General features: G+C 66.0%; 32 protein-coding genes (1 of these 32 only partly in view). 9 read left to right on the top strand and 23 right to left on the bottom strand.

Annotation, left to right across the window (positions count from 1 at the left end; translation table 11 throughout):
* Positions 1-166 precede the first annotated feature (166 nt).
* The 6 genes from msuE to E8E91_RS21775 form a co-directional block, all read right to left on the bottom strand.
* Positions 167-730, bottom strand: a complete 564-nt coding sequence (gene msuE, locus E8E91_RS21800) for an FMN reductase (RefSeq protein WP_280378731.1) — start codon at positions 728-730, stop codon at positions 167-169.
* Between the two features lie 284 nt (positions 731-1,014).
* Positions 1,015-3,480 (bottom strand): TonB-dependent receptor, encoded by a 2,466-nt coding sequence (locus E8E91_RS21795; protein WP_280378729.1) that lies wholly within the window; start codon positions 3,478-3,480, stop codon positions 1,015-1,017.
* A gap of 373 nt (positions 3,481-3,853) precedes the next feature.
* Entirely contained in the window at positions 3,854-6,112 is a 2,259-nt protein-coding gene (locus E8E91_RS21790; RefSeq protein ID WP_280378727.1) for a TonB-dependent receptor, read from the bottom strand.
* 341 nt (positions 6,113-6,453) lie between these two features.
* Entirely contained in the window at positions 6,454-7,512 is a 1,059-nt protein-coding gene (locus E8E91_RS21785; protein WP_280378725.1) for an ABC transporter substrate-binding protein, read from the bottom strand.
* A gap of 30 nt (positions 7,513-7,542) precedes the next feature.
* Positions 7,543-8,595: an ABC transporter substrate-binding protein gene (locus tag E8E91_RS21780; RefSeq protein ID WP_280378723.1), complete on the bottom strand. Its 1,053-nt coding sequence runs from the start codon at positions 8,593-8,595 to the stop codon at positions 7,543-7,545.
* A gap of 16 nt (positions 8,596-8,611) precedes the next feature.
* Positions 8,612-9,772, bottom strand: coding sequence for an LLM class flavin-dependent oxidoreductase (locus E8E91_RS21775; RefSeq protein ID WP_179061962.1), 1,161 nt, complete (start codon positions 9,770-9,772; stop codon positions 8,612-8,614).
* 328 nt (positions 9,773-10,100) lie between these two features.
* On the opposite strand from E8E91_RS21775, the gene E8E91_RS21770 reads away from it, so the two are divergent.
* On the top strand, positions 10,101-10,844 hold the full coding sequence (locus E8E91_RS21770; protein ID WP_280378721.1) for a class II aldolase/adducin family protein: 744 nt from the start codon (positions 10,101-10,103) through the stop codon (positions 10,842-10,844).
* A gap of 263 nt (positions 10,845-11,107) precedes the next feature.
* On the opposite strand, the gene E8E91_RS21765 is transcribed toward E8E91_RS21770, so the two are convergent.
* Together E8E91_RS21765 and E8E91_RS21760 are read right to left on the bottom strand one after the other, a co-directional pair.
* Entirely contained in the window at positions 11,108-12,421 is a 1,314-nt protein-coding gene (locus E8E91_RS21765) for an amidohydrolase family protein (protein ID WP_280378720.1), read from the bottom strand.
* A gap of 124 nt (positions 12,422-12,545) precedes the next feature.
* The gene (locus tag E8E91_RS21760) at positions 12,546-13,805 is read right to left on the bottom strand and encodes an acyl-CoA dehydrogenase family protein (RefSeq protein ID WP_280378718.1); all 1,260 of its coding nucleotides are present in this window, start codon (positions 13,803-13,805) and stop codon (positions 12,546-12,548) included.
* A 360-nt stretch (positions 13,806-14,165) separates the two neighbouring features.
* Between E8E91_RS21760 and E8E91_RS21755 the strand changes: the two genes are divergently transcribed.
* A complete protein-coding gene (locus E8E91_RS21755; protein WP_280378716.1) occupies positions 14,166-15,224 on the top strand; it encodes an ABC transporter substrate-binding protein in 1,059 nt (352 codons plus the stop codon).
* A 134-nt stretch (positions 15,225-15,358) separates the two neighbouring features.
* On the opposite strand, the gene E8E91_RS21750 is transcribed toward E8E91_RS21755, so the two are convergent.
* The 8 genes from E8E91_RS21750 to E8E91_RS21715 form a co-directional block, all read right to left on the bottom strand.
* Complete coding sequence (locus E8E91_RS21750; protein WP_280378714.1) at positions 15,359-16,459, bottom strand: LLM class flavin-dependent oxidoreductase; 1,101 nt, start codon at positions 16,457-16,459, stop codon at positions 15,359-15,361.
* 60 nt (positions 16,460-16,519) lie between these two features.
* Complete coding sequence (locus E8E91_RS21745) at positions 16,520-19,162, bottom strand: TonB-dependent receptor plug domain-containing protein (protein WP_280378712.1); 2,643 nt, start codon at positions 19,160-19,162, stop codon at positions 16,520-16,522.
* A 563-nt stretch (positions 19,163-19,725) separates the two neighbouring features.
* Positions 19,726-20,481 carry an ABC transporter ATP-binding protein gene (locus tag E8E91_RS21740; protein ID WP_280378710.1) on the bottom strand — a complete coding sequence of 252 codons (756 nt, stop codon included), beginning with the start codon at positions 20,479-20,481 and terminating at the stop codon, positions 19,726-19,728.
* A 23-nt stretch (positions 20,482-20,504) separates the two neighbouring features.
* On the bottom strand, positions 20,505-21,242 hold the full coding sequence (locus E8E91_RS21735; RefSeq protein ID WP_280378708.1) for an ABC transporter permease subunit: 738 nt from the start codon (positions 21,240-21,242) through the stop codon (positions 20,505-20,507).
* Entirely contained in the window at positions 21,239-22,000 is a 762-nt protein-coding gene (locus tag E8E91_RS21730) for an ABC transporter permease (protein ID WP_280378707.1), read from the bottom strand. Before E8E91_RS21730 ends, E8E91_RS21735 begins: the two co-directional genes overlap by 4 nt.
* Complete coding sequence (locus E8E91_RS21725; RefSeq protein WP_280378705.1) at positions 21,997-23,088, bottom strand: ABC transporter substrate-binding protein; 1,092 nt, start codon at positions 23,086-23,088, stop codon at positions 21,997-21,999. The genes E8E91_RS21730 and E8E91_RS21725 overlap by 4 nt, the downstream gene beginning before the upstream one ends.
* A 4-nt stretch (positions 23,089-23,092) precedes the next feature.
* Positions 23,093-24,301, bottom strand: a complete 1,209-nt coding sequence (locus E8E91_RS21720; protein WP_280378703.1) for an LLM class flavin-dependent oxidoreductase — start codon at positions 24,299-24,301, stop codon at positions 23,093-23,095.
* 184 nt (positions 24,302-24,485) lie between these two features.
* Positions 24,486-25,559 carry a PhnD/SsuA/transferrin family substrate-binding protein gene (locus E8E91_RS21715; RefSeq protein WP_280378702.1) on the bottom strand — a complete coding sequence of 358 codons (1,074 nt, stop codon included), beginning with the start codon at positions 25,557-25,559 and terminating at the stop codon, positions 24,486-24,488.
* A gap of 319 nt (positions 25,560-25,878) precedes the next feature.
* On the opposite strand from E8E91_RS21715, the gene E8E91_RS21710 reads away from it, so the two are divergent.
* The gene (locus tag E8E91_RS21710; protein WP_280378700.1) at positions 25,879-26,931 is read left to right on the top strand and encodes a sigma-54 dependent transcriptional regulator; all 1,053 of its coding nucleotides are present in this window, start codon (positions 25,879-25,881) and stop codon (positions 26,929-26,931) included.
* 578 nt (positions 26,932-27,509) lie between these two features.
* On the opposite strand, the gene E8E91_RS21705 is transcribed toward E8E91_RS21710, so the two are convergent.
* Positions 27,510-28,043: an Rrf2 family transcriptional regulator gene (locus tag E8E91_RS21705; protein WP_280378699.1), complete on the bottom strand. Its 534-nt coding sequence runs from the start codon at positions 28,041-28,043 to the stop codon at positions 27,510-27,512.
* 330 nt (positions 28,044-28,373) lie between these two features.
* Here E8E91_RS21705 and E8E91_RS21700 point away from each other — a divergent pair, with 330 nt between their 5' ends.
* The 4 genes from E8E91_RS21700 (at position 28,374) to E8E91_RS21685 (ending at position 31,809) form a co-directional block, all read left to right on the top strand.
* Entirely contained in the window at positions 28,374-29,576 is a 1,203-nt protein-coding gene (locus E8E91_RS21700; protein WP_280378697.1) for an NAD(P)/FAD-dependent oxidoreductase, read from the top strand.
* A gap of 101 nt (positions 29,577-29,677) precedes the next feature.
* A complete protein-coding gene (locus E8E91_RS21695; protein WP_280378695.1) occupies positions 29,678-29,950 on the top strand; it encodes a hypothetical protein in 273 nt (90 codons plus the stop codon).
* Positions 29,951-30,088: 138 nt separating this feature from the next.
* Positions 30,089-31,612, top strand: coding sequence for an NAD(P)/FAD-dependent oxidoreductase (locus E8E91_RS21690; RefSeq protein ID WP_280378694.1), 1,524 nt, complete (start codon positions 30,089-30,091; stop codon positions 31,610-31,612).
* A gap of 107 nt (positions 31,613-31,719) precedes the next feature.
* Positions 31,720-31,809, top strand: a complete 90-nt coding sequence (locus E8E91_RS21685; RefSeq protein ID WP_280378692.1) for a zinc-binding dehydrogenase — start codon at positions 31,720-31,722, stop codon at positions 31,807-31,809.
* Positions 31,810-31,816: 7 nt separating this feature from the next.
* Here the strand turns inward: E8E91_RS21685 and E8E91_RS21680 are convergent, their stop codons facing one another.
* Positions 31,817-32,719 carry a LysR family transcriptional regulator gene (locus tag E8E91_RS21680; RefSeq protein ID WP_280378690.1) on the bottom strand — a complete coding sequence of 301 codons (903 nt, stop codon included), beginning with the start codon at positions 32,717-32,719 and terminating at the stop codon, positions 31,817-31,819.
* A gap of 95 nt (positions 32,720-32,814) precedes the next feature.
* On the opposite strand from E8E91_RS21680, the gene E8E91_RS21675 reads away from it, so the two are divergent.
* Entirely contained in the window at positions 32,815-33,594 is a 780-nt protein-coding gene (locus tag E8E91_RS21675; RefSeq protein WP_280378688.1) for an SDR family NAD(P)-dependent oxidoreductase, read from the top strand.
* 17 nt (positions 33,595-33,611) lie between these two features.
* Positions 33,612-34,370, top strand: coding sequence for an SDR family oxidoreductase (locus E8E91_RS21670; protein ID WP_280378687.1), 759 nt, complete (start codon positions 33,612-33,614; stop codon positions 34,368-34,370).
* Positions 34,371-34,539: 169 nt separating this feature from the next.
* On the opposite strand, the gene E8E91_RS21665 is transcribed toward E8E91_RS21670, so the two are convergent.
* The 5 genes in view from E8E91_RS21665 to E8E91_RS21645 are tightly spaced (at most 20 nt apart) and all read right to left on the bottom strand, a layout consistent with a single transcriptional unit that may run on beyond the window.
* Positions 34,540-36,636, bottom strand: coding sequence for an HlyD family efflux transporter periplasmic adaptor subunit (locus tag E8E91_RS21665; protein ID WP_280378685.1), 2,097 nt, complete (start codon positions 36,634-36,636; stop codon positions 34,540-34,542).
* Positions 36,636-37,976 (bottom strand): HlyD family secretion protein, encoded by a 1,341-nt coding sequence (locus E8E91_RS21660; RefSeq protein ID WP_280378683.1) that lies wholly within the window; start codon positions 37,974-37,976, stop codon positions 36,636-36,638. Before E8E91_RS21660 ends, E8E91_RS21665 begins: the two co-directional genes overlap by 1 nt.
* Positions 37,969-38,748 (bottom strand): efflux RND transporter periplasmic adaptor subunit, encoded by a 780-nt coding sequence (locus E8E91_RS21655; protein WP_280378681.1) that lies wholly within the window; start codon positions 38,746-38,748, stop codon positions 37,969-37,971. The genes E8E91_RS21660 and E8E91_RS21655 overlap by 8 nt, the downstream gene beginning before the upstream one ends.
* Complete coding sequence (locus E8E91_RS21650) at positions 38,732-40,264, bottom strand: TolC family protein (RefSeq protein WP_190834572.1); 1,533 nt, start codon at positions 40,262-40,264, stop codon at positions 38,732-38,734. The genes E8E91_RS21655 and E8E91_RS21650 overlap by 17 nt, the downstream gene beginning before the upstream one ends.
* Positions 40,265-40,284: 20 nt before the next feature.
* Positions 40,285-43,862, bottom strand: partial view of a VCBS domain-containing protein gene (locus tag E8E91_RS21645; RefSeq protein ID WP_280378679.1) — the end only. It continues 7,885 nt past the right edge of the window; 3,578 of the gene's 11,463 nt are visible here — the last part of the coding sequence; its start codon lies beyond the right edge, outside the window — the gene reads right to left on this strand; the stop codon is at positions 40,285-40,287.

The following is a 43,862-nucleotide window of genomic DNA, read 5'->3' as shown; positions in this document are numbered from 1 at the left end:
GCTGTTGCCGGGGCTGCGGAACACCGTGCGGTCCAGCGCCTGGCGCACCGGCACGCCGAGGTCGCGGACTTCGGCAGGCCGATGTCCTCCCGACCAGGGGGCGTCAGCAAGGGGGACGGTATGGATGGCGTTGCTCATCGCCTGACAACTCCTCTCGACAAAACGATCAGGCGATCTTCCGGGCCGGCGCCGGTGCGGCGCCGAAGATCGGTGCGGCACGTTCGGCGGCGAGCTGGATGCGGGCTTTCAGCGCCTCGCTGGTGATCTGGTAGCTGTCGAAGTCGGCCTCGGAGGCGTAGACGCCGATGGGCAGGGTCAGCGACTGGAAGAAGCTGAACAGCGGACGCAATTGATGGTCGAGGACCAGCGCATGGCGCTCGCTGCCACCGGTGGCGGCGAGCAGCACCGGGGTGTCGATCAGCGCGTTCTGGTCGATCAGGTCGAACAGGTGCTTGAACTGGCCCGGATAGGTACCGCGATAGACCGGGGTGGCTACGACCAGCAGGTCGGCGCTCTCGATGGCGCGCAGTTCATGCTCGACGGTTTCCGGCAGTTCCTTGCGGGACAGGGCGCCGCCTACCGAGCGGGCGATGTCGCCCAGTTCGATCAGGTGGCTCTGGATGGGCAGGTGCCTGCCCAGTTCGGCGACGATGGCCTGGGTCAGGACCAGGGTGCGGGAGGGACGGAAGGTGCTGCCGGTGACAGCGACCACTTTGATGGGAGTGCTCATGGCGAATTCCTGATGGTGTTGCAAAGGTGGAATTGTCAGGAGCAAGAGCCGTACCAGGCGCTCAAGCCCAGTAAATACGCGGGTTGCAGGCGGGGGTGTTGAAATACGAGCAGCTTGGCTGCTGGAGCGTTGCTGCTGTGGCAGCAGTCGCAGTCCTGAGTTGGGGAAATTCCGCGTTCGCGAGCAGAGCTCGCTCCTACAGGGCACCCGGACAGCACCGGTTGGTGGGGGAAATCCGTAGGAGCGAGCTTGCTCGCGAGCAAGCTCGCTCCTACGTGATGGCGTCAGAAGTCGTAGCTCACACTGGTGTAGTAGAACGCCCCCTGGGCACCTTCCGGCGAGGTGATGCTGTACTTGGGCACGCCATAGAGCTGCGGCCCTTCCAGCTTGTCCGGATGGCTGTCGAAGAGGTTGATGGCGCCCACCGACAGCTTCAGGCCCTTCTCGAAGGTGTAGGACAGGTCCAGGTCGGTCACCCACTGCGGGCTGAACGTCTGGTCGAGTGCCGGGTTGGTGGCGTTGCGCGCCTGCCATTCGCCGTAGCGGCGCTGGGCGAGCGTCAGGCCCCAGCCCTCATAGAGCCAGGTGGCGCCGAGGGTGAGCTTGTTTTCCGGGGTGCCATCCTCGATCAGTCCCTGGGTGGTCCGACCGACGATCTGCGAGCCCTTGATGCTGCCGACGTCACGCAGTTTGGTGATGCGTGTATCGGTCTGGCTGAAGCCGGCATTCAGGTTCAGTCGACCGTACTGGCGCAGGTCCCACTGGTAGTTGCCGGTCAGCTCGACGCCCTTGGTGCGGGTATCGGCGACGTTGGTGTAGAAGGCCGCGCTCCGGATGCTGGAGTAGGGCGTACCGGCGAAGATCGGCGCCACCACCGAGGCAGGCAGCTGGTCGGAGAGGGTGATGCGGTTTTCGATATCGATGCGGTAGGCGTCGATGGTGAACGACGCATTGGGCAGCGGGCGCCACACCAGACCCAGCGAGTAGTTGGTGGATTCCTCGGGGTCCAGTTGCTTGCCACCCAGCAGGGCGGCTTCGGGGCTGTCGGCGCGAAGCGTGCGTTGCTGCACCTCCACCCAGTTGCCGCTGCCCGGCGGTTGTTCCACCACTTGCACGCTGAACGACGACAGGCCGCTCTGTACCAGCGACGGCGCGCGATAGCCGGTGCTGGCGGTGGCCCGCGCGGCGATTTCAGGGGTGAACTCGTAGCGCAGCGACAGCTTGCCATTGGTGGTGCCGCCGAAGTCCGAGTAGTCCTCGGAGCGCACGGCAACGCCGGCCTGGAGCTTGTCGGTGAGCTGGCCTTCGAGATCGACATAGGCGCCCCAGACTTCGCGATCCAGGGACACGGCGTCGACATTGGTGATGCCCGAGTAGTAACCGGGGATACGCCGTCCGGTGATCGGGTCGACGGTGTTGAACAGCGGCCCGTTTTGCCAGCCGGCAGCCTCACCGGCGCTCAGCTCGAAGTTTTCCTGCCGCCAGGCGAGGCCGGCGGAAACGGTCAGCGGCTTGACCAGCAGGTCGGTGGGGAAGTCCCGCACCCAATCGAGGGTCAGGTTGGTCTGGTCCGCATCGCGAGTGCCGGTGTAGATGGACTCGGGGCTGGTCGCGCCCCAGCTGGGGTTGATGGCGTTGTGGTCGGTGGATTCCACCTCGTTGTCGCCATAGCTGAGCGCGAGGTCGAAGTTGCCCAGGGCTTCGTCCTCGAAGCGCAGGCCGCCGGTGGCCGCATAGTCTTCCAGGCGATAGCGGGTGATGGGCACGCGGCCGTCCGGGTAGCGCGCCAGGGCCACGCTGCCGTAGTTGTTGCGCAGCGTGGTCGGTGGGTCGAAAAAGTTCTCGGCATCGGTGTTCTTGTGGGCGTAGGTGGCGAAGCCATAGGCACTCAGGCCGCCACCCAGGCCGATCTCGCTGTTGGCGACGAGGTTGTACTGGTCCTCGACCTTGCCCGAGCCCCAACGCCAGGTACGGTTCGGGTTGTTCTGTTCGCGCGGTGTGTTGGTGCTGGTGGAACCGGGATAGAAAATCCGGTTGTCGGGGTTGGTGTCACTCGCCGGGTCCTGGTTGCCAGCGTCGAAGGAAAGGGTGAGGAAACCATCGTTGGGCAGCGCGAAACCTTTCCAGCCACTGGCCTTGCGCTGCAGGCCGTCGCCTTTGTCGTAGCCGCCGAAGCGATAACCGAGGTTGCCACCCTGGTCCGCGTCCTTGAGGACGATATTGATGACCCCGGCAATGGCATCGGAGCCGTACTGGGCGGCGGCGCCGTCACGCAGGATTTCCACGCGCTGGATGGCCGTAAGCGGGATCAGGCTGAGGTCCACGGCAGCCGCGCCACGACCGTTGACCAGGCTCTGGCGGGTGACGTTGGCACTGGTGTGGCGACGCTTGCCGTTGACCAGCACGAGGACCTGATCTGACGCCAGGCCACGCAAGGAAGCGCCCTGGGCGATGGAGCCGGCGAAGGCGCCCTGGGGCGACTGCGGGAAATTGAAGGACGGCGAAAGCGCGGTGAGCGCGCCGGACAAGTCGCTGGCACCGGTCTCCTGAAGTCGTTCACCGGAATACACATCCACCGGAGCGGCGCTTTCCAGCGCAGTGACGTCACTGCGGCGGGTGCCGACTACCACCACCGTGTCGAGTTGATCATTGCTTTTGGCGGCAGCGCCGGTTTCAGCGGCCTGGACCGGAATCCAGGCATTGGCGACGACCAGCGCGATGGCGCTGGCCAGTTGGTTGAAGCGGAACATCCGTTATTACCCCTGTTGGCAAGGAATCCTGATTAGGTGAAGCGGGGCGCTTGTTCGCGCCTCTTGTCCTTGCCTTTGAGCAATGGCTGTGCCAGGTGTAAAAACGTAATTAATTCAATGATTTGTGGTTGGTGTGTTGGACGGCGAGCAGGGCGTTGGCTCAGTTCAAGCAGCCGGGAAGCAGTGGGGCAGCAACCTGTAGGAGCCAGCTTGCCGGCGAACCGGAGCTCTTCGCTGGCAAGCGAGCTCCTACGGGGGGTACGACCCGGTTCCGTAGGATGCGGTGGAGCGAAGCGATACCCATCAATGGACGTCTGCCAATGCAAAAGGGGCTGCATCGCTGCAGCCCCTTTTCGTTTGCCTTGCCCGCCGATCAGAAGCGGCTGGTCAGGCTCACGCCCACGGTGCGCGGGTCGCCGTAGGTGATCACGTACTGGCCGCTGCCCACGGGGCCGTTCGGGCGGCCGTGGACCTGGTAGCGGCGGTCGGTAAGGTTGTTGACGAAGCCGGTGACGCTGACCTTGTCGTCCGGGGAGAACCAGGTCAGGCGTGCGTTGGCCAGGGTGTAGTGGGGCTGGCTTAGGGTGTCTTCGCTCTGGCGGTCGGCGAGGAAGAATTCCTTGCCGCGGTAGCTCACATCACCACCGGCCACCAGCTTGCCGCTGCCATCCAGGGGGATGGTGTAGTCGGCGCCGAGGGATACCACTTGCTCCGGCGAACGCACGAAGCGGTTGCCACTGAAATCGCCGGTGACCACGCCGGTGTTCGGGTTGACGTTCTTGAAGTCGGTGTACTCGGTGTCCAGGTGCGACAGCGCGGCACGCAGGTGCAGGCGGTCGGTGGGCTGGGCTTCCAGTTCCAGCTCCGCACCCTTGACCTCGCCGGCGGCGCCGTTGGTGAGGGCGGTGGTGAGGACACCGTTGTTCACCGTCAGCAGGTTCACCTGGATGTCCGTGTAGTCGTAGTAGAAGACGTTGGCGTTGGCGGTCAGGCGGCCGTCGAACCACTCCGACTTCACGCCGATTTCGTAGGCATCCAGTTCTTCCGGGTCCACCGTGGTGAGGCCGGAGAGGCCGCCGGACAGGCCGGTGTTGAAACCGCCGGAACGGAAACCGTGGGCATAGCGGAAGAACACCCGCAGGTTCTCGTTGATGCGGTACTCGGGTGTCAGGTCATAGGTCCAGGCATCCCAGGTCTTGTCCTTCTGGCTGTTGCCGTTGTTGTCGGCACCCAGCACCGGCACCAGTGCGCCGTTGACGCGGCGCAGCTGCACCAGGTCCAGGTCGATGTCCTTCTCCTCCTGGGTCCAGCGCAGGCCACCGGTCACGCTGAAGCGCTCGGTGAAGTCGTAGGTGACGTTGCTGAACAGCGCGTAGCTGTCGGTCGTATGGTCGTAGCTCAGGTCGCGGAACACGGTGCCGACCTGGTTGGTGCCGGTGCCGTTGGGGCTGGTGCCCGGCAGGATCTGGCGAACCTGGGCGCTGTCCAGGTCCTCATGGAAGTAGTGCGCGCCGAGCAGCCAGCGCAGCGAACGATCCTGCGGCGAGGAGAGGCGGAATTCCTGGGAATACTGGTTGTACTCGTTGTCCGTGTCGGTACGGCCATTGACCTCGAAGGGCGTGTAGTCGGCGTCGGTCAGCGCCTGGTTGCGGATGTAGTCGTAGGCGGTGATGGAGGTGAACTTGTAGCCGCCCAGGTCCCAGTTGAGGGTCAGCGAGGTGCCATCGTGGTCGAGCTTGTAGTCTTCGTTGACGTTGAGCTGGATCTTGCTGCCGTGGGGGCGCACGTAGCGGACGTTGTAGTAGGTGCCGATGGGCAGCGAGCCGTTGCTGCCGTCGCCCTTGAATTCGCGGCCGTGGATCTTCCACAGGGCTTCCAGGTCCGGCGTCAGCTGGGCGAGGAATTGCACGCGGAAGGCCTTCTTGTTGACGTCACCGTAGGTCTGGTCCGCCGTGAGGTTCTTGGTGAAGCCGTCGCGCTCCTCGGAGTAGAGGGCAACGCGGCCGGCCAGCCGTTCGTCCACCAGGCTGCCGCCGATGGCGCCGGTGAGGATGCGTTCGTTCTTGCTGCCGAAGCCGATGGTGCCGTAGCCGTCGGTGTCGAAGTCAGGCTTCTTCGAGATGATGTTCACCGCGCCGGCCGTGGTGTTCTTGCCGTACAACGTGCCCTGCGGGCCGCGCAGGATCTCGATGCGCTCCAGGTCGTACAGCGGGCCGCCGCCGGCGATGGGCGCGTTCAGGTAAACGTCGTCGGCGTAGATGCCCACCGGGTAGACGGTAGCGGCACCGGTATCGCCGGTGCCCAGGCCGCGGATGTACCAGCGCGGACGGCCGTCCCCGTCAGGGTTCTTGGCCGACGCGTTGGGGACGAAGGTGGTGATATCGCCGATGGCGCGCACGCCGTCGGCGGTGATGCTGGTGCCATCCACGGCGGATACGGCAACCGGGACTTCCTGCAGGGTTTCTTCACGGCGCTGGGCGGTGACGGTCACGGTCTTCAGTGCGGTGGTGCGCGCTTCTTCCCCCTGAACGATCTTGGCCGGTTCGGCGGCGTATACCTGGCTGCCACTGGAGGCGCCTGTCAGAAGCAGGGCAACCCATATGCCCCGGGTGATCGGATTGAGTTTATGCATGGTCCCTCCCAATTAATCTAAAAGTTGTAGGCGTGACACTCTGAAGTGGACTTTTCTGGTGTTTTGCCGACTGCCTGGAAGTTATTGAGCAGGGACTGTGCCAAGTTTCTATCATTGCCTCTAAAACACCTTAAAAACGGGCTGTAAGGCAATGAAATAGCGTGGTTAAGCGGCTTTATAGAGACTGTTCTTGGTTTTCGAGCAGCCAACTAATGTGTTCGCTGGATTAATCGCGCGGAGAACTTCAAGTGACTTGATGAAGTTTCAGCAGGGTTGCTGGGGAAGTGCTGATTTCGCAGCAGTGAAGTTGTTGCTGCTGCTCCTGCAGCAGCAACTTACTTTTAGACCGCCAGGCGAGAGGTGGCGCCGATGACTTGTTCGAATACGCGCAGGTCGATCCAGTCGCGCACATCGAAGCGGCGGGGAATGAATTCCCAGCGATGGAGGAAGTCGGTGAAGTCCTGCAGGGCTTCGATCGAACGCTCGTCCAGTGTGGTGCGCAGACGCCGATGGGCATCTTCCCCGTAGGCGGTGGCCACCCAGAACTCGCTGGTGTTCAGTTCGCGAGCGAGGAATCGCCGGGTCTCGTCCGGGTTGGCCCAGGCCCATTGCTCGGTACGCAGCACCGTATCGACGATGCGAACCGCCGCATCGAAATGGTTTTCCAGCAGGTGCTGGTCGACGGTCAGGGTACGTGGCGTGCCGTTGTTGGAACGGATCAGCGGGTCCGGGTGCGAACCGGTGTCGACCACCACCCGCAGGCCGAACTCATGGGCCAGGTGGACCGCGTGCGCGCCTTTGAGGAAGATCGCGTCGATGTCACCGCGCAGCAGGCCGATGAGTTCGTTGTTGCGGCGGCTGACACGGCTCACCCCGAGACTCACTTCGGCGCCGTACAGGTGCTGCTTCTGCTCGTCGCTGTAGGTGCCGCCGTAGGGATAGTCCACCAGCTCCACGTCGGAGACCGACAGGCCTTCCAGGCGCAGGGCGTTTTCCAGGCCGCGCAGGGCCTGGGCACGGGTGAAGTCGATCTGCACATTGGCCCACTTGGGCAGGCCGAAGCGACGGTTCTTCAGGTCGCGGATGCTGCGCACGCCGCTGTCCTCGGTGGTGAGGATGAGCTGAACTTCATCACTCCACGACAGGCCCAGAACGCGGGTCTGCACGCCACTGGAGTAGGCCCAGATGGCCGGAATGTTGCCGCCATGGCGGACGGAGTTCGGCAGGTGATGGTCGTAGTGGGCCTCGCGTACTTCCCGTTCGCTGGATTCGCGCAAGGACTGGATATTGGTGCCGAAAGGACGGAATGCCTCGGCCAGGCGGCCGGATTGCACGGCGATGCCAAGCCCGGTGGGAACCGGGCTATGGGTGTACCAGAGGGTATCGAGTGAATTGCTCATGGGGAGTTTCGGTTCTCGGGTTCGGGGCGGTCAGCTCGCCAGGGCGGCGCTGGCGTTGCGCAGGGCTTCCAGCGGCCGGGGATCGATCCACTGGCGAACATCGAAACGTTGCGCCGTGAACTGCCAGCGGTGGAGGAAATCAGTGAAGTCCTGCAGGGCCGTAATGGCGGTTTCGTCCAGGGCGGTGCGCAGGCGCAGGTGGGCGTCCTCGCCGTAGGCCTGGCTGACCCAGTACTCGCTGCTGTTGGTTTCCTTGGCCAGGTAGCGGCGGGTGTCCTCGGGGTGGGCGCTGGCCCAGGCTTCGGCCCGCAGTACCGAATCGAGGATGCCGACGGCCACCGGGAAATGCTGGTCGAGCAGGTTGGAATCCACGCTGAGGGTACGCGGCGTGCCGTTGTTCGAGCGGATCAGCGGCTCGGGGTGGGAGCCGGTGTCGATCACCGTGCGCAGGCCGAACTCATGGGCCAGTTGGGCGGCATGGGCGCCCTTGAGGAAGATCGCATCCACTTCGCCACGCAACAGGCCGACCAGTTCCGCGTTACGACCCTCGGCGCGACGTGCGCTGACCGGTGTGCCGCCGACGTCCTCTACCCGCTGGTCGCTGAAGGTGCCGCCGTAGCGGTAGTCCACGCGCTCCACATCCTTCACCTCCAGGCCTTCCAGCTTGAGGGCGTTTTCCAGCCCGCGCAGGGCCTGGGCGCGGGTGAAGTCGATCTGTGCACCGGCCCAGTCGGGCAGGCCGAAGCGCCGGCCCTTGAGGTCTTTCACGGTGTGGATGCCGCTGTCGGGGCGGGTGAGGATCAGTTGCACCTCATCGGCCCAGGACAGGCCGATGACGCGCGTGTCGCGGCCGGCTGCACGGGCCCAGATCGCGGGAATGTTGCCGCCATGGCGCACGGAATTGGCCAGGGTGTGATCGAAGTGGGATTCGCGCACGGCCTGGTTGTCGGACTCACGCAGCGACTGGATGCGGGTGCCGAGGGCGCCGACGCTGGACTCCAGCCAGCCTTTCTGCACGGCGATGCCAAGCCCGGTGGGCACCGGGCAACGGGTGTACCAGAGGGTATCGAGTGATTGGCTCATGAGGTCTTCCTTGGCGTCAGGCGGTGGCTTTGAGGGGCGAACTGGTTTGTTGTGCGGCGGGCGTGCGCAGCAGCGGCAACACTTCCTGGCCGATGCGCAGGGCTTCTTCCAGGTGCGGGTTGGCGGCCAGGATGAAGGTCGAGAACCCCGCGTCGCGGTATTCGGCAAGGCGCTCGGCGATGTTCTGGTGGCTGCCCACCAGGCCCACGGTCGGCCCCGGCTTGGCCTTGGCGAAACCGGCCCAGAGGTTGGGGCCGAGGATCAGGTCGTCGAAGCCGTTGATGTCCTTGTGGTAAGCGGTCTGGCGGGCGGCGCCGACCGAATCGGAGCCGCTGGTGAACTGCTTGACCAGCGAGCTGCCTTTGCCTTCCAGGCGTTCGAACTGGTTGCGCAGGTCACGCCAGGCGGCCTCCTCGGTCTCGCGGGCGAACAGGTCGACGCGCAGGCCGAAGCGCACGCTGCGGCCTTGCTTGTCCGCCAGTTCACGCACGCGTTCGATGTGCGGTTTCAGCTTGTCCACCGGCTCGGCCCAGTTCAGGTAGACGTCGGCGTGGCGCGCCGCGACGTCCAGGGCGGCGTCGGAGAAGCCGGAGAAGTACACGCCGGGCTTGCGTTCGTTGTGCAGGCCTTGAGGCAGGGAGCCGTTGTCCAGGCGGTAGATATCGCCCTCGTAGGAGAAGCGCTCGTTCTCCCAGAGGCCCTGGATAATGTCGAGGAATTCGCCGGTGCGCTTGTAGCGCAGGTCGTGTTCGAGGAAGTCGCCGTTGGCGCGCTGGCTGGCCGGATTGCCACCGGTGATGATGTTCCACTCCAGGCGGCCACGGCTGAGGTTCTGCAGGATGGCGGCCTGCTGCGCGGCGTAGGCCGGCAGGGTCCAGGTGGCCTGGAACGCGATCAGGAACTTGATGCGGCGGGTTTCGCGAGCCAGTGCGGCGGCGGCGATCCACGGCTCGGGGCCGGTGGGCAGCAGGGCGCCCTCGAAACCGGCCAGCTCGGCGGCTTTCGCCACCTGGGCGATGTAGTCGATGTAGGTGAAGTCATCCGGCGTTCCGTCGGGCAGCAGGCCCGGAGCGATGTCGCCCGGTCGGCGCAGCGAATTACCGCGGTTGTGCTTGTCGGTGCTGAGTTGGGGGCCGTCGGTGCCCAGCGGCAGGCGCCAGAAGAATTCGGTGCTCATGTAAGCTCCTGAGGGTTGGAATTGGCGAGTTGTATCCAGGAATAGCAACCCCCATGCCACGCCCCCTGGCCAGGCCGTAACGCCCGCCAGCTCTGGCTTTCGGCGCTGCTGGCGGAAGGCCGCGGGCGGCGATTGCGTCTCCAGCAGCAGTCCCCCAGCAACCGCTGTCTGGCAGGCAGCAGATTGCGCCGGCGGCCAGCGCCGGCCCCGCACACTGCGCGGGCTGGAGGTGCTGGCACAAGTTCTGCTCTGGGGCTTTCACGCCGTGTAAACGGCCGGCAACGGAGGACCGTTGCGACCCTTCCCGGACAGAAACAGGACCGCTTCCATGACCCAGACAACCCAAACCCTCGACAGTGTCATCCTCGACCAGGTGGTGCAGGCCAAACATGATTTCGAGAAAGCCTTCCGCGTGCTGAAGGAGACCCGCACCATCACCGCGACCAACACGCTCCAGGCCTACCTGCGGGTGCCCGGCAGCGACCTGGTGATCGCCCTGCGCGCACCCAGCCCCTGGGCCGATGACCAGAGCATCCGCGCCTCGGTGGTCAGCCATGACGGCACCGTCCACCTGGACGAAAACCTCGCCCCCGGCAGTGCCCTGGAGACCAGCAAGGAAGCCGGTAGCGGCAAGCGCTACGCGCTGGTGTTCCAGCAGCGCCCGGAGGTCAACCTGGTGGTCCACGTGCACACGCCGTACCTCGGCGGCTGGGCCGGCGCCCATCGCGTGCTGCCGCTGCGCTATGCCGCTTCGCAGCGGGTGACCCTGGCCCGCGAGCTGCCGATCTACATCGACCGCCGCCAGTCCGAACCGTCCTTCATCGTCGAGACCATCAAGGCCAACCCGCACACGCCGGGCCTCCTGGAAGCCAACGGCGGCGCCACCTTCTGGGGTGAAGGCATCCTCCCGGTGGCCAAGCTGATCCTGCTGGTGGAAGAGGGCGCCTACTTCCAGGCCCTGGCGGAAAACCTCGGCGGCTCCCAGGAGTTCGGCCCCGGCGTGCTGGAACAGCAATGGAAAATGACCGGCCTCTGGGACGAGGGCCGCAAGCTGCTGGAACAGGCCGCTTGATGCAGCAGTAAAAAAGCCCGGCAGATGCCGGGCTTTTTCATGTGTAGGTTGGTCCGAGCTACGCGAGGCCCAACGAACAGGCGGGACCCCGCAACGTTGGGTTTCGCTGCGCTCTACGCCAACCTACGGTTGCGCGGTACCTGTAGGAGCGAGCTTGCTCGCGAAAGATCGCGCTCGGGTTGTTCGCGAGCAAGCTCGCTCCTACACGCCGCACAGTCGGTGAATTGGGGGAAAGGGGCGCCGTCCCTGGCGCGAAACCGGTATCAAAGCTCGTTCTTGTAGACCTTGCCGCCCTTCATCACCCACTGGACCTTTTCCAGCACGCGGATATCGGCCAGGGGATCGGCGTGCACGGCGATGATGTCGGCGAAGCGTCCGGCGTCGAGGCTGCCGATGTCTTCACTGGCACCCAGCCATTTCGCCGGGGTGACGGTGGCCGCCTGGATTGCCTGCAGCGGTGTCAGGCCGGCTTCCACCAGGTAGTGGAATTCCACCGGGTTGGTGCCGTGGGGGGTGATGGGCGCATCGGTGCCGTAGATGATCGGGATGCCCGCCTTGATCGCCTTGCCGATGTTCTGCTTGTGGATGGTCCCGGTCTGCTTCAGCACGGCCAGGTTGTATTGGTTGGCGCCGGCTTCCACAGCGTGTTCCAGGGCCAGGCTGTCGATGGCCAGGGTCGGGACGATGGGAATGTTTTTCTGCTTCAGCAGCTTCAGGCCTTCGTCGTCCACCAGGGAGGCGTGCTCGATGCTGTCCGCACCCAGGCGCGCGGCGAGGCGGATGCCATCGGCGCCGTGGGCGTGCACCGCGACCTTCTTGCGGTAGCGGTGGGCGGTGTCGATCACGGCCTTCAGCTCTTCCTCGCTGAACTGGGTCACCCTTGGGTCGGTGCCGCTCATGAAGCCGCCGGTGATGCAGACCTTGATGAAGTCCGCGCCGTACTTGAACTGCTGGCGGACCTTGCGTTCGAAGGCCTCGGCGCCGTTGGCCACGCCTGGGCCGTCCTGGTCCTCTTCGGGCGTACTGACCTGGCCCGAGCAATGGCCACCGGTGGTGGTCAGCAGGGTGCCGGCATCGAAGATGCGTGGGCCGGGAATGTCGCCGTCGGCGATGGCATCGCGCAGGGCGATGCCGGTGAAGGCACGACCGCCCATGTTGCGCAGGCTGGTGAAGCCGGATTCCAGGGTGGCCTTGGCCTGTTTCGCGCCGGCCAGGGCACCACGGGCGGTGCCGATGCGCGGGCCGAAACCGCCCAGGTGCACATGGAAGTCGATAAGGCCGGGCAGCAAAGTACTGTCGCCAAGATCGAGCTGACGGGCTTCGGGTGGAATCGCCAAGCCCTGGCCGACGGCCTTGATCCGGTCGCCTTCGACCAGCACCACGGGGTTGTCCAGCACCTTGCCGGTGTTCACGTCGATCAGGTGGGCGGCCTTGATGGCCAGCAGCTCAGGTGGCGCGGGCGGTGCCTTGGGCGCCTCGGCCTCGGAGGCCTGGGCGAGCCCGGCGAGCAGCAGGGCGGAGGAAGCCAGCATGAGCCGGCGGCTATTGCGAATGGCATGGGCGAGTAGCGATGACATTTTCCGATCCATGAAAAGCCCGCGCGCCATGGCATGAACATGGCGGCGGGAAAAGGAGCCCGATGAGGCTGCATGAAAACTGCCGGGCGAGGTTTTCGCACGGCCTGCCGTAGGGAGATGGAAATCAGCGCCGGGTAGCGCCTTCCTTCTGCTTGGCGTCGAGGATGGCGGTGTATTCGCCCGGGTCCACGCCGTTGAGGTAGTAGTTGCCGACGTGGTGCAGGCGCCAGCGGATCGGGTCGTGGGTGGTGTGTACCCGCGCGTTGCGCCAGAAGCGGTCGAGGTTCCACTTGGTCAGCGAGGCGCTGGCACCGAGCAGGGAGAAGATGTCGCTGGAAATCTTCAGCGAGGCGCTGTCGGAATGAGCGCGCGCCGTGGCCACGGAGAGGATCAGCTCGTCCTGCAGTTCCTTGTTCTCCGGGTCCTGGTCCTGGCGGTCGAACACGCGTGCGGCGTCGCGCAGCAGGGATTCGGCAGCGCGCAGGGCGACGGCGTATTCGCCGATCTGGCGGATGATGTGCGGCTCTTCGCTGGCATTCTCCACGCCACTCTCGACCCAGGGACGGGACTGGCTGCGCAGGTACTGCACCCCGGCGTCCAGGGCACCGGCGGCGATGCCGGTATCGATGGCCGCATGGAGGATCTGCGGGAAGCTCAGCCAGGTGCGCTTCATCGGGCCTTCACGGCGCGAGACATAGCGCTCGTCCAGTTCGATCTCGTTGAAGATCACGGTGCCGCTGACGGAGTTGTTCTGGCCGAATGCCTCCCAGTCGTCCACCAGCGTCAGGCCGGGCGTATCGCGATGCAGCAGCACGCCGACGCCACCGTCGTCGGAGGCGGCGGTCAGGGAAATCCATTCCGCCAGGTAGGAACCCGTGGAGTAGAACTTGCTGCCGTTAAGCACCAGCTTGCCGTCGGCGCAGCGCTCCACGCGGGTCCTGAGGGCGAACTTGTTCTTGCCGCCGACCTCCGCCAGCGCATTGCCGAAGCGTTTGCCCGCCAGCACATCGGCGATCACCCGCTCACGCACTTCCTGCGGGTAATTGGAGGTCAGCAGGCCACGCAGCATGACGTTGTGGATCTGCAGCAACTGGCCGACGCCACCGTCCGCCACGGAGATGATCCGCACCGTTTCCACGATGGTCTCCACCGAGGCCCCAAGGCCGCCATTGGCCTTGGGTACGCCAATGGCAGTGATCCCGCTCTGCGACAACAGCTCGGCCTGGCGGCGCGGCAGCTCGCCATTGCGTGCCGGGTCTGCGGCGATTTCGGCGATTTCCTTCGCCACCTCCCGGGCCGCGTCCAGGGCTTCCGCCTCGTTACGCAGGATGCGCACCGCGCTGGGCGCTTCGCCGGTAGCCAGGCTGCGTTCGGCCGTACTCATGATTCCACCTCTGTCGATTCATCCATCTGCATGCCCGGTCGTGCCGGGCGGTCGCAATGGCTTGAGCAGCTTCTGTGCCAGCGGACAGGAAAAGGGATGCAAGCGAGGATTGGCAGGGCTTCGAGGGTGAACGGCGAAGGTTACCAAACAACAGGCTGCTGCTCTGGCAGCAGCCCTGGAGTGGCGACTGCTTCAAGGCCAGCAGTGCCTGCGCAGTGCTGCTGGCCTGACAGCAGGAGCGGAATGGGGGCGGGCACCTGAGCCCTTCAGTCATGGGCCTTGGGGCGCTTGGCACAGGCATTGCGATGCAGGCGTAACGGCCATTGAAGGCCGCATCGTTCATTCAATCCGGAGTGCCTCATGACTATCGCCGTAGCATCCCCTACCGCTCGCCCATCCACCCTCGACCAGATCTGGTTCACCCGTTGCCCGGTGCCCACGGCTTCCGGCATCGCCTACAAGCTCGGCTGGCTGGCCGAGGAATTCGCCGCAGACGGCCTGCCGGTTTCCACCCTGCAGGACGCCCGCCAGCTCGGCCATCATCACTATGACCACGAGCTACCGGGTCTCTTCCGCGAGGGCGGCAACATCCCCGCCCTGGTCGCCCGTGCTGCGGGCGCACCGAGCCGGCTGATCGGCCTGACCTGGATCGAGGAATGGCAGACCATCCTGGTTCGTCCCGACTCCGGCATTCGCAGCCCCGCCGACCTCAAGGGCAAGCGTCTGGCGCTGCCGGCCTGGTCGGACAGCCGTGGCGGCAGCATTGCGCGGGGCATGAGCCTGCATGGCTACAAGGGCGCCCTGGCATTGGCCGGCCTGGGCTTCGACGACGTACAACTGGTGGAGGTGGCACTGCTGGACCAGGCGGTGGCGCGCACGCCGGAAGAGGGCCTGCAGCGCCTGTGGTCAGGGCTGGATCACCTGGTGCGTGGCGAGGTGGATGGGGTGTACGTGAAGGGCGCATCGGCGGCCGACGCGGCGAGGCGTCTGGGGTTGGTGGTCGGCATCGACCTGGATCGCGTGGCTGGGCCGCGCTGCCGCATCAACAACGGCACGCCGAGGCCAATCACGGTTCACCAGAGCCTGCTCGATGAGCATTTCGACCTGGTGGTGCGCTTCCTCGCCCAGACCCTGCGGGCCGCCGAGTGGGCCAGCGACAACCGCGATGCGCTGCACAGCATCCTGCAACTGGAAACCCGTGCCGGCAGCGAGGGTGTGGCCGAAGCCTACCGCGACGACTTCCACACCACCCTGGCGCCGGATCTCTCGGAACAGCGCCTGGAGTACCTGGGAATCCAGAAGGACTTCCTCAACCTGCATGGCTTCCTGGAGCGGGATTTCGACATCGCCGAGTGGGTGGACCCGAGGCCGTTGCAAGCAGCCCATGAGCTCCTGGCGGTACGTCGCAGGAATTTTTGAGGGCAGCTGACTTACACGCCTGTAGGGGCGAATTCATTCGCCAAGGGCAGCGTAGCTGCCCCCTTCAAGGCCAAAGGGCGAACCTGCGGTTCGCTTGGCGATTGAAATCGCCCCTACAAGTAATCAGTAGCCCTTCAGGCAGACGCCTTTTCCGCCCGCTGCAGCTCGCGCCGACGAGCTTCGGCACGCACCGCCGGGATGATCCAGCGGCCGTAGTCCACGGCGTCGTAGTAGGGGTCGTAGCCACGGTTGAGGAAGGTGGTGACGCCGAGATCCACGTAATCCAGCAGCGCTTCGGCCACGGTTTCCGGCGTGCCTACCAGGGCGGTGGTGTCGCCATAGGCGCCTACGGCGGTGGCGGTGGGCATCCATAGTGCGCGGTCGTGGCGGTCTCCGGCGGCCGCCGCGGCCAGCAGGCGCTCGGAGCCTGTGCCCTTGATCCGCTTGCGCCAGGGACTGCCTTCGGCGAACTGCGGGTTGGCCTGGATCTGCGCGAGAATTTCACCCGCGCGTTTCCAGGCCAGTTCCTCCGTGGGGCCGAGAATCAAGCGCACCGACAGGCTCACGCGAGGTGAGGCCACCCCGGCCTGCTGGGCCGCTGCGCGCAGCTTGCCGATTTGCTCCGCGACGCCGGTCAGCGGCTCGCCCCACAGCGCATAGAGGTCGGCGTGCTTCACGGCGATCTGGTAGGCGATATCGGAGGAGCCGCCGAAGGAAATCGGGATATGCGGTTTCTGCAGCGGCTTGACCGGTGAAAAGGCGCCCTTGATCTGGAAGTACTGTCCGTCGAAGTCGAAGGGCTCTTCGGACGTCCAGGTGCGGCGGACGATCTCCAGGTACTCATCGGTGCGCTTGTAGCGTTCGGTCTTGTCCAGTAGCGGGTCGCCTTCCTGGGGCTCGGCGGTGATGCCGGTGATGGCGTGCAGGCGGATGCGCCCGCCGCCAGTGGTGTGATCCAGCGTGGCGAAGGCGCGGGCGGCGACGGTGGGTGAAGTCAGGGCAGGGCGGTGGGCGATCATGAAGCCCAGGCGCTCGGTGTGCGCGGCAACGTACGCGGCCAATTGCAGGCTGTCGGCGCTGCCGGGGCCGCTGGCGATCAGCACCCGGTCGAAACCGGCATGCTCGTGGGCGCGCGCGTGTTGGCGGAGGAACTCCAGGTCGAAGTCCCCCGTGCGCGGGCCCTGGGTTTCGGACCATTGGCGGGGGAAGACCATCCCGACGAATTCGATGGACATTGTTCACTCCTTGAGGGTTGGCGAAAGGTAATGAATGCGCGGGGCTGACCCCGCGCGGGGTCAGAACTGGTAGTCCACCTGGGCCAGCAGGGTGCGGCCGGGCATGGGCTGGAGGAAGGTGTTGGTGGAACCGGCGAGGCCGCTGACGAAGTTCAGCTCGTCGGTGAGGTTGAGCACGCGCACGGTCGCGCTCCATTGCGGCTGGCGGTAATACACCGCCAGGTCGAGGTTGTACTCGTTGGGCACCTTCACGGTCTTCGACAGGTTCAGGTACCAGTCGCTGGTCCACCAGCCGGACAGCTCGGCACCGAAGCCCGAATCGAAGCTGTAGTCGAGGTAGCCGCTGACGCTGTACTCGGGTATCTGCACGGCATCGAAGCGGCCCGAGGGACGCCGGTTCAGGCTGTTGTTGTCACCAAAGACGGTGCCGTTGTCCGGGATGAAACCGGCGGAGGCGAAGCCGGCCTGGGAGACGAACTCGTTGTAGGCGGTGAGGCGGGTGAAGTTCAGGCCGCTGCGCAGGTTGGCGTTGGGCTGGTAGCGCAGGCTGGACTCCACGCCCTTGATGATCAGGCGGGCCATGTTGTTGTTGCTGTCCGGCGCCTGGTCGCGTTCCTGGCGGAAGGCGGCGAGGGTGAAGAACAGCTGGTCCGGCAGGGGTTCGAGCTTCAGACCGACTTCGTGGAGCACGCTGAGGCTCTTGAACGACAGCGGATTGAGCAGGTTGGCGCCGGCACCTGTGCCCCAGCCGATGCCGTTGGTGAAGAAGCCGGTATTGACTGCCAGGGAACGGTCGAAGGTGTAGTACAGCGTGCTGTAGTCGGTCGGCTTGAACCAGGGGCTGACTTGCACGGAGAACAGTTTGTAGCTGTCGCTGTCCTGGCGCTCGGTGCCGGGGCGCAGGACGAAGGGGTTCTCGATCTGGGCGTCGATCCAGCTGCGGCTTGCGCCCAGGTTCAGGCCGAAGCGCTCAGCGAAGCGCAGGTTGTGCTGGGTGAAGAAGGTCTTGGTGCTCCAGGTGCCTTCCGCCGTGTAGGGCGCGATGGATTCGGCGTAGAGGTGATGGCCCGCCGGGAACATCGGCGCCAGGTTGAGCCAGCCGTAAAGGTCGGAGAACTGCGGAACGCCGGGCTGGCCGATCCAGGCGCCGTTGCCGCCGGCGGGGTTGAGGTTGTTCAGGCCGAGCAGGTCGCCCGGGTTCTTGGTGGACGGGTCCTGGGTCAGGTCGTAGGCGTGGATGGTGGAGCCGAAGCTGTTATTGGCGGCGATGGAGCGGTTGTACTCGTGGCGATAGATCAGCCCGGTATTGCTGTCGTCTCGTACCTTGAGGCCGAAGAATTCACCTTCGTTGCCGGAGCGGAACTCGAAGCGGTTCTCGAAGATTTCGTCCTTGGCCTGGACCTGAAAGGCGCCCACCGCGTCGGTGGTGTCGTCGGAGTCCTGGTAGTAGGTGCTGTTGGCCAGTGTGATGTCCGGGCTCAGGTCCCATTCGCCGCGCAGCTGGGTGGCGAAGCGGCGTGAGGTGTTCTTGTCTTCGGCACGCTGGGAAACCTGCGAGTCCAGGTTGACCAGGCCGTTACCGGCGAGATTGGGGTCATAGACCCAGCCGCGCAGGCTGCCGGGCCGGGCCTGGGTGTTGGGCGAGGCCGCCTGGAAGCTGCCGTTGACCACGCCGAACTGGCCCTGGGCGTTGCGCTGGCGCTGTACCCAGCCGAGCACTGAGGCATTGGCGGCGCCGGATGAGAGCACGGGCGACCAGAAGGTGCTGCCGTTCTGGAAGATCGGCGTCGAGCGGCCGGCGAAGTACTTGCCGCTGTCGGCCAGATCCTGGGTCGGGCGGTTCCAGCCGTGGGTGATGTTCCAGTCGTAGTAGTCGTCGTAGCTGGCGTTCCAGTCGATGCGAGCGTTGTCACCGCGCCAGGCGAAGGCACCGTAGAAGGCGTCGAAGTTGTTTTCGACGTTGTCGTAGAAGGTTTCCTGGCGCTGGCGGGTGATGCTGACCCGGTAGGCCAGCGCCTCATTGATCGGCCCGGTGTTGTCCACCGTGAAACGGGTGGAGTCGCGGGACTCGCCGTCGGGAATCCAGCTGCCCACCTCGCCGCTGAGGCGGGTCTTGAAGCCGTCGAAGCTCGGCTTCTTGCTCAGGTAGTTGATGTAGCCGCCGCTGCCGCTGACCGAGCCGTAGACCACGGAGGAGGGGCCGGCGACGATGTCCGCCCCCTCGTAGGCGTTGAAGTTGGCAGGGTGGCGCACGCTGTAGACGCGCTGGCCGTCCTGGAAGATCTCCGAGTTCTGGGCGCGGAACTGCGGGGCGACACCGGCGTTCTGGCCACCGCCACGGGTGATGCCGGGGGCGTACTTGACCAGGTCATCGGAACTGCGGATCGGGTCGTTGGCCAATTGCTCGGCATTGATCTGGTTGACCGAGCGCGGCGTGTCGAGCACGTCCACCTGGCTGCCGCCATAGACCGACGCCACCGGGCGTACCGGGATCACCGAGGTTTCCGTGTCCAGCTTGCTGCCTTGCACCGTGACGACCCCTAGGCGGGTTTCCTCGGTGGCGGGCTTCTGGCTTTTTGTCTCCGTGTGCTTCGACTCTTCGGCCGTGGCGGCGGCGCTGATCAGCGCGAGGATGGCCAGGGACAGCCGGGACGGACGCCAACCTGCTCGTGCGGGCTGGACGGGGAAAGCGGCGTTGGACATGAACTTCAGTTCTCCGAAAGTGGTTTTTCCAGGGCGAGCCGGTCCGCACCCGCAGGGCGGCCGTTCAGGTTCGAGTGCATTCACGCGGTAGGAAGGAGTTGTCTCTTCACGCAGGCGGGAGTTGTCTCTTGAATCGCCCTTGGGTGTTTCCCGGGAGAGTTCGCGTTGCCTCTTTCAACTGCTGCCTGGGCGGTTTTGTGCCCAGGTCGAATGGGTGATTGCAGGGTCCATGCCATGTGCGGAACGGCGTTTTCTTCCGGGAAAATGGGGCGTTGGAGGGCCGTTGTGGGTGCGATTGCTGGAGGGGTGCTGGGAACGCGGCAGGGGGTGCTGACTCCGTGCTGCGAATTCAGCAACACCCGTGCTACGGCGGGAACCAGATCGTAGGTTGGTCAGCGCGCAGCGAAGCCCAACGGTGCGGGGGCATAAGGTTCGCGCGTGGGTTGGGATTCGCGTGTTGCGGGGTACTGCCTTGTAGGAGCGAGCTTGCTCGCGAACAGACCGAGCGCGATTTTTTTTCGCGAGCAAGCTCGCTCCTACAGGTTTAGCGCCAGTGAGAGGGATCAGGCCTGATCGGCCAGCAGCCCGAGGATGTGCCGGTGCAGTTGTGCCAGTCTCGCGTCATGGCGTTCGCGGGGACGCGGGGCGTCGACGTCGAGCACTTCGCGGATGCGGCCTGGGCGGGAGTCGAGCACCACGACGCGGTCGCCCAGGTAGAGCGCCTCGTCGATGTCGTGGGTGACCAGGATCAGGGTCGCGCCGGTCCTTTTCCAGATGCCCAGCAGTTCGTCCTGCAGGCGCTGGCGGGTCAGGGCGTCGAGGGCGCCGAAGGGTTCGTCCAGCAGCAGTACCTGGGGTTCGGCCACCAGCGCCCGGGCAATCGCGGCGCGCTGGGCCATGCCGCCGGAGAGCTGTTCGGGCCGGGCGTGCTCGAAGCCCTGCAGGCCCACCAGTTGCAGGTAGTGACGGACCCGGGCGCGTTTCTCCTGTTCGTCCAGTGGGCTGCGATGCAGGGCGAGTTGCACGTTCTCTTCGACGCTCAGCCAGGGAAACAGGCGGTGGTCCTGGAACACGATGCCGCGATCCACACCGGGCCCTTGCACCGGTTGCCCGGCCACCCGGACTTCGCCCTGGTCCGCCTGCTCCAGGCCCAGAACCAGGCGCAGCAAGGTCGACTTGCCGCAACCGCTGGCGCCCACCAGGCAGAGAAACTCGCCGGGGCGGGCATCGAGGGAAAGCTCCCGCAGTACTTCGAGGCGCTGACCGGGTAACTGGAAGTGCTTGCTGACCCCGTTCAGGGCTACGGTGGCGGCGCTCATGGCGTCCTCCTGGAAGTTGGCGTTCAGTACCCGCGCAGCCAGCGCTGGAGCCGCTGCTCCGCCTGGCGCAGGGCGAAATCGGAGAGCACGGCGAAGGTGCCGATCAGGGCGGTGCCGAGCAGGACCAGATCGAAACGGCCGACCTCGCGCTGGCCCCAGATGAATCCACCTAGACCGGCGGCACTGGCGCCCATGAGGATTTCGGTGCCGATGGTGGCGCTCCAGGCCACGGCCAGGGCGATACGCAGGCCGCCCAGCCAGGCCGGAAGGATGGCGGGTAGTAGCAAGACCCGCAGGCGCTTGCCCCAGCCGAGCTGGTAGACCCGTGCGACTTCATCCAGGCGTGGCGGCACGGCGCGCACGGCCTGGTAGGCGGCGATGATCATGGTGTAGGTCACCGCCAGGGCGATGAAGATCACCTTGGACGTTTCGCCGAAGCCGGCCCAGAGCCCGAGCAGGGCGATCCAGCCGAACAGCGGCATCTGTCGCAGCGGGTGGATCAGCGAGCCAAGGAGGCGATCCAGCAGCGACCAGGTGGCCATCAGCGCGCCCAGCAGGGTGCCGGTGAGCAGGCCCAGGGCGAGTCCCGCCAGCAAGCGCCCGAGGCTGCCAAGGCTGGCTTGCGCAAGCAGGTGGATGAGCTCCAGCAACCGCGCGTCCGGGAGGATTGCCGGGCCACGCCAGCTGAGCAGCGCCAGGGTGGCACAGGCGAGTACGGCGCCGATGGCGACACGGCGCACGGGGTAGTCGAGGCTGCTCATGGTCGGGCTCCAGGCAGGCGGTCATGCAGCCACAGCAGGAAGCGGTCACTCAGGAAGCCGAGCACGCCGGTGGCGAGCATGGCGGCCAGGACCACGTCCATCTGGAAGTAGATCCGGCCGCTGTTCATCAGGTAGCCCAGGCCGCTGCTGGAGGCGAACAGTTCGCCGAAGATGGCGGCGATCCAGGCTTTCGACAGGCCGATGCGCAGCCCCGCCAGCAACGCCGGCAGGGCGCCGGGCAGGATCACCTTGCGGTAGCGCAGGGCCGGCGGCAGCGCGAGTGCGGCGGCGGCCTCCAGCAGGCGCGGCGACAGGCCGAGAATGCCCTCGCGGGTTTTCACCGCGACGGGGAAATAGCAGGCGAAGGCGATCAGGAAGACTTTGTAGGCCTCGTCTATGCCCAGCAGGAAGATGATCAGGGGCGTCCAGGCAATCGCCGGGACCTGGGCCAGCAGGTTGATGACCAGGCCCAGGTTGCGGTCCACCCGAGGGGATAGCGCAAGCACGACACCGGTGGCGATGCCCACCAGGCTACCGGCAAGGAAGCCGGCGGCGACCCGCGCGAGGGTGATGCCTGCCGCCTCCACCAACTCGCCGCTGCCGAGCATCAGCCAGAGGGTTTCGAGCACCTGCGCCGGCGGCACCAGCAGGGTGGCCGGTGCCAGCTCATTGGCTGCCACCCAGTACCACAGGCCCAGCACCAGCAGCGGCGCGGCAAGCGTCACCGGCAGCCGAAGCAGCGGATGGACCAGGGTCATTGCCGGGCAACCTGGGGCAGCGGGTTACCGTCGCGGTCGTACTCCGGCCAGTGTCCTTCCAGCTGCAGTTCACGCAGGGCGGCATCGACGAAGCTGCGGTCCACCCAGGCGTCGATGTCCACCGGGCGGCGGATCAGGCGGTTCTCCAGCATGTAGTTGGCGACTTCCCGGTAGTGGGCCAGCAGGAAGGGATCGGGGATGGGCGAGAAGCGGAAGAGGAAGTCGCTGTCGCGGTACTCCTTCCATTGCTGCTCGACGCTGTAGCCCTGGGGGACCCAGGTCTGGAACAGTTCATCGCCGTGCTTCGGATCGCTGGCCCAGGCGCTGACGCGGATCACTGCCTTGAGGAATCGCTTTACGGCGGTCGGGTACTTCTGCGCGAAGTCCTCGGCGACGAAGAAGTCCGCCGCGAACTGCCAGTCCCTGGGCGCCTCGCGGGTTGACCAGAGGATGCGTCCACGGCCATCGGCGGCCAGGTTGGCACCATACACGCCGGGGGCGTAGAGCGCATCGATGCGGCCTTGTTCGAGGGCGGTTCGCGAGTCCACCAGGCTCAGGTTGAGGACCTTGAAGTCGGCCTGGGTGAACCCTTTGCTGCGCAGCAGGCGATCGAAACCGTACTCCCAGGGCTGGCCTTTCATGATGGCGATGCGTTTGCCCTTGAGCTCGGCCAGGTCATGGGCGGGAGAGTCCGCCTTCACCACCAGGTAGGCGTTGTTGCCCCGGAACCCGCCGCCGACGAAGCGCGTCTTGAGGCCGGCGGCACGGCCGAAGATGGCCGGGAACTCGCCGGCATAGCCGATATCCACGGCGCCGCTGGCCAGGGCTTCGTTGCTGGCCACGCCGCCACCCAGCGGATGCAGCCATTCGATGCGCACGCCGTCTGCGGCGAACTCCTGCTCCACGGCCTGTCGTGCGGCGGTCAGGCCGGAATTGGCGCCGGAGAGCTTGGGCGTCAGTGGCGAGCCGGCGCCGGTGGAAATGCGGATCACCTCCGGGAGTGGCTCGGCCATGCCGAGGATTGGCAGCATGGACAGGAGCACGGTCAGGGCGAGGCTGAGATCGAGCAGACGACGATGCGCATCCATGGCGTCAGGCTCCGGCGGGACCGTTCACGGAACGCAGTTCCGGCAGGCTGTCGTGGCTGCGCACCAGCTCGGCGCGTTCGCTGCGGAAGTGCGGCAGGATGTGCTCGCCCAGGCGATAGGCCTCTTCCAGGTGCGGGTAGCCGGCGAGGAAGAACAGGTCGATGCCGGCCGCGTTGTACTCGCGGATGCGTGCGACCACGTTTTCGTAGCTGCCCACCAGGGCGCAGCCCGGCGGAATGCCGATGTAGCCGAAGCCGGCCCAGACGTTGGGGTAGATGAAAAAGTCGTCGTAGCCCTGGGTTTCATTCTTCTCGGCGTAGCCGTGCTCGTAGCTCAGCTTGCGCGCGGTGCGCAGGCCGGCGTGAGCGGCGACCGCCTTGACCGCACCTTCGGCGATGCCTTCGTCGAAGAAGCGCTTGGCTTCGGCGCGGGCTTCTTCCTCGGTTTCACGGGTGATCACGTCGATGGACATGCCGAAGCGGATATCGCTGCGGCCGTACTTGAGGGCGCGCTCGCGCACATCGGCGATCAACGCACGGACCTCGTCGGGATGCTCGGCGCGCATCAGGTAGTAATCGGCGTGCTTGGCGGCGAACTCGCGGGCCGGAATCGAGGAGCCGGCGGTGCAGATCAGCGGCAGCTCGGCCTTCTTCAGTGGGCCGCGCAGGCCGCCGCCTTCGGCGCGGTAGTACTTGCCTTCGTAGTGGAAGTTCTCGTTATGCCAGTAGCCCTTGACCACGTCGAGGAACTCGATGGCGCGGTCATAGCGCTCGTCGTGGCTGCTGAAGTCGCCGACCTGGCGCTGGATGGCATCGGAACCGCCGTTGATGATGTTCCAGACGAGGCGGTTGCCGGTGGCGCGCTGGTAGGTGGCGGCCTGCTGGGCGGCGACCCAGGGCGTGTAGTGATAGGGCTGGAAGGCGGTGACGAACTTGAGGGTACGGGTTTCCCGCGCCAGCAGGGAGCAGACGGTCCAGGGTTCTTCGCCTGTCGGTGCGTTGACCATCAGGGCGCCGCCAAAGCCGTTGATCTCCGCGGCGCGAGCGATCTGGCCCAGGTAGTCGATGTAGGTGAAGTGGTCGCCGACGCGGAAGCTGGAGACGGCGCCGGTGCTGCGCTCGCCACGGTTCCAGTCGCCACGGTTGCGGGGGTCGCCGGGCAGGTACTGGGTTTCGCCATGCAGGGGCAGACGGGTGAAGAATTCAATGCTCATGGGGGCCTCGTCAGGAAGCGGTTGATACGGTCGATTGGGGTTGAGCAGGTTTCGCGCCACTTCGACGGAAGCCTTGCAGGGCGTGGGTTGCGAGCGGTTTTAGGTTCGCCTGCGCAATGCCCGTGCTGGAGTGGCAGCAACCCCTTGCTGCTGGCGCAGCAGTGCGCCAGCAGCGTTCCGTCTGTCAGTGGCTGGCGGTGACCTGGTTGCTCAGGGCGGGCCAGTAGTTCTCGAGCTTGAGGTCGAGGATTGCCTGGTTGGTGAAGCGGGTTGCGAAGGACTGGGTGATGTCGAAGTCCTGGCGGATCAGCTTGTTGTCCAGGGCGTACTGGGTGAGGGCGCGGTAGTGCGCCTTGAGCTGCTCATCGCTCTTGGGTGCCCAGCGATCCTTCCAGGCGACCGGGTCGTTCTGGTCATCGCGACGCAGCACGCTTTCCGGTGTGCCGGCGCGGGACGAAAGCTGGTAGTAGGCGTCCTTGTTCTGCTCCTGGGAAATCCACCAGGCCGCCTTGACCCAGGCGGTGGCGAGCAGCTGGGTGATCTCGGGATAGCGCTGGATGAAGTCATCGGTACCCCAGAGGTCGGAGATCAGGCGCCAGCTGTTATCGCCCTGCTTGGTGGACCAGATGATCCGGCCGACACCCTTGTCTTCCAGCAGGTACGACTCGCTGAGCAGCACGGCGGCATCCACCTTGCCGGCCGACACCGCTGCGGCGCCGACTTGCGGGTTGAGGTTGGCGACCTTGAAGTCGCTGAGCTTGAGGTCCTTGCTCGCCAGGTAGTTGCTGAAGGCGAACTCCCACGGGCGCCCGCGATGCAGCGCCAGGCGCTTTCCCTTGAGGTCGTCGATGCTCTGCGCGGTGGAGGAGGCAGGGACTACCAGGTAGACGTTGTTGCCGCTGCCGCCGGGGACGATCAGCTTGCCCGGTACGCCACCGGCGCCGCCGATGACCGAGGGCAGGTCGCCACGCACGGCGAAGTCGATGCTGTTGTTGGTGAAGCCTTCGTTGATCTGCGGACCGGCGCCCGCGTGGGGCAGGGCGATCCAGTCGAGCTTCACGCCCTTGGCCGCCAGTTCCTTCTCCAGCCAGCCGTCTTCGATCACCCGACCCGGGATACCGCCGAACACCGGTTTGCCGCCCTGGGTGTAGGCGACGATGGCGATCTTCACGGAGGCCGGAACCTCGGCCGCGAGGGCCTGGCCGACCGCGAGCACTGCGGCGAGCGCTGCCAGTCCGGCGCGCAATGGATTCTTCATGGGAGTTCTCCTTTCCAGTTCCTGCCAGTTGGTCCGGCATTTGCGGAGGAAGGGAGCGAAATGCATGCCAGCAACCGCACGGCTGCCTCGAAACCCAGGCACGACGTGGCCTGGAGGCTTGAGCGATTTAGCCCCGTCGGTGTTTCGCGGGTGCTGGGATTTCAGCAGGGGTGCTGGGGGATTGCTGCCGATTCAGCAGTTGGCGCAGGGAAATGTGCGCATATTTCTTTTGGGAATTAATAAATACTTATTAATTCCTTAATTATCTAAAAGGCTTGATGCAAGATGCCCGGGCGCATCAGAAAGCAAGGAATTCGAGATGTCACTGCTCACTCACCCCAATGCCCGTGAACTGACCAAGTCGGTCCGTGCGACCGTGCTGGTCTTCAAGGACCCGCGCTCGCAGGAATTGCTCAGCCGGATCGAGCGGGTGGCGCCCAGCGAGGCTAATGCGCTGATCATCGGCGAGACCGGAACCGGCAAGGAACTGGTCGCACGCCATATCCACCACCTCAGCCGACGCAGCAAGGAGCCCTTTGTGGCGGTCAACTGCGGCGCATTCCCCGAAACCCTGGTGGAGAGCGAGCTGTTCGGGCACGAGAAGGGCGCCTTCACCGGCGCCACGGCGAACAAGGCGGGCTGGTTCGAAGCAGCCAATGGCGGAACGCTGTTCCTCGACGAGATCGGCGACCTGCCGTTGGCCATGCAGGTGAAGTTGCTGCGGGTGCTGCAGGAGCGCGAGGTGGTACGCCTGGGCTCGCGCACGCCAGTGCCCATCAATGTGCGAGTCATCGCGGCGACCAACGTCAACCTGGCCGACGCCGTGGTGGCCGGGCATTTCCGCGAGGACCTGTTCTATCGCCTGCACGTGGCGACGCTGCGCTTGCCGCCGCTGCGGGAGCGCCCGGGCGATATCCTGCCCCTGGCCGAATTCTTTATCCAGGAGCATTGCCAGCGCCTGGGCTACAACCGCGCCACCCTCAGCCTAGACGCCGAGCGCGTGCTGCTCGGCCACAGCTGGCCGGGCAACATCCGCGAACTGGAGAACGCCATCCACCACGCGCTGCTGGTGTGCCGCAACGAGGTGGTCCAGCCCAACGACCTGCACCTTGTCGACATGCGCACCCAGGCGATCCGTCACGAAGAACGGCTCCCCAGCCTGCCGGCCGCACACAATCCGGCTGACCTGGATGCGGTGCTCAATCAGTTGTTCGAGAAGAACCTGCCGAATCTCTACGAGCACATCGAGGAGACCATCTTCCGTTCGGCCTATCGCTTCTGCCACGGCAACCAGCTGCAGACGGGTAGGCTGCTCGGCATCAGCCGCAACATCGTGCGGGCGCGGCTGGAGAAGATTGGCGAGTTGGGGTGAAAATTTCCCGACGCAAGTGGCGGCGGCCCAGGAGGCTACGCCTGCTGTAGGGGCGAATTCATTCGCCAAGGGCAGCGGAGCTGCCCTGTGCGAGCGCGAAGGGCGAACCTGCGGTCCGCTTGGCGATTGAAATCGCCCCCACAGGTTTTGCGCCGATCCAGACCGGGGCCTCCCGTAGGTTGGTCAGAGCGCAGCGAAGCCCAACACAGCGGGGGTCGACTTCGCACGTTGGGCTTCGTGACCTCAGCCACAACCTACGATGGCCGAGGGCTTGGCGCCTGCTGTGGGGGCGAATTCATTCGCGATGGAGGCCGTAGGCCTCCCATAGGTTGGTCAGAGCGCAGCGAAGCCCAACGCAGCGGGGTTCGACTTCGCACGTTGGGCTTCGTGACCTCAGCCACAACCTACGATGGCCGAGGGCTTGGCGCCTGCTGTGGGGGCGAATTCATTCGCGATGGAGGCCGTAGGCCTCCTGTAGGTTGGTCAGAGCGCAGCGAAGCCCAACGCAGCGGGGTTCCGTTCCCAGGTGATGGGTTTCGTTCCTCTACCCATCCTACGATCTGGTCCGTCGGTCGGGCTCAGAGCGGCCCGACTTCCGTCTTGCCTTCGTGGCGGTCGTTCATCCAGCGCAGCACCTGTTCGCCGAACTCGGGCGGGGCCTTGCGTGCGACGCGGCGCACCAGGTCGAGAATGGTCTGCTGGGCGAGGGCTTCTTCCATGCGTTTTTGCGCTTGCAGCATCACCGCATGGATAGAGCAGGGGTCGGCAATGGCCCAGTCCGGTGCGGGGCAATCAGTCCCGAAGATCGCGCAGCGCTCGCGTACACCCCGGCATTCGAAAATCTGCTTGTCGCCGTCGATGGCACGGACGATGTCCAGCACCGTGATCTCGTCTGCCGGCCGCGCCAGGCGGAAACCGCCGCGCACGCCTTCGGTGGCTGCCACCAGGCCCGCCTTGGCCAGGCGGGTGAACACCTTGGCCAGCAGTTCCGGCGGCACGCCCTGCAATTCGGCCAGGGCGCGCACGCTGGCTTCTCGGCCATTGCCTTTCTCATCTGCGAGATAGAGGAGGCAGTGGATTCCGTACTCCACGCCCGCGCTGTACAACGCCATCTTTAACTCCGACTAGTGTGGTCGCCATTTTGGCGGCCGTTCTCTATTGCATTTCCCGTGTTTCCAGCTTCGCAGTGGAAGCCTTCCTTCACTTCAGACGCCTCAATGCTAAAGGATTGAAGCCTTGACGCCCATATTTGTCGCGGCTTGAGGGAAATGATGGCGACGAGCGGCATGACCCGGCAAGGAAAAATGCTTGCTGAAATTAACTACGACAAATACAGTCGTAGTTATCCGGTGTGATTGGAGGCGATGACCTCACACCCCGGCCTATGACTGTCGGGTGTATCCGCCCGGAACAACCTCGCTTTTCGCCTTGTGGAGAGAACTATGAAACAACGCATCCTGATCGTCGGCGCCGGCTTCGGTGGTATGTGGAGCGCCCTGAGCGCGACTCGCCTGCTCGACCAGCATGGCCGCAACGACGTCGAAGTGGTGGTGCTCGCACCCCAGGCCGAGTTGCGCGTGCGTCCGCGCTTCTACGAACCCGAGGTGCACAAGATGGTGGCGCCGCTGGGCGACCTGTTCGACGCCGTGGGCGTGACCTTCGTCCAGGGCTTTGCCGAGCGCATCGACGTCGAGGGCAAGCGCGTTGGCTATCGCGATGCCGCAGGCGAGTTCGCCGAACTGGCCTACGACCGCCTGGTACTGGCCTCCGGCAGCCAGGTAGTACGCCCGGCGATGGCCGGTGTCGAGCACGCCTTCGACGTAGACAATCTCGAAGAAGCCGTGCGCCTGGAGCGCCACCTCAACGCCCTGGCGGAGCGTCCCGCATCGGCCAGCCGCAACACCGTGGTCGTGGCCGGTGGCGGCTTCACCGGTATCGAAACCGCCGCTGAAATGCCGGCTCGCCTGCGTGCCGTGCTGGGCGAAGACGCCGATGTGCGGGTGATCGTGGTCGACCGTGGTCACCAGATCGGTGCTGCACTGGGCGAGGGGCCGCGTGCCGCCATTGCCGAGGCGTCTGCCGAACTGGGTATCGAATGGTGCCTGAACAGCGGCGTGGCTTCGGTGGATGCCGCCGGCGTGACCCTGTCCAACGGCGAACGTATCGAGGCGGACACCGTGGTCTGGACCGTCGGCGTACGCGCCAACCCGCTCACCGAGCAGGTTCCGGCCGAGCGTGACGGCCAGGGTCGCCTTCACGTTGACGCCAATCTGCAGGTGCATGGGCATCACGGTGTATTCGCCACTGGCGACGTCGCCCGCGTGGCATGCGACGACCAGGGCAACCATGCGCTGATGTCCTGTCAGCATGCGATTGCACTGGGCCGTTCCGCCGGCAACAACGTGGCCGCCAGCCTGCTGGGCGTGACGCCGATCCCCTACAGCCAGCCGAAGTACGTCACCTGCCTGGACCTCGGTGCCTGGGGTGCCGTGTTCACCGAAGGCTGGGATCGCCAGATCAAGTTCGAGCGTCAGGAAGGCAAGTCCATCAAGCAGCAGATCAACTCCGTGTGGATCTACCCGCCGGCGGCTGATCGTGCCACCGCACTGGCTGCTGCCGACCCGATGATCCCAGTCGTCGCCTGATACCCCAGTCGCCAGCCAATCGCCGGCGCTAGCCCATCGCCTGGGGCGCCCGTCCTGTGACGGGTGGCTCCAGGCCCCGATTTCCATGCCCGGAGCCTGCCATGAGCCTGACGGTCATGATTTCCACCCGCCCCCTGGCTGCTGCCGCCATCGAACAGATCATCAACCAGTGCCTGCCCGGCGTCGCCTGGACCCTCCAGTCGATATCGCCCGATGTCAGCTCCTGGCGCCTGCACCTCGCCATCGACCCGTGTTCCGAACCGGTGTCCGGGATGTTCGCGTCGATCATGGCCAGCGGATGGCTGACAGGCATCGAGTTCGTGTCACCGGCACCGACCCAATGCGGGCTGCCGAAGGCGCCTGCATTCCAGTAACGGTCCCGTGAGGGGCGACCTTCGCGATTCCATGCTTTTGGATAGTGCGGAAAGCGGCTTGTTGGAACCATAGTCCAGCTCTAGCCTCTAGCATGGCTTCGTCAGCCGTGGTCCGAACAACAAGCACAAGGAACCGCCATGACCGCCCAATCGAACCCGTCCCAGGGCATCCTCGACGTACTGATCGTCGGTGCCGGCCTGTCCGGCATCGGCGCCGCCTGTTACCTGAAGCGCGACCAGCCTGGCAGGAGCTTCCAGGTACTGGAGGCGCGCGACAGCCTGGGCGGCACCTGGGACCTGTTCCGCTATCCCGGCATCCGTTCCGACTCCGACCTCTACACCTTCGGCTTCGAGTTCAAGCCCTGGAAGGACGAGAAGGCCATTGCCGATGCCAGCGCGATCATGAGCTACCTGCGGGAAACCGTGGTCGAGCACCAGATCGAGCGGCACATCCGCTACGGCCAGCGCGTGGTGTCGGCGGATTGGTGCAGCGAACGGGCCTGCTGGGAAGTGCTGGTGGAAGACGCGGCCAGCGGCCAGCGCAGCGTGGTGCCTTGCCGCTGGCTGTTTTCCGCTGGCGGCTACTACCGCTATGACCAGGGCTTCACCCCGAATTTCGAGGGTGTCGAACGCTTCCGTGGGCAGCTGATCCACCCGCAGCACTGGCCGGAAAACCTCGACTACAGCGGCAAGCGGGTACTGGTGATCGGCAGCGGCGCCACGGCGGTGACGCTGGTGCCGGCCATGGCTGACAAGGCGGCCCACGTGACCATGCTGCAACGCACCCCGAGCTACGTGATCCCGCTACCAGCGAAGGACCCGATCGCTCTGCTGCTGCGCAAAGTGCTGCCGGAAAAGACCGCCTACGCCCTGGTGCGCTACAAGAACGCCAAGGTGGCGCTGGGCCTGTGGCGCTTCTGCCAGCGCTTCCCCAACGCTGCGCGGCGCATCATCCGCTTCGTCAACAAACGCGCGCTGCCCAAGGGCTATCCGGTGGATGTGCACTTCAATCCGCCCTACAACCCCTGGGACCAGCGTCTGTGCGTGGTGCCCGACAGCGACCTGTTCAAGGCACTGCGCAGCGGCAAGGCGTCCATCGTCACCGACCATATCGACAGCTTCACCGAGCAGGGCGTAAGGCTGAAGTCCGGCGTCGTGCTGGAAGCGGACATCGTCATCACCGCCACCGGGCTCAACGTGCAGGTGTTCGGCGGCGTGCAGCTGTCGCGGGATGGCCAGCCCATCGCCTGGAACGAGACCGTGGCCTACAAGGGCATGATGCTCTCCGGCATCCCCAACTTCGCCTTCGCGGTGGGCTACACCAATGCCTCCTGGACCCTCAAGGTGAGCCTGCTCTGCGAGCACTTCTGCCGCCTGCTGGGCCATATGGAAGAGCAGGGCGTCAGCGTCTGCGAACCACAGGCCCCGGCTGGCATGCCGACCCGGCCGCTGCTGGATTTCGGCGCCGGTTACGTGCAGCGTGTGCTGGCCAACCTGCCACGCCAGGGCCCGGGCATGCCCTGGGTCATGTCCATGGACTACTTCAATGACGTGAAGCTGTTGCGCAAGGGGCCGGTGGACGACGCCTGTCTGCGGTTCTCTACCGGGCCGGCGGCGCAGCAGGTGGAATCACCCGCGACGGTTGGAGAAGTGCTGGGCTGAGCAGGAATCCGCAGGGCGCGCCGAGCGCACCGATTCCGGGCTCGGCCTCGGCGTCGATACAAACCGTCTGTGCGCACGGCGCACCCTACGTACTCCATCGGAGCGCGGTGCGGCTCGCGGCCTTCGAACAGATGGCCGAGGCCCATCGTTACCTGGAGTCGAACCAGCAGTTCGGCAAGATCGTGGTGACGCTTTGAAGACGGTTCAGGCCCTGCGGGGTTCGGCGTCGAGTTGCGCGCGCATCAGCTCCAGGTAGCGCGCGGCGCCGAGTCCGAGAGGGCGATTCTTGATCCAGATGATGTCCACCCACAGCCGCAACTGGCTGGCCATGTTGTCGAAGGCGACTTCGGTGAGCGCGCCCGATGCCAGCAACGGCTGGACCAGCGGCTGCGGCAGGTAGGCCCAGCCCAGACCGGCCTGGACCAGATCGAGGGTCGCCAGGTAGCTGTCGGAAAGCCAGACCCGGTGCGACAGCACGATCTGCGGGTCGGACGCGGTGGGCTCACCGGTGCCGACGATGATCTGCCGGGTATCCGCCATCTGCGCCTCGCCCAAGGCGCCCGACTCGTTTGCGGAGGCAAATCCCGGCGCGGCCACTGCCGTCAGCAATTGGCTGCCGGCCTCCAGGAAGGCTTCGCGCTCATCGATGCCCGGCCGCTCGAACACCAGTGCCAACTGCACGCTACCTTCATGCAGCATGCGCACGGCCTCGGCTTGGGAGGCGGAGCGCACCTCGATCTGCAGGGTTGGAAACTCGCGGGCCAGAATCGCCAGCGGACGGCTCCAGGCACCGGTCTGGAGTTCTGGCGCCATTGCCAGCACCAGGCGTGCCTCAAGGCCCTGGTGCAGTTGCAGGGCATGGGCGTCCAGCAGATTCAACTGGCTGGCGGCCTGTCGTGCCTGGGGCTCCAGTGCGCGGGCGGCGGCAGTGGGCAGGGCCTTGCGGGTGGAGCGGTCGAAGAGCTCCAGGTCCAGTTCGGCTTCCAGTTGGGAGATCGCCATGCTGACGGCGGAGGGCACGCGGCCGAGCTTGCGGGCTGCCGCGGAGAAGGAGCCCGCCTCGAGGACGGCGAGGAACACCTTGAGGGTTTCGCTGGTGAAGGCCATGTCGGTTGTCAGATTTGCTGATGACGGTCGTCTTTTTCTATCAGGCCTGTGCACTTAATTTCCACTCCAACGACAACACGCGTGAGGAGCAGGACATGACGAACAGGAGTTGGCAGGGCCAGGTGGCCCTGGTCAGCGGGGCCGGCAGCGAACTGGGTATCGGCATGGCCATCGCCCGCAGGCTCGGCGCTGCAGGGGTGAAGCTGGTGGTCACCGCCAGTAGCGCGCGGATCGCCGAGCGGGTGGCGGAGCTGCGCGCTGAGGGCTTCGAGGCCGAGGGCAGGGCGGCGGACCTTACCGACGATGCCCAGGTTCGCGAGCTTGCCGCTTGGGCCGAATCGCTCTGGGGCCGCATCGACATCCTGGTGAACAACGCCGGCATGGCCATGCAGGGCAGCCCCGAACCCTTTGCCGAGGTTGCCGGCATGGACCTCGCCACCTGGAATCTTTCCATTGCACGCAACCTGACCACCGCCTTCCTACTCACCCGCGCCGTGCTGCCGGGCATGCAGGCACGGGGTTACGGGCGCATCGTGCAGATCAGCTCGACCACCGGCACCCGTGGCAGCAATCCGGGGGAAGCCGCTTACAGCGCCGCCAAGGCCGGCATGGTCGGGATGAACATGGGCCTCGCGCTGGAAGTGGCGCGCCAGGGCATCACCGTCAACAGCGTTGCACCGGGCTGGATCGGCACCGGCTCCAGCACGGAGGAGGAACGCCATGCGGCCAGCTATGTGCCGGTGGGCCGGGCAGGCCGCCCGGAGGAAGTGGCGGCTGCAGTGGCCTTCCTCGCATCGCCGGAAGCCAGCTATATCACCGGCGAACTGTTGGTGGTGGACGGCGGCAACTGCCTGATTGAAAACAAGGCGCCGTGAGCGGGAGGAACGTCACCATGAGCAGTCCTGTTGTTCTGATCACGGGTGCGGCCGGCGGTGTTGGCCGGGCGCTGGCCAAGCGATTCATCCAGGGCGGTTGGCAGGTCTTCGCGACCGACCTCTCCGCCGAGGGCCTGACGCGGCTGCAGGCGGATCATCCGGCTTGCGCCGCCCTGGCCGGCGATATCCGGCGCCCGTCGACCTGCACCGAGGTAGTTGGTGCAGCGCTAGCCGCCTTCGGCCGGCTGGACGCGCTGGTCAACGCGGCTGGCGTCTGGCGTGAAGGCCCGGTAGACACCTTCAGCGAGGAAGACTTCGACCTGGTGCTGGATGTGAATCTGAAGGCCACCTTCTTCATGTGCTCGGCGGCTATCCCGCATCTGAAAGTGTCCGAGGGCAGCATCGTCAACATCTCCAGCGATGCCGGCCGCCAGGGCAACAGGAACGCAGCGGCCTATTGCGCGAGCAAGGGCGGGGTGACGCTGCTGACCAAGACCCTGGCGCTGGACCTGGCGCCCTTCGGCGTGCGCTGCAATGCCGTGTCGCCCGGCGATATCAAAACCCCGATGCTCAAGTTCCAGGCCGAGCAATACGGCGGGGGCGACCCCGAGGGGTATTACCGCGAGCTGCTGGCGAAGTATCCGCAGGGTGAGCGGGCCTGCTTCATCCAGCCGGAGGAAGTGGCCGAATTGGTGTATTTCCTCTCTCAGGCGGGAGCGCGCTCCATCACGGGGGCGGATATGGCCATTGACCGGGGTGTTTCGGCGGGGAATTGATTTCCACCTTACGGAGCTAACCGCACTTGTAGGAGCGAGCTTGCTCGCGAACCTTCGTGGCCCGGCCTTTCGCGAGCAAGCTCGCTCCTACACAAAGCCTTGGCATCCGCTTTTGCCGGTGGTTGTCGTGCGATGGAAATGAAGAGCGATCTCCACCCTACGCAAAGCCTTAGAACCCGCTCTCCCTGAGCACCACCGCCGCGAGATGGGTCAGGCCCTCGGCCAGCAGGCTGCGGCGGTTGCCTTCGATCTGCAGGTGGCCGCGGGTTTCGCGCAGGGTGGGCGGGGCGCTGTCCAGTTGCACCAGCACATGGAACAGCGGCGGCGTCGGCACCAGTTCCTTTCCGTGGCTGGCGACCATCAGCGGGCCGCCGAAGCGGGAGGCGAGCATGGGGTGTTCGAGCTTGCTGACGCGCGTGCTGCCGATGGCCACCACTTTGCCGGTAATGGGCGCTGGCTGGCCTTCCGGGTAGAAGCGCACGCTGCCGTCCTGCACCAGCCGCTGCACATCGTCCTGGTCGACGTAGGCGTCCACTTGCCAGCGGCTCGGGTCCACCAGCATTCCGATGGGTTCGCGGCTGTGCACCCACTGGCCGGGGCGCCAGTCCGGGTCGAGGTCCAGCCACTGCCCGGCGAAGGGTGCCTGGAGCCTGAGGCGGGCGATTTCCGAGCGGGCTGCACGGGCTTCCTCGAACTGCACGCCGAGGCGCTGGCGGGTGGCCAGGGCCTGCTCGGCGCCGGTGGGGTCGGCGATCAGCCCGCCCAGACGCGCCTCGTAGCTCTTCACGCTGGCTTCGCTGCTGGATACGCGCGAGGCGATGTCCGGCTCTTCCAGCGATACCAGGGTTGCACCGGCTTCCACGGTGCCGGCGGGATGGATGGCCTGCAGGCGAGCCGGGTAGGGCGCGAAGACCCGCAGCTGGTGTTCGGCGCGGGCCACACCCAGGGCATGTATCTGACTGCGCCAGGGCACGGCGAGCAGCAGCAGGAGCGTGGCCAGCACGCCCCACCAGAACACGCGGCGGCTACGGCGGATGGCGGCCCGGTTGGCCCACCAGTGTTTCAGTTCGCGCCAGACCGGCATGAGGATGAACCAGGAGATTTCCACGGCGAACAGCAGTATCCCGAGCAGTTTGAAAAAGAGCAGGTAGACCGCCACGGCGATCCCCAGGAACAGCACCAGGCGGTAGACCCAGGTGACCATGGCGAAGGCCACCAGGGCGCGGCGTCTGCCGGGGCTGAAGGATTCCGGCCATTCCTCATCCAGGCCGAGCACCACGCGCCGCAAGGTGGTCCGGGCAAGGGCCGAGGAGCGCTCGTGGAGGTTGGGAAAGTCCAGCAGGTCGGACAGGATGAAGTAGCCGTCAAAGCGCATGAAAGGGCTGGCATTCAGCGCCAGGGACAGCACCCAACTGGTGGTGGCCAGGTAGAGCAGGGCATTGCGCAGCGGGCCGGGGTCCGACAGTGCCCAGCCAAGGGTGGCCAGGCCCGCCAGGGCCAGTTCGGTGAGGATGCCGGCCGAGGCGATGGCCAGGCGTTGCCGCGAGGTGCGCAGCTTCCAGCTTTCGCCAGTGTCGGTGTAGAGCATCGGCCAGAGCACCACGAAGGCGATGCCCATGTGTCCGACCCGCAGCCCCAGGCGCGTGGCCACCAGGGCATGCCCCATTTCGTGGAGCGTCTTGGCCAGGATCAGTGCCATGGCGAAGCTCACCAGCCCGGACGCGGAGAAGGACTCCACTACCGCCGTGGTGAAGCTGTCCCACTGCTGCAGCACCAGCAGTACGCCCAGCACGCCGAGGGCCACCACCAGCACCCCGGTCAGCGGCCGGAACAGCCAGTCCAGATGCCCGGCCAGGCGTTCCAGGTGCCGTTGCGGACGCAGCAGCGGGACGCGGAAGAACAGGTAGTGGTGCAGCCACCAGCGCCAGTCCAGCCAGGCATTGCCTTCGCTGCGTTTGGCCATGCGCGACGTGGCGTCTGGGCTGGGGCGCAACAGCTGGTGCTGGTCGAGGAACTGGCGGAACTCCAGCACCTGCTCCACGTCCGGGCGCAGCGGCGTCTGTTCCTGGATGGCCTGGCAGATCCGCGCCGGCGTGCCTTCCCAACGCAACAGGCATTCGAACTCCAGCCAGCCGATGCGATAGAAGCGGTTCACTACGGTGTCCTGGATCACCCAGGCCGGCTCGCCGTCGCTACCTGGTGCGGTTTCCAGCAGGCGCAGGTCTTCCCGCAAGGCTGGCAGCGGGAGCTCGGCGGCATCGATCATCACAGGCCGGTCCAGGCGCGCAGCGCGGCGAAGGGACGGCGCAGCAGGTAGTAACCGAGCACTACCCGTTCGCCGTAGAGCTTGGCAGTGCCGTGAAGGCCAAGGCGGGCGTGTTCCGGCTGACCCTCGACGCTGGCCAGCAGCCGGTAGGCCACCACGCCTTCGTCGTTGGCGCGGGCCTGGTAGCTGGTTTCCAGCACCTCGCCCTTGAGCGGTGAGAGAGGATACGCGGTGAGGAACAGGGTGACCTCGGCGCCGGGTTCCAGGGCGATGGCATCGGCCACCGGCAATTGGATCAGCATCGCCGGCTGCGCCGGGTCGGCCACCTGGAGGATGCGCTCCCCGGTCACCACCGGCTTGCCCAGCCAGTCATTGGGGTCGCTGAACACCGCCACTCCGGCGCGCGGTGAACGCACGCGGGTGCGTTGTAATTGCGCCTGCACCGCCGCCAATTCGGCGCGGCGCTGTTGGGCGCGGCCATTGAGCAGGGTCAGCTCGCTCTTGCTCTGGGGGTTGTCGAAGGCGCGTTGGCTGGCCGCCATCAGTTCGGCGTCGGCCACCGCCACTTCCTTGCCGAGGACTTCGGCGCGGCTCTTGAGCGTGGTTTCGTCCAGGCTGAACAGCAGGGTGCCGGCTTCCACCGGCTGGTTCGGTCGCACCTGCATGCGTTCGATCACCCCGTCGATGGGGGAACTGACGATCTCCGCCTGGCGCGAGACGATTTCCGCCGGCGCCAGGGCTGTCTGCCTGACCGGAATCAGCATCAGCGCGCCGGCCACCGCCAGTGCCACCAGCAGCTGGCGCTTGCTGGGCCGCCAGGCCAGCAGGCGGCGCTGGCCACCGAAGGCCGCCCAGCAATGGGCCCAGGTCTGCCAGAGGCCATCCATCAGCGGCAGCAGGGTTTCCGCCGGCGGCGCTTCCAGAAGGAACAGCACCAGCCCGAGGCGCTTGCCGTCGCGGTCATGCAGGGGAATGCACCAGATCCCGCTGGGCCACCATTCGGCCCAGCCTTCGGCGATGTCTTCGGGCGGCTCCACGGCATCGCGGCCCAGCCAGCGCGGCGTCGCATCGGGCAGCTGGTCGGCGAGCCAGCGGCTGGCACGGCGCAGCCAGACCAGGTAGGGCGAATCCTCGCTGGGCCGCGCCAGGCCGGAGACGCAAAGCAGCTCCAGCTCCTCGCCGCGCTGGGCCAGCACCAGTGCCTGGTGGTAGCGCAGCAGGGCGTAGGGGTCGTTGGCAATGGAAAACGCCAGGGCGTTCAGCGAATCGGCGGCCAGGGCACGGTCGCGCAGGGCGGCCAGTCCCAGCAGCAACTGCGGATGGGGCAGGCGGTCAGTCATTGGCTTGCGGGAAGTGTGCGGTGCCGCTCATGCCGGCGATCAGTTCCGGGTGCTCGGCGTCGAGCCGGGCCTCCAGTTCCACGGTCTGGGCCACGGCGTCCACCCGCGAGTTGATGGCGCTGATATGGGCGCCATAGGACTTGCCCGTTTCCAGGATGCTCACTTCCAGCGCCAGGCCCGGCTTGAGCCTGGGCAGCAGGCTGGAGGGCACGTTGAGGCGCACCTTGAGGGCGCCGTCGCTGACCAGGTCGAACAGCGGCGTACCGGCGGCCACGGTCTGGTACGGCTTCACGTGGACCTTGGCCACCCGCCCGGCGAACGGCGCCTGCACCTGGCAGTAGCCGCTCTGGGCCTGGGCCAGGGAGCGTGCGCCTTCGGCTTTCTGCACTTCGGTATTGGCCATGGCGACTTCCAGGTCGCCCACGGCGTCCAGCTTGCGCAGGTTGCGTTTGGCGTCGAGGTTCTGCCTGGCCATGGTCAGCTCGGCGACGGCCACCTTGGCGCGGGCCTGGGCTTCCTCGCAGTTGAGTTGGGCCAGCAGGGCGTTCTTCGCCACTTGCTGGCCGAGGGAGGCCTTGAGTTCGCCGAGGGTGCCGTTCATCTGGCTGGAGAGGGTGGTCTCCAGGTCCGCCGCGAGCAGCACGCGAATGGCGCCGGGGTCCCCGAGGGGACTGGCCGCCGGTACGTCTTCGGCATAGGCGGCGGGGAGCGGAAGCAAAGGGACAAGGGACAGCAAAAGTGCGAGCAGACTGCGCTCAGCGTTGTACGACATGCGGTGTTCCTTGTTGGTTGGCGAGGAGTTTGGCGCGTTGTTGCTCTTCCAGGGTGCGCTGGATTTCGCGGGCCAGCGTCGGGATGTCGTGCTTCTCGATCTGCTCCGGGAGAATGTCCAGGCCGATGGAGTTGTACAGCCGGCCCCAGGCGGCCTGGGCACTGGAGTAGGCGGCTTCGCGCTGGTAGCGCGACAGCAGGTAGCGGCCTTCGGCGCGGATCAGCTCCAGTTCCGAGCCGTAGGAGGTGTTGCGCGCGGCCTGGGCGTAGTCCAGCAGGCTCTGGTCCACCCGCAGGCTCTGGTCGGCGAACTCCACTTCCTGGCGCGCCAGTTGGTAGCGCAGGGTGCCGACGCGCACCTGGGTGAGGATGGCCATGGACAGCGCCACGCGGCGCATGTCGTCAGTCTTGGCCTGGGACTCGGTGGCGTTGTTGAGCGACGGCAGTTGCAACAGGCGCAGCAGGTTCAACGACACCTGCAGCCCGGTCTCGGTCCAGTGGCTGTTGTAGAGGAACTTGTTGGAGTCGTACTTGTAGCCGAAGTCCAGGCTGACGTTGGGCCAGAGCTGCGCCTTGGCGATCTTCAGGTCGTTTTCGTTGACCCGCTTGCGGTACCACTCTTCCATGATCTCCGGGCGGTTCTCCAGGGAGAGCTGCTCCAGCCGGTTGATGTCCTGCTTCAGTTCCGGCAGGGGCTGTTCGGTCTGGTCGGCGAGGACCAGTTTCGAGCCCGGCGGCAGCGACATCAGGGCCGACAGCTCGGCCTGGGCGAACTCCAGGTCCTGGCGGCGCACGGTGAGCAGGTAGATGGAATCCAGCAGGGCGCGCTGGTAGGCCAGCACCTCCTGGCGCGGCAACAGGCCTTTGGACTCGGCTTCCTGGGCGGAGAGCAGGGCCCGGTGGGTGCGCACCAGCAGACGGTCCACCTGGGGCATCAGGCGTTGGGCGCCTACGGCACGCCAGTACGCATTGCGCACATCCTGCAGGACGTTCTGCGCCACCTTGCGACGGCGTTCCTCAGCCATGAGGATCTGGTCGCTCTTCTGCTGGGTACGGTAGTAGGCCACGCCGAAGTCCAGCAGGCTCCAGGAGAGGCCCAGGCCGTAGAGCTCGCGGTAGCGCTCCTCGGAGGTGGATGCCCGCAAGCTTTCCTCGCGGTCCTCGATGCCGATGGAGGTGCCGCCGGAGTCGTTGTTACGTCCGGCATAGCCAGCCGAGGCCACCAGGCGCGGCAGCATCTCGTGGCTGGATACGTCGCGCAGGTCGCTGGAGAGGGCGCTTTCCATCAGCTTCAGGCGGTAGTCCAGGTTGTACTTCAGGGCCCGGGCGGCGGCTTCGTAGAAGGTGATGGGGGCGGTTACCGGTTCCTGGTCGGCGTACATCTGCGCCTGGTCCTGGACGATGCGCTGTCGGCTTTCCTCCTCGGTATAGACGTGGGGCTTCATGGCCGAACAGGCACCTAGCAGCAGGCTGGAGGCGATGGCGGCGCTGAGGAGTGTAAGGGGCGTTCTTGGCATGGTCAGTCCTTGATTCCTGCTCATTCGGGGGTGCCGTTGCCGAGGGCGCGCAGGCGCTCGGCGGCCTCGCGCAACTGGGCGCGGAAACCGGGGGCGGTACGGGTGTCGGACGGCGGTGGCAGCTGTGCGTCGCCTTGGGTGAGGTTCTCCGCGCTGGAGGCGAATACCGACGGGTCGGCCAGCAGGCCATCTGCGCTGAGGTTGATCCGGCCATGACGGCCGAGGATCCACGCCAGGTCGAGGTCGCTCTCCACGCGGCTTTCGCGCACCGCGCGGGACACGAACTGGCCGGGTGTCTGGCCAAGACGGTTGCCGAGGGTGTCGCTCTGGATTTCCGGAACCCGACCCAGGGCCAGGTTGCTGCCGTCAGCCTCCCAGCTGGACAGCGTGAGGAGCCGGTCATTGCGCTCCACCACCGGGCCGACGAAGACCACCGGGTCCACGCCGGGTAGCGGCGGGCGGCGGAAGGGATCGAGGTCGTCACGATCGACGTGCGGGTCGATCAGGCCACTTTCCGGTGCGGGGATGAAGGGCGCGGCGATGTCCAGGTCGATGACCAGTTGCGCCAGGTCCGTCGCCCCGGCGCGGTCGCCAAGGGTGTAGGTGAAGACATCCTGCAGCACGCGGCCCAGGCCGGCGGCACGCAGCACTTCCGGGTTGGTGAGGTCGATGCTGTAGCTGTAGCTGCCGTCGGCATTGATCACCAGGGTGCCGAAGCGGCCCAGGATGGCCTGGCCGACCACGCCGGCAGTTCCGCTGCCGGTCTCGGCGCCGGTGCGGATCCCCACCACGTGCAACTGCTCGCCACCGTCCACGTCCGAGTCGTTGGGCAGCACGTTGCCGCTGGCCTGGGGCGCTGGGGTCTGGTCGCTGGCGACATTGCTGTCGTCGCGGGCGACGGGGTTGTCGTTGGCGCCCTGGATCAGCAGGTTCAGCCGCGCTTCCGATTGCGCGCCGGTCGTGTCGCGCATGAGGTAGGTGAAGGATTCGCGCAGGGTTTCGCCGGCGGTACGCAGTGCCTGCACCAACGGGTTGGCGTTATCCAGCACATAGGTGTAGCTGCCATCGGCGTTGAGGGTCAGCGTGCCGTAGCGGCCCACCAGGGCCACGCCGGCGCCGGCGCTGTTGCCCAGCTCGCTGGTGGCCGAGAGGACCTGCCGGGTTTCGCCGTTGGCGACGCTGTCGACGTCCTGGTCGTTGGTCAGGACATTGCCGGACGGATTGCTGCCGGGGATGTTGTTGCCCACACCACCGGCTTCCACCGCCGTGCTGCCGTCATCCTGAGCGATCGGCGTGTCGTTGCGCCCGTCGATGGTGATGCGCAGCTCGGCGGTGTCGGTGTCCAGGTGCGTGTCAGCCAGGGTGTAGGTGAAGGTGTCCACCAGGGTCTGGCCGCTGATACGCAACGCCTGCACCTCGGCCAGGCTGTTGTCGACCACGTAGGTCCAGCTGCCGTCGGCGTTCATCGTCAGGTCGCCGTAGCGGCCGCGCAGCACCGTGCCGACGGTCCCGCTGGTGCCGCTGCCGGTTTCCGAGCCAGTGCGAATGCCTGTCACCGACAGCGGTTGCCCTTCGAGGTCGGAGTCGTTGTTCAGCACGTTGCCGCTGGGGTTCAGGCCGGGGGTGTCGTTGTTCAGGCCGCCGGCCTCGACGGCCGTGGCTTCATCGTCGAAGCCATCCGGGGCGTCGTTGCGGCCGACGACGATGATCGACAGTTGCGCCAGGTCGGTGAGACCGCCGAGGTCGGTCACTTCATAGGTGAAGTGATCCACCAGGGTGTCCAGCAGGTCGAGGGCGAGCACGTCCGGGTTGGAGATGTCGATGGTGTAGTGGTAGCTGCCATCGGCATTGATCACCAGGGTGCCGTACTGGCCGACCAGTACGCTGCCGACCGTGCCAGCGGTGCCGCTGCCGTTTTCCGGCCCCGTGCGGATGCCGGTGACGGTGAGCTGGTCGCCCTGGTCGACATCGCTGTCGTTGGGCAGCACGTTGCCGCTGGGGTTGAGCACCAGGCCGTCGCCATTGTCGGTGATGCCGATGTTCAGGTCGTCCTGGGCGACCGGAGCGTCCCAGGCACCCTGGACGGTGATGGTGAACTGGGCAATGTCCTCTGCGCCGGCGGTGTCGCGCATGCGGTAGCTGAAGACTTCCTGCAGCGTATCGCCCGGCTTGAGGGCCTGGACCGCCGCCAGGTCATTGTTCACCACGTAGGTGTAGGTGCCGTTGGCGGCAATCGTCAGGGTGCCGTAGGTGCCCGCGATCACCTGGCTGCCGCTCACGGCGGTGAAGGTGCCGCCCGCGGCTTCGCTCCCGGTGCGGATGCCGTTGACCGTCTTGGTGTCGCCGGCGTCCACGTCGCGGTCGTTGTGCAGCAGGTTGCCGCTCGGGTTCAAGCCCGGCGTGGCGTTGCCGGTGCCGCCGGCTTCCACGGCCACGGTGCTGTCGTCCACGGCCAGCGGATTGTCGTTGCGCCCCTGGATGGTAATGGTCAGGGTGGCGGTGCTGGTGGCGCCGGCGAGGTCGCGGATGGTGTAGCTGAAGGACTCGCTCAGGGTATCGCCGGCAGTGAGCAGTGCCTGCACCAGCGGGTTGTCGTTGTCGACGACGTAGGTGTAGCTGCCGTTGGCGTTCAGCGTCAGGGTGCCGTAAAGCCCGATGAAGCCGCTGCCCACCAGGCCGTCGACGCTGCCCTTGCCCACGTCCACGACGGTGAGCGTCTCGCCGAACTGGTCGACATCGGTGTCGTTGTCCAGCACGTTGCCGGTGGCGTCGGTGCCCAGGATGTCGTTGTTCAGGCCGCCGGCTTCGATGGCCGTGGCGCTGTCGTCGTTGGCCACCGGGGTATCGTTGGCGCCCTCGATGGTGACGTTCAGCAGGGCGATGTCGGTGGCACCGGCGGTGTCGATGACGCTGTAGTTGAAGGTGTCGATCAGCGTATTGCCGGCGCGCAGGGCCTGCACTGCCGCCAGGTTGTTGTCCAGGCGATAGCTGTAGCTGCCGTCGGCGTTCAAGGTCAGCCAGCCATATTGGCCACGCAGCTCGCTGCCGAGGGTACCTGCCGAGCCGACGCCTTCCACGGCACCGGTCCGCACCGATTCCACCGCCTGGGTTTCACCGTAGTCGATGTCGTCGAGGGCGCCGCCGTCGACGTCGGTGTCGTTGCCCAGTACGTTGCCGCTCGGGTCCACACCGGCGCTGCCGTTGTTCACCCCGCCGGCCTCCACGGCCGTGGCGGTGTCGTTGGTTGCCACCGGGTTGTCGTTGCGGCCGAGGATGAGGATCACCAGCTGCGCTGACTGGGGCGCTTCCTGGCCATCGGAGATGGCGTAGGTGAAGCTCTCGATGAGGAAGTCCGAAAGCTGGCGCAGGGCTTCGACTTCCGGGTTGGTGTTGTCCAGCACGTAGGTGTAAGTGCCGTCGGCGTTCAGCGTCAGCGTGCCGTATTGGCCGTCGAAGGCCTGGCCGATCACGCCATTGGTGCCCAGGGTGTCGTTGCTGATCGAGATCACGCTCAGCGGGTCGCCGTCCGGGTCGACGTCGAACAGCAGGGCGTCGCCGGAGGGGTCGATGCCCGCCTGGCCGTTGGCCACGCCACCGC

The sequence above is a fragment of the Pseudomonas sp. BN515 genome (assembly GCF_029873155.1).
Lineage (GTDB): Bacteria > Pseudomonadota > Gammaproteobacteria > Pseudomonadales > Pseudomonadaceae > Metapseudomonas.
This window is presented reverse-complemented; position numbering and strand designations above follow the sequence as displayed.

Coding starts and splice junctions, on each gene's coding strand:
- E8E91_RS21720 (WP_280378703.1), bottom strand. CDS start 24,301: ATGAGCATTGAATTCTTCACCCGTCTGCCCCTGCATGGCGAAACCCAG.
- E8E91_RS21710 (WP_280378700.1), top strand. CDS start 25,879: ATGTCACTGCTCACTCACCCCAATGCCCGTGAACTGACCAAGTCGGTC.
- E8E91_RS21785 (WP_280378725.1), bottom strand. CDS start 7,512: ATGAGCAATTCACTCGATACCCTCTGGTACACCCATAGCCCGGTTCCC.
- E8E91_RS21765 (WP_280378720.1), bottom strand. CDS start 12,421: ATGTCATCGCTACTCGCCCATGCCATTCGCAATAGCCGCCGGCTCATG.
- E8E91_RS21795 (WP_280378729.1), bottom strand. CDS start 3,480: ATGTTCCGCTTCAACCAACTGGCCAGCGCCATCGCGCTGGTCGTCGCC.
- E8E91_RS21665 (WP_280378685.1), bottom strand. CDS start 36,636: ATGATCGATGCCGCCGAGCTCCCGCTGCCAGCCTTGCGGGAAGACCTG.
- msuE (WP_280378731.1), bottom strand. CDS start 730: ATGAGCACTCCCATCAAAGTGGTCGCTGTCACCGGCAGCACCTTCCGT.
- E8E91_RS21780 (WP_280378723.1), bottom strand. CDS start 8,595: ATGAGCCAATCACTCGATACCCTCTGGTACACCCGTTGCCCGGTGCCC.
- E8E91_RS21690 (WP_280378694.1), top strand. CDS start 30,089: ATGACCGCCCAATCGAACCCGTCCCAGGGCATCCTCGACGTACTGATC.
- E8E91_RS21660 (WP_280378683.1), bottom strand. CDS start 37,976: ATGACTGACCGCCTGCCCCATCCGCAGTTGCTGCTGGGACTGGCCGCC.
- E8E91_RS21730 (WP_280378707.1), bottom strand. CDS start 22,000: ATGACCCTGGTCCATCCGCTGCTTCGGCTGCCGGTGACGCTTGCCGCG.
- E8E91_RS21790 (WP_280378727.1), bottom strand. CDS start 6,112: ATGCATAAACTCAATCCGATCACCCGGGGCATATGGGTTGCCCTGCTT.
- E8E91_RS21775 (WP_179061962.1), bottom strand. CDS start 9,772: ATGAGCACCGAATTCTTCTGGCGCCTGCCGCTGGGCACCGACGGCCCC.
- E8E91_RS21670 (WP_280378687.1), top strand. CDS start 33,612: ATGAGCAGTCCTGTTGTTCTGATCACGGGTGCGGCCGGCGGTGTTGGC.
- E8E91_RS21655 (WP_280378681.1), bottom strand. CDS start 38,748: ATGTCGTACAACGCTGAGCGCAGTCTGCTCGCACTTTTGCTGTCCCTT.
- E8E91_RS21755 (WP_280378716.1), top strand. CDS start 14,166: ATGACTATCGCCGTAGCATCCCCTACCGCTCGCCCATCCACCCTCGAC.
- E8E91_RS21745 (WP_280378712.1), bottom strand. CDS start 19,162: ATGTCCAACGCCGCTTTCCCCGTCCAGCCCGCACGAGCAGGTTGGCGT.
- E8E91_RS21650 (WP_190834572.1), bottom strand. CDS start 40,264: ATGCCAAGAACGCCCCTTACACTCCTCAGCGCCGCCATCGCCTCCAGC.
- E8E91_RS21700 (WP_280378697.1), top strand. CDS start 28,374: ATGAAACAACGCATCCTGATCGTCGGCGCCGGCTTCGGTGGTATGTGG.
- E8E91_RS21705 (WP_280378699.1), bottom strand. CDS start 28,043: ATGGCGTTGTACAGCGCGGGCGTGGAGTACGGAATCCACTGCCTCCTC.
- E8E91_RS21715 (WP_280378702.1), bottom strand. CDS start 25,559: ATGAAGAATCCATTGCGCGCCGGACTGGCAGCGCTCGCCGCAGTGCTC.
- E8E91_RS21695 (WP_280378695.1), top strand. CDS start 29,678: ATGAGCCTGACGGTCATGATTTCCACCCGCCCCCTGGCTGCTGCCGCC.
- E8E91_RS21750 (WP_280378714.1), bottom strand. CDS start 16,459: ATGTCCATCGAATTCGTCGGGATGGTCTTCCCCCGCCAATGGTCCGAA.
- E8E91_RS21680 (WP_280378690.1), bottom strand. CDS start 32,719: ATGGCCTTCACCAGCGAAACCCTCAAGGTGTTCCTCGCCGTCCTCGAG.
- E8E91_RS21735 (WP_280378708.1), bottom strand. CDS start 21,242: ATGAGCAGCCTCGACTACCCCGTGCGCCGTGTCGCCATCGGCGCCGTA.
- E8E91_RS21740 (WP_280378710.1), bottom strand. CDS start 20,481: ATGAGCGCCGCCACCGTAGCCCTGAACGGGGTCAGCAAGCACTTCCAG.
- E8E91_RS21760 (WP_280378718.1), bottom strand. CDS start 13,805: ATGAGTACGGCCGAACGCAGCCTGGCTACCGGCGAAGCGCCCAGCGCG.
- E8E91_RS21675 (WP_280378688.1), top strand. CDS start 32,815: ATGACGAACAGGAGTTGGCAGGGCCAGGTGGCCCTGGTCAGCGGGGCC.
- E8E91_RS21725 (WP_280378705.1), bottom strand. CDS start 23,088: ATGGATGCGCATCGTCGTCTGCTCGATCTCAGCCTCGCCCTGACCGTG.
- E8E91_RS21770 (WP_280378721.1), top strand. CDS start 10,101: ATGACCCAGACAACCCAAACCCTCGACAGTGTCATCCTCGACCAGGTG.